Annotated in this window: 50 protein-coding genes and 9 tRNA genes (2 of these 59 only partly in view); 13 read left to right on the forward strand and 46 right to left on the reverse strand. The window is 38.5% G+C overall.

Annotated elements, in window-relative coordinates; translation table 11 throughout:
* Positions 1-77, forward strand: partial view of a thiosulfate reductase cytochrome B subunit gene (gene phsC / locus SB028_RS13305; RefSeq protein ID WP_069367883.1) — the end only. 703 nt of this gene lie to the left of the window's left edge; only the last 77 of its 780 coding nucleotides appear in the window; its start codon lies beyond the left edge, outside the window; the stop codon is at positions 75-77.
* 784 nt (positions 78-861) lie between these two features.
* Here the strand turns inward: phsC and SB028_RS13310 are convergent.
* The 8 genes from SB028_RS13310 to SB028_RS13345 form a co-directional block, all read right to left on the reverse strand.
* Complete coding sequence (locus tag SB028_RS13310; protein WP_069367882.1) at positions 862-1,164, reverse strand: helix-turn-helix domain-containing protein; 303 nt, start codon at positions 1,162-1,164, stop codon at positions 862-864.
* A gap of 2,190 nt (positions 1,165-3,354) precedes the next feature.
* A tRNA-Val gene (locus tag SB028_RS13315) sits at positions 3,355-3,430 on the reverse strand.
* Positions 3,431-3,444: 14 nt separating this feature from the next.
* Positions 3,445-3,520: transfer RNA gene (locus SB028_RS13320), tRNA-Lys, on the reverse strand.
* A gap of 40 nt (positions 3,521-3,560) precedes the next feature.
* A tRNA-Lys gene (locus SB028_RS13325) sits at positions 3,561-3,636 on the reverse strand.
* Between the two features lie 37 nt (positions 3,637-3,673).
* A tRNA-Lys gene (locus tag SB028_RS13330) sits at positions 3,674-3,749 on the reverse strand.
* Positions 3,750-3,790: 41 nt separating this feature from the next.
* A tRNA-Val gene (locus SB028_RS13335) sits at positions 3,791-3,866 on the reverse strand.
* A gap of 43 nt (positions 3,867-3,909) precedes the next feature.
* A tRNA-Val gene (locus SB028_RS13340) sits at positions 3,910-3,985 on the reverse strand.
* 39 nt (positions 3,986-4,024) lie between these two features.
* Positions 4,025-4,100: transfer RNA gene (locus tag SB028_RS13345), tRNA-Val, on the reverse strand.
* A 319-nt stretch (positions 4,101-4,419) separates the two neighbouring features.
* Between SB028_RS13345 and gltX the strand changes: the two genes are divergently transcribed.
* The 3 genes from gltX to SB028_RS13360 all read left to right on the forward strand — a co-directional run bounded on the left by gltX (position 4,420) and on the right by SB028_RS13360 (position 6,174).
* On the forward strand, positions 4,420-5,838 hold the full coding sequence (gene gltX / locus SB028_RS13350) for a glutamate--tRNA ligase (RefSeq protein WP_069367881.1): 1,419 nt from the start codon (positions 4,420-4,422) through the stop codon (positions 5,836-5,838).
* Positions 5,839-5,995: 157 nt separating this feature from the next.
* Positions 5,996-6,071, forward strand: a tRNA-Ala gene (locus SB028_RS13355).
* Between the two features lie 27 nt (positions 6,072-6,098).
* Positions 6,099-6,174: transfer RNA gene (locus tag SB028_RS13360), tRNA-Ala, on the forward strand.
* A gap of 63 nt (positions 6,175-6,237) precedes the next feature.
* Here SB028_RS13360 and SB028_RS13365 read toward each other — a convergent pair.
* Positions 6,238-6,990 (reverse strand): SDR family NAD(P)-dependent oxidoreductase, encoded by a 753-nt coding sequence (locus SB028_RS13365; protein ID WP_069368033.1) that lies wholly within the window; start codon positions 6,988-6,990, stop codon positions 6,238-6,240.
* A gap of 183 nt (positions 6,991-7,173) precedes the next feature.
* Here SB028_RS13365 and SB028_RS13370 point away from each other — a divergent pair, with 183 nt between their 5' ends.
* Positions 7,174-7,614 (forward strand): MarR family winged helix-turn-helix transcriptional regulator, encoded by a 441-nt coding sequence (locus SB028_RS13370; RefSeq protein ID WP_069367880.1) that lies wholly within the window; start codon positions 7,174-7,176, stop codon positions 7,612-7,614.
* Positions 7,615-7,616: 2 nt separating this feature from the next.
* Here the strand turns inward: SB028_RS13370 and SB028_RS13375 are convergent, their stop codons facing one another.
* The 4 genes from SB028_RS13375 to zipA form a co-directional block, all read right to left on the reverse strand.
* Positions 7,617-7,832: a DUF3820 family protein gene (locus SB028_RS13375; RefSeq protein WP_023581656.1), complete on the reverse strand. Its 216-nt coding sequence runs from the start codon at positions 7,830-7,832 to the stop codon at positions 7,617-7,619.
* A gap of 166 nt (positions 7,833-7,998) precedes the next feature.
* A complete protein-coding gene (locus tag SB028_RS13380; protein ID WP_069367879.1) occupies positions 7,999-9,183 on the reverse strand; it encodes a NupC/NupG family nucleoside CNT transporter in 1,185 nt (394 codons plus the stop codon).
* Between the two features lie 228 nt (positions 9,184-9,411).
* Positions 9,412-11,439, reverse strand: coding sequence for an NAD-dependent DNA ligase LigA (gene ligA / locus SB028_RS13385; RefSeq protein WP_069367878.1), 2,028 nt, complete (start codon positions 11,437-11,439; stop codon positions 9,412-9,414).
* A 55-nt stretch (positions 11,440-11,494) separates the two neighbouring features.
* A complete protein-coding gene (zipA, locus tag SB028_RS13390) occupies positions 11,495-12,520 on the reverse strand; it encodes a cell division protein ZipA (RefSeq protein WP_069367877.1) in 1,026 nt (341 codons plus the stop codon).
* 223 nt (positions 12,521-12,743) lie between these two features.
* Here zipA and cysZ point away from each other — a divergent pair, with 223 nt between their 5' ends.
* Both cysZ and SB028_RS13400 read left to right on the forward strand, forming a co-directional pair.
* On the forward strand, positions 12,744-13,514 hold the full coding sequence (gene cysZ, locus SB028_RS13395) for a sulfate transporter CysZ (protein ID WP_069367876.1): 771 nt from the start codon (positions 12,744-12,746) through the stop codon (positions 13,512-13,514).
* Positions 13,515-13,559: 45 nt separating this feature from the next.
* A complete protein-coding gene (locus tag SB028_RS13400; protein ID WP_069367875.1) occupies positions 13,560-15,089 on the forward strand; it encodes a DKNYY domain-containing protein in 1,530 nt (509 codons plus the stop codon).
* Between the two features lie 90 nt (positions 15,090-15,179).
* On the opposite strand, the gene SB028_RS13405 is transcribed toward SB028_RS13400, so the two are convergent.
* Positions 15,180-16,136, reverse strand: a complete 957-nt coding sequence (locus SB028_RS13405; protein WP_077885094.1) for a hypothetical protein — start codon at positions 16,134-16,136, stop codon at positions 15,180-15,182.
* 334 nt (positions 16,137-16,470) lie between these two features.
* A complete protein-coding gene (locus SB028_RS13410; protein WP_069368031.1) occupies positions 16,471-17,001 on the reverse strand; it encodes a hypothetical protein in 531 nt (176 codons plus the stop codon).
* Positions 17,002-17,236: 235 nt separating this feature from the next.
* Here SB028_RS13410 and cysK point away from each other — a divergent pair, with 235 nt between their 5' ends.
* The 4 genes from cysK to crr all read left to right on the forward strand — a co-directional run bounded on the left by cysK (position 17,237) and on the right by crr (position 21,202).
* The gene (gene cysK / locus SB028_RS13415) at positions 17,237-18,190 is read left to right on the forward strand and encodes a cysteine synthase A (protein ID WP_069367874.1); all 954 of its coding nucleotides are present in this window, start codon (positions 17,237-17,239) and stop codon (positions 18,188-18,190) included.
* Between the two features lie 330 nt (positions 18,191-18,520).
* Positions 18,521-18,778 (forward strand): phosphocarrier protein Hpr, encoded by a 258-nt coding sequence (ptsH, locus tag SB028_RS13420; protein ID WP_069367873.1) that lies wholly within the window; start codon positions 18,521-18,523, stop codon positions 18,776-18,778.
* Positions 18,779-18,915: 137 nt separating this feature from the next.
* Positions 18,916-20,643, forward strand: a complete 1,728-nt coding sequence (ptsI, locus tag SB028_RS13425) for a phosphoenolpyruvate-protein phosphotransferase PtsI (protein WP_069367872.1) — start codon at positions 18,916-18,918, stop codon at positions 20,641-20,643.
* Positions 20,644-20,692: 49 nt separating this feature from the next.
* Entirely contained in the window at positions 20,693-21,202 is a 510-nt protein-coding gene (crr, locus tag SB028_RS13430; RefSeq protein ID WP_036935451.1) for a PTS glucose transporter subunit IIA, read from the forward strand.
* Between the two features lie 594 nt (positions 21,203-21,796).
* Here crr and cysM read toward each other — a convergent pair.
* From cysM to SB028_RS13470, 8 genes are all read right to left on the reverse strand, one after another.
* Complete coding sequence (gene cysM, locus SB028_RS13435; RefSeq protein ID WP_069367871.1) at positions 21,797-22,681, reverse strand: cysteine synthase CysM; 885 nt, start codon at positions 22,679-22,681, stop codon at positions 21,797-21,799.
* A gap of 177 nt (positions 22,682-22,858) precedes the next feature.
* Positions 22,859-23,947 carry a sulfate/thiosulfate ABC transporter ATP-binding protein CysA gene (cysA, locus tag SB028_RS13440; protein ID WP_069367870.1) on the reverse strand — a complete coding sequence of 363 codons (1,089 nt, stop codon included), beginning with the start codon at positions 23,945-23,947 and terminating at the stop codon, positions 22,859-22,861.
* A gap of 32 nt (positions 23,948-23,979) precedes the next feature.
* Positions 23,980-24,822: a sulfate/thiosulfate ABC transporter permease CysW gene (gene cysW / locus SB028_RS13445; protein ID WP_069367869.1), complete on the reverse strand. Its 843-nt coding sequence runs from the start codon at positions 24,820-24,822 to the stop codon at positions 23,980-23,982.
* Positions 24,822-25,655: a sulfate/thiosulfate ABC transporter permease CysT gene (cysT, locus tag SB028_RS13450; RefSeq protein ID WP_069367868.1), complete on the reverse strand. Its 834-nt coding sequence runs from the start codon at positions 25,653-25,655 to the stop codon at positions 24,822-24,824. The genes cysW and cysT overlap by 1 nt, the downstream gene beginning before the upstream one ends.
* Positions 25,655-26,674, reverse strand: coding sequence for a thiosulfate ABC transporter substrate-binding protein CysP (cysP, locus tag SB028_RS13455; protein WP_069367867.1), 1,020 nt, complete (start codon positions 26,672-26,674; stop codon positions 25,655-25,657). The genes cysT and cysP overlap by 1 nt, the downstream gene beginning before the upstream one ends.
* Positions 26,675-26,910: 236 nt before the next feature.
* Positions 26,911-27,807, reverse strand: a complete 897-nt coding sequence (locus SB028_RS13460; RefSeq protein ID WP_069367866.1) for a Dyp-type peroxidase — start codon at positions 27,805-27,807, stop codon at positions 26,911-26,913.
* Between the two features lie 141 nt (positions 27,808-27,948).
* Positions 27,949-28,545, reverse strand: coding sequence for an RpoE-regulated lipoprotein (locus SB028_RS13465; RefSeq protein ID WP_248620732.1), 597 nt, complete (start codon positions 28,543-28,545; stop codon positions 27,949-27,951).
* Between the two features lie 339 nt (positions 28,546-28,884).
* The gene (locus SB028_RS13470) at positions 28,885-29,322 is read right to left on the reverse strand and encodes a GNAT family acetyltransferase (RefSeq protein ID WP_075670504.1); all 438 of its coding nucleotides are present in this window, start codon (positions 29,320-29,322) and stop codon (positions 28,885-28,887) included.
* 133 nt (positions 29,323-29,455) lie between these two features.
* Here SB028_RS13470 and hemF point away from each other — a divergent pair, with 133 nt between their 5' ends.
* A complete protein-coding gene (hemF, locus tag SB028_RS13475; protein WP_069367865.1) occupies positions 29,456-30,364 on the forward strand; it encodes an oxygen-dependent coproporphyrinogen oxidase in 909 nt (302 codons plus the stop codon).
* A gap of 89 nt (positions 30,365-30,453) precedes the next feature.
* On the opposite strand, the gene SB028_RS13480 is transcribed toward hemF, so the two are convergent.
* From SB028_RS13480 to trmJ, 23 genes are all read right to left on the reverse strand, one after another.
* Positions 30,454-30,795 carry a hypothetical protein gene (locus SB028_RS13480; RefSeq protein ID WP_069367864.1) on the reverse strand — a complete coding sequence of 114 codons (342 nt, stop codon included), beginning with the start codon at positions 30,793-30,795 and terminating at the stop codon, positions 30,454-30,456.
* 184 nt (positions 30,796-30,979) lie between these two features.
* Positions 30,980-32,470, reverse strand: a complete 1,491-nt coding sequence (gene der / locus SB028_RS13485) for a ribosome biogenesis GTPase Der (protein WP_069367863.1) — start codon at positions 32,468-32,470, stop codon at positions 30,980-30,982.
* Between the two features lie 119 nt (positions 32,471-32,589).
* Positions 32,590-33,762 carry an outer membrane protein assembly factor BamB gene (bamB, locus tag SB028_RS13490; RefSeq protein ID WP_069367862.1) on the reverse strand — a complete coding sequence of 391 codons (1,173 nt, stop codon included), beginning with the start codon at positions 33,760-33,762 and terminating at the stop codon, positions 32,590-32,592.
* A gap of 14 nt (positions 33,763-33,776) precedes the next feature.
* Complete coding sequence (locus SB028_RS13495) at positions 33,777-34,397, reverse strand: YfgM family protein (RefSeq protein ID WP_069367861.1); 621 nt, start codon at positions 34,395-34,397, stop codon at positions 33,777-33,779.
* Positions 34,398-34,407: 10 nt separating this feature from the next.
* Complete coding sequence (gene hisS, locus SB028_RS13500) at positions 34,408-35,691, reverse strand: histidine--tRNA ligase (RefSeq protein WP_069367860.1); 1,284 nt, start codon at positions 35,689-35,691, stop codon at positions 34,408-34,410.
* A gap of 122 nt (positions 35,692-35,813) precedes the next feature.
* On the reverse strand, positions 35,814-36,935 hold the full coding sequence (gene ispG / locus SB028_RS13505; protein WP_069367859.1) for a flavodoxin-dependent (E)-4-hydroxy-3-methylbut-2-enyl-diphosphate synthase: 1,122 nt from the start codon (positions 36,933-36,935) through the stop codon (positions 35,814-35,816).
* 47 nt (positions 36,936-36,982) lie between these two features.
* Positions 36,983-37,951: a cytoskeleton protein RodZ gene (gene rodZ / locus SB028_RS13510; RefSeq protein ID WP_069367858.1), complete on the reverse strand. Its 969-nt coding sequence runs from the start codon at positions 37,949-37,951 to the stop codon at positions 36,983-36,985.
* Between the two features lie 74 nt (positions 37,952-38,025).
* The gene (locus SB028_RS13515; RefSeq protein ID WP_069367857.1) at positions 38,026-38,460 is read right to left on the reverse strand and encodes a hypothetical protein; all 435 of its coding nucleotides are present in this window, start codon (positions 38,458-38,460) and stop codon (positions 38,026-38,028) included.
* 88 nt (positions 38,461-38,548) lie between these two features.
* Positions 38,549-39,730 carry a bifunctional tRNA (adenosine(37)-C2)-methyltransferase TrmG/ribosomal RNA large subunit methyltransferase RlmN gene (locus tag SB028_RS13520; protein ID WP_069367856.1) on the reverse strand — a complete coding sequence of 394 codons (1,182 nt, stop codon included), beginning with the start codon at positions 39,728-39,730 and terminating at the stop codon, positions 38,549-38,551.
* 156 nt (positions 39,731-39,886) lie between these two features.
* Positions 39,887-40,312 (reverse strand): nucleoside-diphosphate kinase, encoded by a 426-nt coding sequence (gene ndk / locus SB028_RS13525; RefSeq protein WP_069367855.1) that lies wholly within the window; start codon positions 40,310-40,312, stop codon positions 39,887-39,889.
* A 334-nt stretch (positions 40,313-40,646) separates the two neighbouring features.
* Complete coding sequence (gene pbpC, locus SB028_RS13530) at positions 40,647-42,968, reverse strand: peptidoglycan glycosyltransferase PbpC (RefSeq protein WP_069367854.1); 2,322 nt, start codon at positions 42,966-42,968, stop codon at positions 40,647-40,649.
* A 48-nt stretch (positions 42,969-43,016) separates the two neighbouring features.
* Positions 43,017-48,110, reverse strand: coding sequence for an alpha-2-macroglobulin (locus SB028_RS13535; protein WP_069367853.1), 5,094 nt, complete (start codon positions 48,108-48,110; stop codon positions 43,017-43,019).
* Positions 48,111-48,398: 288 nt separating this feature from the next.
* On the reverse strand, positions 48,399-48,824 hold the full coding sequence (locus SB028_RS13540; protein ID WP_069367852.1) for an enhanced serine sensitivity protein SseB C-terminal domain-containing protein: 426 nt from the start codon (positions 48,822-48,824) through the stop codon (positions 48,399-48,401).
* A gap of 27 nt (positions 48,825-48,851) precedes the next feature.
* A complete protein-coding gene (gene pepB / locus SB028_RS13545; protein ID WP_069367851.1) occupies positions 48,852-50,147 on the reverse strand; it encodes an aminopeptidase PepB in 1,296 nt (431 codons plus the stop codon).
* Positions 50,148-50,427: 280 nt separating this feature from the next.
* Positions 50,428-50,622, reverse strand: a complete 195-nt coding sequence (gene iscX / locus SB028_RS13550; RefSeq protein ID WP_023581625.1) for a Fe-S cluster assembly protein IscX — start codon at positions 50,620-50,622, stop codon at positions 50,428-50,430.
* Positions 50,623-50,637: 15 nt separating this feature from the next.
* Positions 50,638-50,973 (reverse strand): ISC system 2Fe-2S type ferredoxin, encoded by a 336-nt coding sequence (fdx, locus tag SB028_RS13555; protein ID WP_006533442.1) that lies wholly within the window; start codon positions 50,971-50,973, stop codon positions 50,638-50,640.
* Between the two features lie 2 nt (positions 50,974-50,975).
* Positions 50,976-52,826, reverse strand: a complete 1,851-nt coding sequence (gene hscA / locus SB028_RS13560) for a Fe-S protein assembly chaperone HscA (protein ID WP_069367850.1) — start codon at positions 52,824-52,826, stop codon at positions 50,976-50,978.
* A gap of 11 nt (positions 52,827-52,837) precedes the next feature.
* On the reverse strand, positions 52,838-53,359 hold the full coding sequence (hscB, locus tag SB028_RS13565; protein ID WP_069367849.1) for a co-chaperone HscB: 522 nt from the start codon (positions 53,357-53,359) through the stop codon (positions 52,838-52,840).
* Positions 53,360-53,407: 48 nt separating this feature from the next.
* Complete coding sequence (gene iscA / locus SB028_RS13570) at positions 53,408-53,731, reverse strand: iron-sulfur cluster assembly protein IscA (protein WP_006533446.1); 324 nt, start codon at positions 53,729-53,731, stop codon at positions 53,408-53,410.
* A gap of 89 nt (positions 53,732-53,820) precedes the next feature.
* Complete coding sequence (gene iscU, locus SB028_RS13575) at positions 53,821-54,207, reverse strand: Fe-S cluster assembly scaffold IscU (RefSeq protein ID WP_023581622.1); 387 nt, start codon at positions 54,205-54,207, stop codon at positions 53,821-53,823.
* Positions 54,208-54,231: 24 nt separating this feature from the next.
* Positions 54,232-55,446 (reverse strand): IscS subfamily cysteine desulfurase, encoded by a 1,215-nt coding sequence (locus SB028_RS13580; protein ID WP_069367848.1) that lies wholly within the window; start codon positions 55,444-55,446, stop codon positions 54,232-54,234.
* 68 nt (positions 55,447-55,514) lie between these two features.
* Positions 55,515-56,009: a Fe-S cluster assembly transcriptional regulator IscR gene (iscR, locus tag SB028_RS13585; RefSeq protein ID WP_006533450.1), complete on the reverse strand. Its 495-nt coding sequence runs from the start codon at positions 56,007-56,009 to the stop codon at positions 55,515-55,517.
* 131 nt (positions 56,010-56,140) lie between these two features.
* Positions 56,141-56,869, reverse strand: a complete 729-nt coding sequence (trmJ, locus tag SB028_RS13590; protein WP_069367847.1) for a tRNA (cytosine(32)/uridine(32)-2'-O)-methyltransferase TrmJ — start codon at positions 56,867-56,869, stop codon at positions 56,141-56,143.
* A gap of 124 nt (positions 56,870-56,993) precedes the next feature.
* On the opposite strand from trmJ, the gene suhB reads away from it, so the two are divergent.
* Positions 56,994-57,671, forward strand: the 5' portion of a protein-coding gene (gene suhB / locus SB028_RS13595) for an inositol-1-monophosphatase (protein ID WP_069367846.1). It continues 126 nt past the right edge of the window; the window shows 678 of its 804 coding nt (coding positions 1-678); its start codon is at positions 56,994-56,996; its stop codon lies off the right edge, out of view.

Genomic DNA, 57,671 nt, shown 5'->3' on the forward strand with positions numbered 1-57,671 from the left:
GTAGTATGATCGATGGTCATCACCGTCACAATAAACATGATGATCATGGTTCGGTAGCAGAAAAAATCGAACATTAATTTCTTAATACCCTTCTATTCCGTTTCATGTCCTAAAATGCCTGTTTAAACAGGCATTTTTTTGATCTTAATTCAGATACAAGTTTATACAATGATACATATTACATTTGCGATAAGCATCATTGTATTCATTTTTTAATATCCCCCTCTCTGGCTCGTCGCTCGAACACATTATTAAACCGCCAAAAACTCATTGTGAACGCCTCTTCATACTCAGAATGAAGGGGCGACAATCATCTACCCTAATGTGATATTAACTACCATTTTCCGCAAATAGTCATTTAATGATAAATACATAAATTTTGATCTAATAACGTATTTGCACTACTACACATTTTTGCCTTTAACATATTAAAAGTCACTTTTTTAAATCCATTCGTGTGAAAGGCATCATTTATATACTTAATTGCTTCAAAAATGTTATTAGAAAGTGAAATCGTGGCAAGTAATATAAGAGGTAATTTTATGGTTTGTTTATTCTAAAAAAGTATTAATTAGTTAGATTTTCTCACACAAATAAATATGAGAATATATTTCTCCAAACATGAAAGTCGCAGTTCACTTACAATATAGTTATTCTTTTTTTTGTAAAAATTTAAAATATTTATTCTTTATAAACGCAAAAAATGCCCTAATAAGGGCATTGGTTTCATATAAAGGCTTTATTTCAATAATTAAGAAAATTCTTATTATTAATTAACTAAAGACAAATACTAGTATATAAGAATTATCTTACTCAATTTAGTTATTCTAAAATGAGTTGCTTTCTAATCTTAGAAAATAATTAGAAGATAGAAAGAGCCTTGCTATCAAAATGAGATGGAATATGTTGTTCATTACACTCAGTTTCTTGTGCCATTCCACCTGTTACTTCTTCAAAGAAGCTACCAATATTAACACCTAGCACTTCAAGAACTCTAACTAAGCAATCAATATCAATACGGTTTACACCACGCTCATAACGAAATAATTGTTGTTCACTAATATCAATCTCTTTTGCTAACTGAAATACAGTATAACCTTGAGATTTTCTTAATGATTTAATTTTTTGTCCAACTGCATAAGCGACTGGATACTTGCTACTCATAATATTGTTCTCGCTTTTCACTTTGATTGATATCTAATTTTATAATGGTGTGTTCCTATGCAATAATATGTAAAAATATATATTATCGATGACACCTTTTTGTTTTAATAAAATATTATTTTTAGTAGATAAGAAATATTACAATTCATAACATTGCTTATCATATGTAAATAATATACTACGCATTTAAACACTTTCAACCAATCAAAAAAAGACAATACAAGCATGATGATTTACTCGCACTAGTTAATAATACCTAGGATAATGCTATATGTTCTTTATTTTCATGCAGTTAAAATATTTTAATTATAAAACTACGCTTTTTTTTCCTTAAATTTTACTCATTAATTAGAATTATTATCTGGTGGAAGGTTAATTTAAAGTGTGATTGTTTGTATTGAGTAAAAATAAATCAACTTATATCAGCCTGATTTATTTAAATTAGTAAATTAACCTCATAAAGATAGCGATTTTCTTATTTTTATTAAATAGCTTAAGCAATATCAATGAAATCTGATTATTTTACAAGACAATCTATATTATTTTATAATATCAATGAGTTACACTAATTGCATTAAAGTGTGGATATAAATCACATTTTAAACATTTGTTAATTAATTTATATAAGCATAAACCCTTACTTTTTCAGCTAAACATATTTCAAAATCTACAATTCTTTATTACTCTAGAATAAATAAATAATATATTTAATTACTCATTTTTTTTGAATTTTTATTAATGAATAACTTATTTTAATTTTAAATTAGATTAAAAATCTTCTTTATGAAATAAAAAAAGGTGAATAAGAATATAAATATTTTTGTTTTATCAGTAAGTTATTTGAATAGTACACGAGTTACCATAAAAAACGTTCTTTTTATGACTTCAGAATACTATTCTTTCTTTTTCACTCAAATACGTACATTTGATACATTGCAAAAACAAAGCAACTATCACATCTTAAGTTAAATTTATAAGGGAATGAACTATTAAATATCGGTTTTAGTATGATCTAATTTTGTTAAAAAAAATAAAAATCAATCTTTCTATATCCTAAGTAATTACACCTATTCCATATAAGAGTCATTCTTAGCGTAAAGTAATCATTAATATTTTTATATAATTTATATTCATGCTAAATACACAAATTTCTCCATTTATCATAAAAAATGAAATTAACTACTCCAGGACAAATCAATTACTGATGAAATAAGTGTTTTTTGCTTTATATCATTTATTATCCAGTTCATTATGATGATATTTTGATAAATATCAAATTTTAAATTTAATTCATTTTAAATCAAATAGTTAAACATCTTTTCTTGTTCGAATATATCTTTATACAAGAAGAAAAAAGAAGATAAAACATCATTATAATTAATCTTTTTTCTTGCTAACACGATCCAGTGTTTTATAAAAAGTAAGAAAGATTAACTATAAATCTCAATTTTTATCTCTGCTCTTCTGAATTTTTTCTAAAAAAAGAAGTGCCACATATTTTTTTATACTCATTTAAAATTTTTTAACTTACTCATTTTATTAGGAATATAGCTAATGAAATATACTCAGATAACTTATAAAAATGCATCTTAGGTTATTTAATTTTATAAAGAAACTGAAAACACCCACATTTACCCCCAAAAGGAGTAGATCTTTCTTTTTCAATTAGAGTAATTTTTTTTTATATTTTCAGTTCAAAACTTAAGCTCTATTCAAAAATAAATATATATTTTCTACTACACGAACCCACTTATCCAAAATAATTAACTTAACAACTGAAAATCAGCTTTTTAAGCTACCCACCATTTCAAATGAAAAAAACATGACAAAATATAAAAACGCAATAAAAAAAACGACTTATGATTTTTTTCACAGAAAACATAATGCAATAACAAGTTAAAACTGCCTTAGAAACGAGTCGTTCCAAAAAACAAGATAAGTATTGCCTTGGGTATATAAAGAGGTGAGCCAATATAGGGACGAAAAAAGCATGCGTGTAAAGATATACGCTCATGAGTGAGATAATCCGCAATATGATAGAACAGGAACAGCTGACACAGAGAAAGCGATTGAGACTCTAAGAAATTAGATTAGACGGCAGTAGCATAGAAATTAAAAAATAAAATAATTATTAGTCATTTAAGAGGCAGAATAAGGAGAAAAGAAGGTATAAAGGAAGAAATAAAGAAATGGTGGGCGGTATTGGGCTCGAACCAACGACCTCCTCCTTGTAAGGGAGATGCTCTACCAACTGAGCTAACCGCCCGCTTTATTATTAAATGGTGGGTCGTGGGCGATTCGAACGCCCGACCAATTGATTAAAAGTCAACTGCTCTACCGACTGAGCTAACGACCCATTTAATAAATTTGCGTAAATCTGTAAGTAATGTTGTGAATGGTGGGTCGTGGGCGATTCGAACGCCCGACCAATTGATTAAAAGTCAACTGCTCTACCGACTGAGCTAACGACCCGTCACAATGTTCACTACTTATGTTGTATTTTTAGGAATGGTGGGTCGTGGGCGATTCGAACGCCCGACCAATTGATTAAAAGTCAACTGCTCTACCGACTGAGCTAACGACCCATACCTAACTGTGTGATATTGTTCGAAATAACCGAATGAAGTGGTGGGCGGTATTGGGCTCGAACCAACGACCTCCTCCTTGTAAGGGAGATGCTCTACCAACTGAGCTAACCGCCCACTTCATGATGACTAAATTCTCACTACCACGCTTTAATGTAATTGGTGGGCGGTATTGGGCTCGAACCAACGACCTCCTCCTTGTAAGGGAGATGCTCTACCAACTGAGCTAACCGCCCAATCACACTAAATCATACAACTTATCACAACGAAAATATTGGTGGGCGGTATTGGGCTCGAACCAACGACCTCCTCCTTGTAAGGGAGATGCTCTACCAACTGAGCTAACCGCCCGTCGTGATGGGGTGCATTATAGGGATACTGCGCTATGAGTCAACGATTTTTATCAGTTTTTTATCGTGAAAATGATCGTTCGTTTTATTTTTAGTCAAGATGCTTTTTTTAGCACCATTAGTGACACAGCAATTGACCAAAATAATCCTATGGGTACGCTTCGTCAAACAAAAAATCATCAATTTGAAATTTTTATCTCAGTTAAAAGCTTAATGCCATTGAGGAATTAGCATCCAGTGATAAAATAAGGCAACCATTTCTTTTTTTTGATAATCACGATTACTTATCTATATAAGTAAGACGTACAAAGGCAATCCCAATGAGTAAAATAAAAACCCGTTTTGCACCAAGTCCTACTGGCTATCTACATGTTGGTGGTGCGCGTACCGCACTTTATTCCTGGTTATATAGCCGTCACAATAAGGGCGAATTTGTACTGCGTATAGAAGACACTGACTTAGAACGTTCTACACAGCCAGCTATCGATGCAATCATGGACGGTATGAATTGGTTAAATCTGAATTGGGATGAAGGTCCTTATTATCAGACTAAACGCTTCGATCGCTATAACCAAGTGATTGATGAAATGTTATCTGCGGGTACAGCATACCGTTGCTATTGCTCTAAAGAGCGTTTAGAACAATTACGCGAAGATCAAATGGCGAAAGGCGAAAAACCTCGTTACGATGGTTGCTGCCGTAATGGTAACCATAATCACAGCGCCGATGAACCTCATGTTGTGCGTTTCTTAAACCCACAAGAAGGTTCTGTTATTTTTGATGATAAAATTCGTGGTCCAATTGAATTTAGTAACCAAGAGCTTGACGATCTGATTATTCGTCGCACTGATGGCTCTCCAACTTATAACTTCTGTGTTGTTATCGATGACTGGGATATGGAAATCACTCATGTTATTCGTGGTGAAGATCATATCAACAACACACCACGCCAAATCAATATTCTCAAAGCATTAGGCGCACCCGTACCTGAATATGCTCACGTATCAATGATTCTAGGTGATGATGGTAAAAAACTATCTAAACGCTATAACGCAGTCAGCGTAATGCAATATCGTGATGATGGCTATCTACCAGAAGCACTATTAAACTACTTAGTCCGTTTAGGCTGGTCTCATGGTGACCAAGAGATCTTTACTATTGATGAAATGATTGAGCACTTCACTTTAGAAGCTATCAGTAAATCAGCAAGCGCATTTAATACAGATAAACTGTTATGGCTAAACCATCACTACATTAATACATTACCCGCAGAGAAAGTTGCGGTTTATTTAGATTGGCATATCAAACAACAAAATATTGATACCAGCAATGGCCCATCATTAGTTGAGCTGATCAAATTATTAGGCGAACGCTGCAAAACATTAAAAGAGATGGCTGAAAGCTGCCACTATTTCTATGTTGATTTTGAAACCTTTGAAGAAGCCGCCGCGAAAAAACATTTACGCCCAGTTGCTCGCCAACCATTAGAAGTTGTTCGCGATAAGTTATCAGCAATTACAGAGTGGACAGCTGAAAATGTTCATCAAGCCATTCAAGATACTGCTGATGAATTAGAAATAGGTATGGGTAAAGTGGGTATGCCGTTGCGTGTTGCTGTAACAGGTTCAGGTCAATCTCCTGCCTTAGATGTTACTGTTCATGCTATTGGTAAAACTCGTAGCGTTGCACGTATTAATAAAGCATTAGACTTTATTACTGAGAGAGAAAACCAAGCTTAATTTACTCGTTAATTTGGTTTACTATGAAAGATACATTCCTAAAATAGGGAATGTATCTTTTTTTTGTACTCTTTTTCAGCAATCAATAAATAATATGAGATTAACTGATTGACAGTATTGTGCTTGTTGCCTATTATCAAGCCCGTTCTAGTATGTTGGGGCTATAGCTCAGTTGGGAGAGCGCTTGCATGGCATGCAAGAGGTCAGCGGTTCGATCCCGCTTAGCTCCACCAATATACTTCTAGAACAATCCAATATGTGGGGTTATAGCTCAGTTGGGAGAGCGCTTGCATGGCATGCAAGAGGTCAACGGTTCGATCCCGTTTAGCTCCACCAGAATTTTAAAATCCTGAAGAGAAATCTTCGGGATTTTTTGTTTTCTACTCCTCTTATTTATTGCTATTGTGCAGTGTATCCCCCATCTATGGCATAAAATGCCCCTGTTGAAAAACTACTTTCATCTGAAAGTAAAAACGCGACCGTTTTAGCAACCTCTTCTCTTGTTGCCATTCGTTTCATTGGATGTGTATTTGCCATCCATTCACGCTCTTCATTAGAGAGCATTTGCATTTTGGGCGTATCGACATAACCGGGTCCAATAGCATTGATCCTTATTCCTTTGTCTGCAAACTCAAGCGCGGCTGAACGAGTGATCCCCAATACGGCGTGTTTAGCCGCTGTATATGCTGAAATACCCGCAATTCCCACAATACCATTAGATGAAGAAAGATTGACAATACTGCCTCCCCCACTTTTTAATATTGCAGGTATGCCGTATTTCAAACCATAAAATACGCCATTGATGTCTGTATCAATAACGGCTTTCCAATCTTCAATTTCATAATCCACGATAGATGTATTATGAGGTCCAGTGATCCCTGCATTATTAACTAAGCCATGTAATTCGCCAGCTTGAGCAATGATCGTGTCAATCATTTCTTCAACTTGAGAAAATGAAGTCATATCAGCCTGTAAAGCAATAACTTTCTTGCCAGTTATATCAATCGAACGTGCTGTTTTTGTGATTTCTCCTAAATGCCGGCCTGTAATAAAAACCGTTGCACCACGTTGAAATAATAATTGTGCGATACCTTCACCTACACCCGTACTTGCACCAGTGACTAAAATCACTTTATCTTTAAAAAAGTCCATCATTTCGACTTTACCTCTTATCAATTACATCGAATTTTATCAGGTGACCACAATATAATTAACCAAAGTTAACTATACCTCATCTTATTTGATTAACTTTAGTTAATCAATATAAAGTTTATTCGCAATGAATGACCTGATAATATTAACTTTAGTTAACATAATTCATGAGATGGCGTATTGATGGAAAAGTGTGAATTAGAAAATGCATTGTCATTATTACAATGTACATTAGTCGCACAGCGAACTCGTTATACCCCAGAGCAAGTGACTTGGGGTCAGTATGATATTTTGGAGTTATTGCGCTTACGAGGTGACTTAACCCCTTCTCAATTAAGCGATGCGTTGGCGATTTCAAGACAAAATTTATCGAAATTTATGCGAGGATTAAAATCCTTAGGATTTATTGCACAACATCGTTCTGAAAAAGACAAGCGTGAATTTATTACTCATTTAACCGATGAAGGTCACGCTTTTTTAGCAAGAGCGGCATTAGGTCGAAAGCAAAACGCTGAGAAAATAAGTGAATGTTTAACACTCGGAGAACAAACATTATTTATTGAATTAAGTCAGAAAATTGTTAATGCATTAACACCTGAAAAATCAGGTATGGATAATCATTAACGTCACCGCTTTAATGGCTTTAATAGCCCTTCTAAACCTTCAATTTTAATGGCTAAGGTCATCTCCATGAGCTGACCAAGCTTACCTTCAGGAAACTCACCTTTCTTTGCAAACCACAATAAGTACTCTTCAGGCAAATCAACCAACATACGTCCTTTATACTTACCAAATGGCATTTGTGTGTTTGCTATATCGATAAGGTGCTGTTTTTCTAACATGTTATCTACCGTGCTATCATTGTAGGGATAGAATCGATTATAAGGTAATTTAAAGATAAAAAAAGCAGTACCCAAAGGTACTGCTTGATTTTCTATTACTTGATTAACGTGTAACTCAGTTTACATTGTTATTTTATTCACATGCTATCTGTTTTATCTTCAGAGATTAAACAAACAGACCTGCAATAGCGGCTGATAAGAAGCTAACTAATGTAGAACCAAACAGTAATTTCAGACCGAAACGAGAAACAACGTTACCTTGAACTTCGTTTAGGCCTTTAATTGCACCTGCAACAATCCCAATTGAAGAGAAGTTAGCAAATGAAACTAAGAATACAGATAAGATACCAACAGAACGCGGTGAAATTTCAGCGGCGATATCTTGTAAGCTACCCATCGCAACGAATTCGTTAGACACTAATTTAGTTGCCATAACACTACCAACACGTAATGCATCTTGCTCTGGTACACCAATAACCCATGCTAATGGATAGAAAACATAACCTAAGCAATCTTGGAAACTAATACCAAAAATCATGCTGAAAATCGCATTCACAGCAGCAATTAATGCAATAAAACCAATCAGCATTGCTGCAACAATTAATGCAACCTTGAAACCTGCTAAGATGTATTCACCTAACATTTCAAAAAAGCTTTGACCTTCATGTAGGTTACCCATTTGGATCTCTTCTTCATTTTCAACAGAGTATGGGTTAATCACAGAAAGAACAATAAAGGTACTGAACATATTCAGTACTAAAGCAGCAACAACATATTTTGGATCTAACATTGTCATGTATGCACCAACAATCGACATGGATACTGTCGACATTGCTGTTGCAGCCATCGTGTACATACGACGCTGAGACATTTTGCCTAATACATCTTTATAGGCAATAAAGTTCTCTGATTGACCAAGAACCAATGAGCTTACTGCGTTGAATGATTCCAATTTCCCCATACCGTTCACTTTAGAAAGCACAGTACCGATAATGCGGATCACGAAAGGTAATACTTTGATATGTTGAAGAATACCAATTAATGCAGAAATAAAGATAATTGGACATAAAACATTCAAGAAGAAGAATGCTAAACCACCTTTCATCATGCCACCAAATACGAATTCAGTACCTTGTGCGGCATAACCTAATAAGTGATCAAATAATCCAGCGAAGCCACGAACAAAGCCTTCACCAACATCAGAGTTGAGGAAGAACCATGCTAATGCGATTTCAATAACTAATAACTGCACGATATAACGCAGACGGATCCCTTTGCGGTTGTTACTCGCAACGAATGCTAATGCGCCAATAACGGCGAGTGCTAAAACGAAGTGAATGATAGAGGACATGCATGCTCCAAAAATAAAAATAAATCTTGTAGAGCATTTTATGTAACGCGTAACATTACGATGTGACTATTGTCACAATCTCATGAAACTGCATACACACTATTTATTAAATAAGATAGATTGATCACACTTTGAAAGTGACTTAAGAAACATTAAATGTAAATTTAACTTAAGTAAAAATGCCACTGAGAAGGTTTTCCCAGTAGCATTTATTAAATATTAGAATGATTATTTCGATTGATCAAGTAATCGTATCATTTCATCTTCATCAATAACGGTTATCCCTAACTCGTTAGCTTTCACTAACTTAGAGCCTGCCGCTTCACCCGCAATGACCATGTCAGTTTTTTTAGAAACACTTCCGCTCACTTTTGCGCCTAATGCCACTAATCTGTCTTTTGCTTCATCGCGTGTTAGCTGTGAAAGTGACCCCGTTAACACAACGGTTTTACCTGCAAAAGGATTATCACCCGCTTCATGCGCCACAATAACAGGTGCTTGCCATGTAATACCCGCATCATTGATCAATTGATCAATGACCATTCTATTGTGTTCTTCTTGGAAGAAATTAACGACATGTTTAGCCACAACATCGCCCACATCAGGGACGGACTTTAGCGCTTCAACATCTGCATGTCGTAATGCATCAAGGGTTGAGAAATATGTTGTCAATCCACTTGCCGTTGCTTCACCGACTTCCCGAATACCCAATGCATAAATAAAACGTGCAAATGTCGTTGATTTAGCCTTATCTAAAGCAGCAATCAATTTTTTAGCTGATTTTTCACCCATTCGTTCTAAACCCGATAGGATTTTTTCATCCAAACGGAAGAGATCAGCAGGTGTTTTGACATATTCTTTCTCAACCAGTTGGTCGATAATTTTATCTCCCATTCCATCCACATCCATAGCTCGACGTGAAACAAAATGTTTAAGTGCTTCTTTACGTTGCGCTCCACAAATTAAGCCACCAGTACAACGTGCAACCGCTTCACCTTCAATACGCTCGACATCAGAATCACAAATAGGACAATGTGTTGGAAAGACAATTTCTCGAGCATTATCAGGGCGTTTTTCTTCAATCACACTGACAACTTGAGGAATAACATCACCTGCTCGACGAATAACTACCGTATCACCAATGCGTATCCCTAAGCGTTCAATTTCATCAGCATTGTGTAACGTTGCATTACTCACAATAACACCTGCAACTTGAACCGGTTCTAAACGTGCAACAGGTGTAATAGCTCCCGTACGCCCTACTTGGAATTCGACATCTTTGATAATCGTCATTTGTTCTTGAGCTTGGAATTTATAAGCAATAGCCCAACGCGGTGCTCTTGATACAAAACCCAGATCTTCTTGTAGTGCAATATCATCAACCTTGATAACAACACCATCAATATCAAAACCTAAATTAGGGCGGATTTCTTCTATATGGTGATAAAATTCAAGTACTGCTTTGCTACCTGTACAAAGTTTTACGGCATCGCTAACAGGTAATCCCCATTTCTTAAATTGTTGTAGGCGCTCATAATGGCTTGTCGGTAATTCTCCACCTTCGAGTATACCGACACCATAACAGAAAAAGGTCAATGGACGTTTTGCTGTAATACGAGGATCAAGCTGTCTTAATGAACCAGCGGCGGCATTACGTGGATTAGCAAAAACTTTTCCGCCTGTACGGCGCGCTTCTTCGTTTAAATATTCAAAGCCTTTTTCATTCATAAAGACTTCACCACGAATTTCAATACGAGCAGGAATATCTTCACCATATAAACGCAGAGGAATGGCTTTGATCGTTCTCACATTCTCTGTAATATTTTCCCCTGTTGTACCATCGCCACGCGTTGCAGCTTGTACTAATACGCCATTTTCATAAAGCAAACTGACTGCCAATCCATCTAATTTTAATTCACAACAGAAGGTGATCTCTTCACTATTTTTTAAACGATCACGTAACCGCTTATCAAAAGCCAGATAGCTCGTTTCATCAAAAGCATTATCTAAGGAGAGCATCGGGATTTCATGCTTCACCTGCTCAAATGCAGTTAGAGGTAAAGCCCCAACTCGCTGTGTAGGCGAATCAGAGGTAATTAATTCAGGGTGTTCAGTTTCTAATGCTTTTAGCTCATTCATTAAACGATCGTATTCAGCATCAGGTATTTCAGGTGCATCCATGACATGATAAAGATATTCATGGTGACGTAGAGTAACGCGAAGTTTATCAATTTTTTGTTGAGTGTTTTTATTCATGATGATCACCAAAGAAGAAAAACCCCCGCAAGCGGGGGCTTTTTACAGACAAAAGCTATTGATTTAAATCCAGCGTCCTGCGGATCCTAGATTTATAAAGCTCGATTTTTTGTGGTGTTAAAAGTTTGCGCTCATCATCTAGCACAACACCACCTACATCAGATGCTATACGTTGAGCCGTAAGTAACATCAATTTAAAGTTTTGGTTAGCATCACCATAAGATGGCACCATCATAAACATCGATACACCAGGTGTCGTTAATTCAGCCATTGTATCAATGTTAAATGTTCCCGGTTTCACCATATTCGCTAAACTAAACAACACAGGACCATTCGCTGTTGGATTAAGATGTCGATGGAAAATATTCATTTCACCAAACTGGAATCCGGCTTGAATGATACTTTGCATCAATGCTTCACCATCTAACATTTGACCATGATGTGCACTTACGTTTAGAACAATAACCAGTTCTTTCTCTGCTTCTGTTGCTTGCGAAGCAGATCCAACGTTTGGCTCTTCAGCCGGAGCATGATGCGAAACCTCAGTTTCAACAGGAGTCACATGAGCCGTTGTCTCTGAAATTGAAGGCTCAAAACTCGCCGATGGGCTTACTGTATTAACGTGTGATTTTTCACTCGTAATATTCACCACCGGTGCTTGTTTTCGCTCATCCTTAACAATTGGTTCTGGCTCTTTTTCAATAACATCAAACACACCAAGACTAGGCTCTTGCTGTAATGATGTATCATGAGAGTCCCCTTTTGTTTGGGTTTCAGACATTAATGGATCTCTATCTCCCACTGAAATTTCAGGTTCATGTAGAGGCTCCGATTTTATCGGTGGTTCACTCTCCCGCTTTTCAGTAGAGGATAAAGTTGACGTCTGATGACTAACCTCAGCATATTGTGGTTCGTCATCGTTCTCATCTGACTGATAATTCTGTTTCTGACGTTTTACTGGGCGATTACGGAAAAGCTTAGAACGCTCTTTTCGACCAATCCATAAGCCGTGTAATAACAAAGCTATGATTAAAATCGCACCAACAACGATTAATATCAGACGCAAATTTTGCTGCATCATTTCTATCTCTGTTGTCTTGAGGTTTAATAGCCACGTTGGCAAATATTACTTTTTACTAAGAGTATTTGCCAATGCTCATAAGTGCAAGCCAATACTTAATTTTCTTGTCACAAAGATACACACATCAATCTCTTATGCGCATTTTTTAGACAATTCATGACTAGTAAGGCCGATTATCTCCCTATATGATACTAGCTTGCCCTCATTGGAGAGAATAGGAAGTATGACAAATTTGACAGAAACGAATAAAAATTTAAATGGATTTCATTATTTTGCTCTTGGTTGGCGTTTAATTACACGCAAAGGGTTAAAACGTTTTGTTATCTTACCTTTACTTGCCAACATTATTATTCTCGGAAGCGCCTTTTGGTGGTTATATGGTCAAATTGGTGGCATGGTTAATTGGATGATGGAAAAAGTGCCTGATTGGTTACAGTGGTTGAGTTATTTAATCTGGCCATTATCCGTTATTTTTATTTTATTAGTGTTCACCTATTTTTTTAGTACCTTAGCCAACATTATTGCTTCTCCGTTTAATGGATTATTGGCTGAAAAATTAGAAGGCCAAATAACTGGCATTGCCCCACCTGATACAGGGGTTGCAGGAATATTGAAAGATATTCCACGTATTTTAAAGCGTGAACTAACCAAATTAGCTTATTATTTACCTCGCGCTATTGTCTTGTTATTGCTCTATTTTATTCCTGCTATTGGACAAACTGTTGCCCCTGTTTTATGGTTTGCTTTCGGTGCTTGGATGATGGCAATTCAATATAATGACTTTCCATTTGATAATCATAAAATTTCATTTGCAGCAATGAAGTCTTCGCTTAAACAAGATAAATGGAATAATCTTCAATTTGGTATGGTTATTAATATTTTTACCATGATCCCTATTCTAAATTTAGTCATCATGCCAGTTGCAATTTGTGGTGCAACCGCAATGTGGTGCGATCGTTATCGTAAGCAGCATGTTCAAGATGGTCAGTGGTAAACCTAACTAAGTAATAGATTTGATAGTGACCTCTCAGGAGAAAATATGGCTGAACCCCAATTTCTATTCAGCGAAATTCCATTGTCACGGGCGGCATTTGATCGTTGGCTAGCATCATCTATCCCCGATCCAAGGAAATGGCCAATTACTGCACCGGAAATCCAAGAAGAAACCGTGAGAGACGCTTTGCTACCTTACTTCACTGCTTCCGTCGATATACAGCGATGTATGTTGCTGCATGATAAATCCATGGGTGTGCTGCGTTGTGCATTGTGGATAGCTGATCAGGAGCTGCGCCCAGTCATGATGCAGCTTACGGCACTGCTTGCCACGACAGCACCGTTTATTGCGTCCGGTAAAACAGGACTCGCACAACTTGGCGAAAACATCTGCGGGACATTGCATCTTTCAAAAAATACGTCGTCATGGACAGAACATTGTACGAATTTTTCTATTCCACTCTGGGCGCAGACATGGATAAGCGAGTTGGGTAATCAAGAGGAGGAGTGCGATAAGTCTTGGATTGACAGTAAATTATATAACAGGATGAAACGCCGTTATAACCACTATCTACGTAATGCGACACCGGAGAATCGGATACCACTGAAAAAAAACGAATTGTATCTATCCGACGGTAAGCATGTGGTGAACTATCAAGGAGAATGCGTACATGGCGCAAATCCACTGACGTTTCGGCGCATAGCCAACGACGGCATGACTTCGATTTACACTGATGAAAGCGGGATCTGGATCGATTGTTTTTATACCAACGAAGAACGCCGTCAACTGGCATCCGAGTTGAAAAATGGTGATTTTGAAGTCTGGCAAAAAGACTATGATACGCCATTTCTGTTACGCATCCGTAATGAGGTCTGTTTTTTGGCGCATAACGGACCGGGTCGAGGTTTCGAATTACAGTTTTTGTCCGTTGATGGTGCTAGTTTTCATCAGATAATGTGGTGTGCATATGCGGATAAAGATCATTTCTATATGTTGAATGGCGGAAACGGTAGTCTAACAATTGTACCGGAAATAGATCCCACAACTGTCCGCCCTTTTGATAATCTGTTCTTTTTTGCTGGAAATCTGGTGTATTCATGTGGTGAATTGTTACCAGAAGCTGATGCTGACACCTTTCGTTCACTGGGTTCGGATTATTATGCAGATAAACGGCATGTTTGGCATTATACAACACTGAAATCCGGAATTGACCCAGCAACGTTTGAATGGCTGGATGAATATAACGGACTGGCAAAAGATGCAAATCATGTATTTATGAATGAGACCAATTTTCTGGAAGCTGATGTACAGACCGTCACAGTCGTAGCCGGGGGGTTATTTTTGCTATGGCGCGATAAAAATCATATCTGGTATAAAGATAAGATGCTTGAAGGCGCCGACGTCAGCAAAAATAAGCCGTACCCATGGAGAGGGACAATGTATTGCCAGATTGGTGACCAAATTTGGTTTGCTCAGAAACAACTTGATGGCGCAGATGCTGAAAGTTTTTTTGTTACTGGTTGGGAGGAAGCAGAAGATAAATACGGTGCTTGGTATAGGGATACAAGATTGTAATAGACTCAGCAGTAAATGACAGGGGCCTGATTAGCAATAAATTGCATTTTAAACTTAGAATAACAAATAAAGTGCAATCTCCCCCATCTCTTATTCAAATGCCTTATTTATTCCATCTAGGTCAATATTTCCTGTTTTTTTGTCTATATCAAACCAAGCCACCACTGGAGCTGTTTGTGGATCTGCACCACCACGACAATTTGATGAATAATGATCCTCATGGACGAGTAATCTATATATAGAGCCATCATTAGAATCTTCATAAAAATAACATTTATTTTCATTGCTTAGCCATAACGATACCACGCGTACAGCCAAATCAGTATCTAACGCACTAATATCATTGCGATATATATCTCCATTATTGGATTTTTCTAATTCATTTATTTTTATCCAACCACGTATTATATCACCGTCCTTATCATAGTAATTTACAAGTATAAATTCTCCATATTGCTCTCCTTGTGCAGAAATGGTATCACCATGAATCAAAAATAAATTCGAACTTCTACAACTAGTATCTGGATATGAATATAACCATGCTTTTTTACTAATAACGGTGTAATGATTATACTTATCAGGTAATTTAAAATATTGGTTTAGATTTTCTTTATTAAAAGAACATATTCCACTATTTCTTATTTCATTATTCAAATAAGATGCATTTGTGCTTTTTATCCATCCGGTAAAAAATTCATTATTATCGTTTTTATAACGCACATAAAACCAATTATCACCACTTATACCATCCGAACTGTTTCTAAATACTTCAATAATATCATTTTTTATGAGAAAGGGTTCTAGTTGACACTTATTATCAGGAGCTGAGTAAAAATAAACTCTTTCTGATGAAGTTATTATGGCTTTTTTATATGTGAATGAAGCTGATGCCCCGCTCATTGAAGAAATATCATTACATTCTTGATTAGCTAATGCATTAAATGAAAATACTGACATTAATAATAAGTATTTCATCACAATTCTTAAAATAAACACGTTGAACTTTACAAACCTCTTTTTAGCGAGCAGTGCAGGAATAATTTCCATAAGTCATACTCTTTATAAAGAATAACCTGATTGGAGTATTTATTATAGTCCGAAAAGGCTATAGAACCCCAAAAGTGTCATTTACATTGAGCTTCTACAATAAGAATCTGTCCAAAAAGAAAGAAATAGAATATATTTTGAACGTTTTCGAAATGCTTCACCCAATAAACATTGGTTGGCAATGATAATTTTTAAATCGCAACTCTATTTTGACATAAAAAGCCCCCAGTAATTAGTTGTCCAACTATTGGGGGGCACTTCATTTTTTACTTAAGCAGGGTTTTATTTTATACTTTTTCCAAAGTGGAATTTGGCTTATTTATTATTAACCAAACTACTCAATTAATGAACGAATATAATCTTTCGTTTCTTCCCTATCCATGGGCTCACGCTCATTAATCCCCATTTCAAAGATATTTAACGCACCATCTAGTTTTTCAATGATCTCTTCGTCATCCCGAATGCAGAGAATATATGCATTTTCAAACGGTGTGAGATCGACCAATCGTAATCCTTTTTCAGTCAAAAAGTGGTTAATATATTCCAAATAAGGGAGTTCATAAGGCAACATATAAGGATCTACACTCACCTCATCCCAATCAATATTTTCAACTTGAGATAAAATTAATGCACTCGGTGATTCAGGTAACGAAATGAGCTCTAATGATTTTAGATCAGGAATATCCCCAAAATATTCTGTCCACTCCACATAATCCATTAATCCTTGAGCTGAGAGTGATTCATATAGCCAATTAAGAACATCTTCTTGGGCATCTGACTCAGGTAAATTTTCACGCAAAGCTTGCGCATCTAATTCAGGTACAGCCAGTTCAAGCGCGCTAATCAACTCTTCAATGGTTTCCATTATGACCCCTGTATTTGCAGTAAGTGTGATTAAAAATAGATTATCAGCCATCAATATACTGTACATCTCTTGATTTATTAATTTGTGAATCGTCTCACTGACTCTCAATTAGAACCTTTTGGAATAAAAAGGTAAAAAAGTTATAAGTATATTCATAAAGCTTATTTCCATCTTTAGCTTGATGGCGTATGGTAATTTCATCTGACCTTATAAAAATCATGTACCGAGGATAAAAATGAGCAAAATTTTCGAAGACAACTCGCAAACTATTGGACATACTCCCTTAATTCGCTTAAAGCATTTCGGAAATGGTAACATTCTGGCTAAAGTGGAATCTCGTAACCCAAGCTTCAGTGTAAAATGCCGTATCGGTGCCAACATGATTTGGGATGCAGAAAAGAAAGGCATTCTTAAAGATGGTGTTGAGCTTGTAGAGCCTACTAGTGGTAATACTGGAATTGCGTTGGCTTATGTTGCAGCTGCTCGTGGCTACAAATTAACACTGACAATGCCAGATACCATGAGTGTAGAGCGTCGTAAATTACTCAAAGCATTAGGTGCTAATTTAGTGCTAACTGAAGGCGCAAAAGGCATGAAAGGTGCCATTGATAAAGCCAATGAAATTCGCGATAGCGATCCTAAGCGTTACCTTTTGCTACAACAATTTAGTAATCCAGCTAACCCTGAAATTCATGAAAAAACTACAGGTCCTGAGATCTGGAATGATACTGATGGTGAAGTCGGTGCTGTGATTGCTGGTGTCGGTACTGGTGGTACTATTACAGGTATTGGTCGCTACTTGAAAAAGACACAAGGTAAAGCGGTAACAATGGTTGCTGTTGAACCTACTGGCTCCCCTGTTATAACTCAAGCTTTAGCTGGCGAAGAAATTAAACCGGGTCCACATAAAATCCAAGGTATTGGAGCTGGCTTTATTCCTGAAAACCTAGATCTATCGTTGCTGGATCGCGTAATTCAAATTACTAACGAAGAAGCTTTTGATACTGCTCGTGAACTTATGACTAAAGAAGGTATTCTCGCAGGTATTTCTTCAGGTGCTGCTATTGCGGCAGCAGTAAAACTGGCAAAAGAACCAGAATTTGCAAATAAAGAAATTGTGGTTATTTTACCTTCTTCAGGTGAGCGTTATTTAAGCACCCCACTTTTTGCTGACATTTCTGACAGCTAAATCGCATCATCTCAATTGTAAAATATTTATTAAAAAAGCACCTCAATGGTGCTTTTTTTGTGGTAGAGATCAAAGTTTGTCATCCAGACAGGTGATTTATTTCTTCGAGTTTAGTATTTAATCAATTAATTATTTCGAAGGTCGAAATTAATCAGAAAATAACCGAGATGACAAAACGAACTCTTTTATCTTTCTGAGTACTCTTTTTATCAGATAACGCTTTACGACTTAATATTATCTGATATTGCTACGCAAAGCAGGACAAATTCATCTACACTTACTAAGTCCTGACTTAATGTGAACAATTGAGTTATAAAAGGAAAAAATCCTATGTACCAGCAAGAAGTTACTATTACAGCACCAAACGGCTTACATACTCGTCCTGCGGCACAATTTGTAAAAGAAGCCAAAACATTCTCTTCTGATATCACGCTTATCTCTAACGGTAAATCTGCTAGCGCGAAAAGCCTTTTCAAATTACAAACTTTAGGCTTAACCCAAGGTACTGTTGTGACTATCTCTGCTGAAGGTGAAGATGAAAAACAAGCTGTTGAAGCATTAGTAAAATTAATGGCGGAATTAGAGTAATTCGCAATTAAGTCATAACGTAACATTTATTCCCCTGAAACCATTCAGGGGAGTTAATTTCAATGATGATTTTAAAACAACAGTATTTTGCAATCCTATTCTTTTAAGATTATCACCAGCAAGTCGTAGGATAAATTATGATTTCAGGAATTTTAGCGTCACCCGGTATCGCATTTGGTCAAACCCTTCTCCTCAAAGAAGAGCCAATCATCATTAGTCAACGTAAGATCCAAAGTGATGAAATTGAGAATCAAATCGAACGCTTTAAAGACGGTCGTAACAAATCTGCACAACAACTAGAAATTATTAAAGAGCGTGCTGAAAAGAACCTTGGTGCGGATAAAGCCGAAATTTTTGAAGGCCATATTATGTTGCTAGAAGATGAAGAGTTAGAACAAGAAATTGTTACTCTCATCAAAAGTGACAAAAAAACCGCTGAAGCTGCTGTTCAATCTGTTATTGAGGATCAAGCAACTGCATTAGAAGCATTAGATGACGAATATTTAAAAGAACGTGCGGCTGATGTTCGTGATATTGGTAAACGCTTAATGCGTAATATCTTAGAGATGCCAATTATTGATTTAAGTGCTATATCAGAAAAAGTTATCCTCGTTGCAACTGACCTTACCCCCTCTGAAACTGCACAATTAAGCTTAGACAACGTTTTAGGTTTTATCACTGACTTAGGTGGCAGAACATCTCACACTTCAATCATGGCGCGTTCATTAGAAATTCCAGCTATCGTTGGAACATCTAATGCGACACAGACCATTAAAAAAGACGATTATCTTGTTCTTGATGCGATTAATAACAAAATCATTATTAATCCATCAGATGAGGAACTCGAAACATTAAAAGCGATCAAAGAAGAGTACCTGCACGAAAAAGAAGAATTAGCAAAACTCAAAGACTTACCCGCAATTACACTTGATGGGCATCAAGTCGAAGTTTGCGCTAATATTGGTACAGTTCGAGATGTTGCAGGTGCTGAACGTAACGGTGCTGAGGGTGTTGGCCTGTATCGTACTGAATTCTTATTTATGGATAGAGACTCTTTACCCACAGAGGAAGAGCAATTCCAAGCCTATAAAGCGGTAGCCGAAGCGGTCGGAAGCCCTGCGGTCATTATTCGTACTATGGATATTGGTGGTGATAAAGATTTACCTTACATGAATCTTCCAAAAGAAGAGAACCCATTCCTAGGCTGGCGTGCAATTCGTATTTGTCTTGACCGTAAAGAGATCCTTCATCCACAATTACGTGCTATCTTAAGAGCATCTGCTTTTGGTAAACTACGTATTATGTTTCCAATGATTATCTCTGTTGAAGAGATCCGTGCATTGAAAGCAGAACTTGAAATACTGAAAAGCCAGCTTCGTGAAGAAAAGAAAGCCTTTGATGAATCTATTGAAGTCGGTGTGATGGTAGAAACCCCAGCCGCAGCAGTGATGGCTCGTCATATGGCAAAAGAGGTTGACTTTTTTAGTATTGGGACTAACGATCTAACACAATATACTCTGGCTGTAGACCGTGGAAATGAGCTGATATCTCATCTATACAATCCAATGTCACCTGCAGTACTCAACCTGATAAAACAGGTGATTGATGCATCACATGCTGAAGGTAAATGGACTGGAATGTGTGGTGAACTTGCTGGAGATGAACGAGCAACATTGCTCCTTCTCGGCATGGGATTAGATGAGTTTAGTATGAGTGCGATTTCAATTCCTCGCATCAAAAAAGTGATCCGTAATGCGAATTACGATGATGCAAGAGCACTGGCAGAGCAAGCACTTGCTCAACCAACTGCAAAAGAATTGATGGACTTAGTAGAAACTTTTACTAAAGAGAAGACACTGTGCTAATCACATTAGCCAGAGCCCGGTCCCAACTACAATAATTAGGAGAAGATTCATGGGTCTGTTTGATAAATTAAAATCACTGGTTTCAGAGGAAAAGAAAGGCAGTGGCACGATTGATATTGTTGCACCACTTTCTGGTGAAATCGTCAATATCGAAGATGTTCCTGATGTTGTTTTCGCTGAAAAAATCGTAGGTGACGGTATTGCTATCAAACCTGCTGGCAACAAAATTGTTGCACCAGTCGATGGTACTATCGGTAAAATTTTCGAGACTAACCATGCTTTCTCTATTGAGTCTGACAACGGTATCGAGTTATTTGTCCACTTCGGTATTGACACTGTTGAACTGAAAGGTGAAGGATTTAAACGTATCGCTGAAGAAGGTCAGCAAGTAAAAGTAGGTGATACTATTTTAGAATTTGACTTAGCTGTATTAGAAGAAAAAGCAAAATCAGTTCTAACACCGGTTGTTATCTCTAATATGGATGAAATTCAAGGTTTAACCAAAATGACAGGCCCAGTTACTGTTGGTGAAACCGTTATTATTCAGATTAAAAAATAATCTCCTGTGATGCTTTCTATTTAAACCGCCACCGATAATGTGGCGGTTTTTTATTTATTCAAAAAAATACTCTAATTCATTCAACAATGTTCTTACTCTAAATAATTCAAGGTAAAGTGAATGAGTCACTAGGAGCCTGCAAGTAAAATACTCTAAATAATTCAAGGTGTAGCTAGGCGACAAGTGAATGAGTCGCTAGGAGCCTGCAAGTAAAATACTCTAAATAATTCAAGGTGTAGCTAGGCGACAAGTGAATAAGTCGCTAGAAGCCTGCAAGTAAAATACTCTAAATAATTCAAGATGTAGCTAGGCGACAAGTGAATAAGTCGCTAGAAGCCTGCAAGTAAAATACTCTAAATAATTCAAGGTGTAGCTAGGCGACAAGTGAATGAGTCGCTAGGAGCATACATAAGTATGTGACTAGTGCGAATGAACGCAGTCAACAACGCTACAACTTGAAGTATGACGAGTATTGTGACTAGTGCGAATGAGCACAGTCACAACAACGCTACAACTTGAAGTATGACGAGTATTGTAACTAGTGCGAATGAACGCCATCAACAACGCTACAACTTGAAGTATGACGAGTATTAATTATGACGAAAAAACGCCCGTTGATAAATAACGATCCCCTCTATCACAAACAATCGCAACAATCACTGCACCGGGATTCTCTTTTGCAACGCGCAGAGCGCCAGCAACAGCCCCTCCAGAACTTACGCCACAGAAGATACCCTCTTGACTCGCTAAAAGGCGCATCGTTGATTCTGCTTCTGTTTGTGACATATCTATCACACTATCCACCAGCTCTTTTTTAAAGATCCCCGGTAAATAAGCTGGTGACCAACGACGAATACCTGGAATTTGACTTTTTTCCTCAGGCTGAAGGCCAATTACTTGCACATGATCAGATTGTGTTTTTAAGTAACTTCCTACCCCTGTGATTGTGCCTGTTGTTCCCATACTCGACACAAAATGTGTAATACGCCCTTGTGTTTGTTGCCAAATTTCTGGGCCAGTAGAAATAAAATGCGCTCTTGGATTATCTGGGTTATTAAATTGGTCTAATACCTTACCTTTCCCCTGCTGTTCCATTTGTTGTGCGAGATCTCGCGCACCTTCCATGCCGACTTCACGACTGACTAAAATCAATTCTGCGCCATAGGCTTGCATTGATGCTTGACGCTCTTTACTCATATTCTCAGGCATTAACAACTTTAAACGGTAACCTTTTACCGCGGCAATCATCGCTAAGGCAATTCCGGTATTCCCACTCGTTGCTTCAATCAGCGTATCACCTGGCTTTATTTCGCCACGTAATTCCGCTTGTTCGATCATCGATAATGCCGCTCTATCTTTTACTGAACCAGCAGGATTATTGCCTTCAAGCTTAACCCAGATTTCAGCGTCCACCCCTTGTGTAAGTCTTTGTAGTTTTACTAATGGTGTATTACCAATAAATTGTTCTAACCCTGCCACAATAAGTTCCTGCTCATTTGTTTGTCTGTATTAATGAAGAAATCACATTTAACTTATTAACGCAATAATATTAACGTAATTCGATAAGTCTCTTCGCTGTCTTAGAAACCAAAACACCCATGCCAGAAATAAGCATGGGTGAAAAGAGTAAAATTAAGCGATAGATTAATAATTAAATTAGGCGGTATAGGCTAATGATACCGTATTTAAGGGAGTATCTGCCGTATATAAACGGGCTTGAGCACCGCCCATATAGTAAGTATTTCCTTTTATTGGTGCTGAAGAAATATCATTCCAAACAGCAGTAATAGGTGTTTCACTCCATCCTAATGGCTGTAAAATTAACTGCCAATAATGCCCTCTTGGTGATGCCTCAATAACCTTTACGGGTAATCGACAAACACTATTGGCATTTACACTTAATGCGATCTCCCAAGGACGTAAAAACACATCTACTGAACCTTGATAAAGCGGTGTCACCGATAATGGCAAGTGATATCCCCCAATCTGTAATTGAGCGCCATTAATTTCACCTTGTAGATGATTAACATCACCTAAAAACTCTAAAACAAAGCGACTTTTTGGTGATTGCCACACTTCTTGTGGTGTCCCCACTTGCTCTATTTTACCATTCCCCATAATCACAATGCGATCAGCCACTTCCATCGCTTCTTGTTGATCATGAGTAACAAAGACACTGGTAAATTTAAGCTCTTCATGCAATTCACGTAACCAACGACGTAATTCTGTTCTGACTTTGGCATCTAAAGCACCAAAAGGCTCATCAAGCAGTAAAATTTGAGGTTCAACAGCCAAAGCTCTTGCTAAAGCGACACGCTGTTTTTGCCCACCCGATAATTGTGCTGGATAACGTTGCGCTAAATGAGGCAATTGGATCATCTCTAACAACTGCTGCACTTTTTTATGTATCACTTCTTTATTAGGACGCTCTCGTCGAGGTAATACTGTTAAACCAAAAGCGATATTCTCAAATACGGTCATATGACGAAACAGCGCATAATGCTGAAAAACAAAACCGACTTTACGATCCCTCGCGTGTAATTGACTCACATCCTGCCCTTCGAAACGAATACTTCCTTGGGTTTGATGTTCAAGGCCGGCAATAATACGCAAGAGTGTTGTTTTCCCTGATCCTGAAGGCCCTAACAGTGCAACCATTTCACCTGAAGCCACATCAAGGGTGACATCATGCAACACCTCAGTGCGATCAAAATATTTTGTGACACTATTAATTTCAATACTCATATTTTGCCTCTACTTTGTGTAAGTCATGATGTTCATTGCTGACGGGCTAAATGCCATTGCAAAGCACTTTTAAACATTAAGGTGAAAATTGCCATCATCGCGAGTAATGCAGCCGCAGTAAATGCACCAACGGTATTGTAATCTTGATGCAGTAATTCAACTTGTAACGGTAGTGAATAAGTTTCGCCGCGAATCGCGCCAGATACCACAGAAACCGCACCAAACTCACCAATCGCTCTGGCGTTGGTTAATACCACTCCATATAACAATGCCCAGCGAATATTCGGTAATGTCACTCGCCAAAACATCTTCCAACCACTCGCGCCTAACAACACGGCGGCTTCATCTTCTTGGCTACCTTGGCTCATCATCACGGGTACCAGTTCTCTCACGACAAAAGGGCAAGTGACAAATACTGTCACTAATACCATACCCGGCCATGAAAACATAAGTTGGATATCAAATTGTGATAACCATTGCCCAGCCCAACCATTGCTACCGTAAAAAAGCAGATAGAGTAATCCAGCAACGACTGGGGACACGGCAAATGGAATATCAATCAATGTCATTAATAACTGACGCCCCGGAAAACGAAAGCGCGTAACCAGCCATGCCATGCTGACACCGAACAACATATTGATAGGTACAGTAATTACCGCGATGAGTACCGTTAACCAGACAGCATGTAACATATCGCTGTCTAATAAGTTCTCAGTAAATATTTCAACGCCTTTTGAAAACGCAGTCATAAAGATCCACGCAATAGGCACAACTAAAAATAAAATGGATAACACAACGCCTGTAAGGATTAATCCCCATTTGACCCAATCAATTTGGCGACGATATACCGAGCGTTGTTGCATAATATCTGACATCAATGCCCCCTCAAACGTTGACCAAATCGGCTTTGTAATCCATTAATTGAAAACAGTAAGACTAATGAAACAAGTAAAATCACAGACGCAACGGCACTTGCCGCAGGATAATCAAATTCTTGCAATCGAATAAAAATCATTAAAGAAACGACTTCGGTTTGCCATGCAATATTACCAGCAATAAAAATAACGGCGCCAAACTCACCTAAACTGCGCGTAAAAGAAAGTGCAGTTCCTGCTATGAGTGCTGGTGATAACTCTGGTAATACAACCTTACGAAAAGCCTGCCAACGACTCGCGCCTAACGTCTCAGCCGCTTCTTCATACTCTGGGCCTAACTCTTCAAGAACGGGCTGTACCGTTCTTACGACAAAAGGTAAGCTGGTAAAAGCCATAGCAACGGCAATACCAATCCATGTATTAATGACCTTGATATCAAATTTATCCAAGACAAAACCGTACCAGCCTTGTGTTGAAAAAAGAGTTGCAAGCGTCAAGCCAGCCACAGCCGTAGGTAAAGCGAAAGGCAGATCCATTAAGCCATCAAGTAGTTGTCTACCAGGAAAGCGGTACCGAGTCATGATCCACGCAAGCAACATACCAAAAATAGCATTAAAAATACTGGCAACGGCTGCGGCTAATAGTGTGACTTTATAAGCAGCCACAATTTGAGGATGCGTTATCACCGCCCAATATTGAGACCAACTCATATCAGAAAGTTGCACAACCAGCGCACTCATTGGTAACAGTAAGATCAAGCAGGTGTAAAACAGTGTTCCACCTAAACTTAATCCAAATCCTGGTAATACCCGTTTGCTGGTTGTGATAAACATTATTGACGTCCTTGCGCTAACAATTTATCTAGCATGCCATCTGTCGTGAAATGTGTTTTCATCACGTTATTCCAGTCACCAAATACCTCTTCAATCGTAAATAGTGACGTTGCTGGGAATTGTGCTGCTTTTTTACCCATAACAGATTTATCATTTACACGATAATTAAATTGCGTGATGATCTCTTGTGCTCTGGGACTGTATAAATAAGTTAGATAGGATTTTGCCAGTGTTTCGGTGTCATTACGCTGAACATTTTTATCAATCCAAGTAACCGGAAACTCAGCTAAGATATCAACAGGTGGTACAATCACTTGATATTCATCTTCTCCATATTGTTGACGAATATTATTAACTTCAGATTCAAAACTGATCAAAACATCCCCAAGTCCACGTTCAATAAAAGAGGTTGTTGCGCCACGGCCCCCTGTATCAAACACCTCAACATTCTTGAGAAATTTTTTCATTGCTTCTTGTGTTTTTTCATCATTACCATACGCTTTTTCAAAAGCCCCCCACGCCGCTAAATAGGTATAACGACCATTACCCGATGTTTTAGGATTAGGGAAAACCACTTTGACATCTTCACGCGTTAAATCTTCCCATGAAGTAATGTTCTTTGGATTTCCTTTGCGTACTAAATATGCCATGGTGGAATAATAGGGAGAGCTATTATTGGGAAGTCGTTGTTGCCAATCAGCAGGAATTAATTTGCCTTTGTCATGTAGAATTTGCACATCTGTGACTTGGTTATAGGTCACTACATCTGCGGGTAAACCTTGCAATATTGCAAGTGCCTGCTTAGAAGATCCTGCATGCGATTGTTTTATGGTGACTTTGTCGTTAGGATGTTGAGCATCCCACTGTGTTTTAAAATCGCTATTTAGCTGTGTGAATAACTCTCTTGCGATATCGTAAGAGCTATTAAGTAATTGAGCCGCTCCTGCATAACTACTCACAACCAAAGACAATGCGGTGGTTGCTTGTAATGCAAACGTTCTGATTGTATTTTTCTTCATCAAAAGTATCCATCATTGTAAGTTTTATTCTAATGGTTACTCTATCGACTTTATTTATAACAGTGTAGTTAGCTTTTGTTATTTGATATGACTATAAGTTATTAAAAGTGAACAAAACTCAAACTAATTAATTAAATTTGCATCAATTATGCTTAATGTGAAAAAAATTCAGACAAAAATGCCCGCTTTTAAAGCAGGCATTTCATTAATAAACGGTATTTAGCACTAGATCATGATTACAGTGCTTTTAATACTTCATAAGAAGGTGCGAAGTAATAACTCCCTGTTACCGGTTTGCTCATACGTAATAGGTCGTCATGTTTGCCATCTAATTCACCAAACATGCTCAAAAGTTGCTGTTCGATGTTATATAAACGACCACAATAAGCTAAGAAATATAAACCATGTTTACCACTTGCAGTACCGTAAGGCAGGCTGTGACGTAAAATCGCTAACTCTTCACCCTCTTCTTCAATCACAACACGAGAAACGTGAGATGTCACATTACGCTCAGATTCATCAAGTTCAACACTGTCTTTTTTAGTGCGACCGATCATTTTCTCTTGGTCTGATTCACTAAAACGCGCCCATTTCTTCAGGTTGTGCTCATAACGTTGGACTAAAACATAACTACCACCAGCATCTACACCATCATTAATGAGTGCAACACCATAACGCTCATCATCTTGTGGATTTTCTGTACCATCAATAAAACCACTTAAATCGCGCTCTTCGATCCACCGGAAGCCATGAATTTCTTCTTCAACATTGATTGCACTACCAAAAGCAGCAATTGCGGCTTGTGCCAGTGAGAAATTCACATCATGACGCATAGATTGAATATGAATAAGAAGATCGCGCTGTGTTGCAGGCGCTAAACCTTTACCTAAAGGGCGAAAAGGTTTGAGCTCTGGTGCACTATTTTCATCGGAAAGTTTTTTCCAAAGATCGGAACCAAATGCAACAACTGCACCTAGTGATGCATCAGGAAATTGCTTTTGTAAATCAGATAATGATTGCATGAATTGCTGACATCCTTCACGCAGCGTTTCTAATTCGCCTACGACCATTGCTTCGATAAAAAGACCAAATTTACTATGTGCGACTAAAATGCCACTTTGTGCATGAGACATATTGCTTTCCTAATCAATAATCAAAACACCCAGAATAGTGTTGATTATATCGAATATTTTTTCCTGAAGATTTGCCTTTTAACAAAAATCGGACAGTCTAATTATAAAATATTCCTTGTTTTATAAGGAATAACGTGAAGATTATTTATTCTGCCAAATAATTTGTGTTAATGTCCAATTAGCTAAGACCTCATCAGGTGGCATTAATCCATCAGGACCATCCCATTGACCACTAAAGACATAACTTACTGATTTCGCTTCTGAAGATTGGCATAAAATCGTTCTCTGTTTTTCATCTTTAGGGCCTTTGCTACACGCACCAAATGCTTTCTTATAGATATCGTTAAATGGTGTACCTATCGTTGTCCCCCAATCCGTCCTTGCCTTGGCATCAAAAACGTTTATTTTCTCAACGGTACCTTTTTCTTTGCCATAGAAAGCCACTTTAACGTCATTATCTTCAAGCGCTTGGATTACAACAATAATATCACTACCTTGCATCTCCATACCGTCACGATAATTGAAGCTACCCCCTAGCTCATTTTTTATTTCACTTTCTGTTATTTTTGTTGAACTGGTGATATTTCCTAATCCATTGGCTGAAACAGTTAACGTATCATTTGAAAACCAATTCATTGGATTTAGTGCAGAAAAAGACATTCCTCCCATGGATGAACAGCCACTTAGTAGCAAAACGCTTGTGCTTAAACACAAGGGTAACCAAAATTTAGGCATCATTTGTTTCTCCGTTAAACTTTTTCGTCACACATTAAAATAAATACTGATGTTAATAAAGCACACCTTATCTTACTCTTTATATCGCCTCAATTATCAGGATAAAAACAGTCGCGATAAGCCAGCATAATAAAATATCTACTGATTTGATATTAGATAACCACATGAAAAGAAAGCCTAGTTACGACCATTAACATAACATTTCGTTCCACAAAAAAGGCAATATCGGATTTTACGCATAAAATAAGAAGCGCAAAGGGAAGAATAGAAACAAAGAAAAAGGAGATAAAAATAAAAGATAAGATAAATAACCCCTAAATATATCAGGGGTTTTAAACACAATTAAAGATCGAAATCCTGATCAACAATTAATCGCTTAGTATAAGTTGTGCTTTCTTGATTTTGATCTTCATACAATAATTTCTCAAACATGCAAATTGTTGCATCATTCTCTTCTGGTACAACCAATGTAATTTGAGGACATCCCTTCGCAATCAGCTTTTTTTCTAATCGAGAAATCAAGGCATTCGCAATGCCTCTTCCTCGAAAGTCTGGATGAACACCTAAATAATATAAAGAGCCACGATGACCATCGTATCCCCCCATGACACTTCCCACAATCTCACCAGCCACTTCTGCTATCAGAAATAAATCGGGAGAGTGATTTAGTTTTCTTTCAATATCAATTTCAGGATCGTTATCAGGCGATATCAAATCACAACGCTCCCAAAGTGTAATAATTGCCTCAAAATCGTCTTGGCGAAATACACGTATTTCCATGGTTTTGCCCATTATCGTTCACATAAATCTGAATTTATTATCGCTTGTTTGGTTTATGAATCAACTTGAAAATGAGAACATAGACAATATGAAGTTCTATTTTTAATAAATATGATAAAAATTGTAGGTTATTATGAGTTTACCTGATATTCATCGCGTTAAAGAATTTTTCTTATCACTACAAGATACGATCTGTCGCTCTCTTGAAAACATAGACCAAAAAGCAACTTTTCAGCAAGATAACTGGGAAAGAAAAGAAGGGGGAGGTGGCCGTACTCGTGTTTTAACCAATGGCGCCCTTTTTGAGCAAGCTGGCGTCAATTTCTCGCATGTTTATGGCGACACATTACCAAAATCAGCCACTGCACATCGTCCTGAATTAGCAGGACGGCGTTTTCAAGCTATGGGCGTTTCATTAGTTATTCACCCTCTTAATCCTTATATTCCAACTTCTCATGCTAATGTCCGTTTTTTTATTGCTGAGAAAGAAGGTGAAGATCCCGTTTGGTGGTTTGGTGGGGGCTTTGACTTAACACCTTATTATGGGTTTGAAGAAGACGTTATTCATTGGCACAAGGTTGCTAAATCAGTTTGCACGCCTTTTAGTGAAGATTATTACTCTCGTTATAAAAAATGGTGTGATGATTACTTTTATATTAAACACCGTAATGAACCTCGTGGTGTAGGTGGCCTTTTCTTTGATGATTTAAATACCCCAGATTTTGACCACTGTTTTGAGTTTGTCCAACACGTTGGACTTGGTTATCTTGATGCCTATTTACCTATTGTTGAAAAACGCAAATCAATGCCTTGGGGAGAGCGTGAACGCCAATTCCAACTCTATCGTCGTGGTCGTTATGTTGAATTCAATTTAGTTTGGGATAGAGGTACATTATTTGGTTTGCAAAGCGGTGGAAGGACTGAGTCAATTTTAATGTCTATGCCGCCTTTAGTTCGTTTTGAGTATGATTACTCTCCCGAACCAAATACTCCGGAAGCAAAATTATACAGTGACTTTTTGATCTCAAAAGAGTGGGTATAGAGTACTTAACTGATAAATGATAAAGCCATATTTCTAATGTGGCTTTATCATAATAGAACTAGATGATTAATAATAAATATTTTCTAAAATTAATTAAACAAAAAAGCCAGTAACCCTGTGACTTTATTCTTATTTTCCCACCCTTCAGCTCTCATACAAGTATTGAAATAATCTTTACGTTCCCATTCATTCACATCAGAAGGGAAAGAAGTACCGGCATTAGGAATATCTTTGCCATTGATACGCATTGGTGAAAATGGTGTCTGATTTGAAGTCACATATCTTGCGGGATATCGCGCTTTAGCTTCTTGCATACACACATTTTTAGCGATATCTAAAGGGGACGGATCGGTGGTTTTTGCTTGCCATTTTTCAGGAGTCGCACAGGCAGAAAGCGTAAAAATTAATGCAAGAATAAACAGTTTTTTCACAGTAATAACTCATTAAAGCAAATAGGAATCAATTGCATTTTAAATTATTATTTAAAATATTAAATTAATTTTTTATGAAATACGTAAAAGCAACTAGTCGTGGTGGCATTAAAATAACGAATTGGATCATAAATAAAAAAGCCACATCAAATGTGGCTTTTCACTAATAAGAATGTTAATTCTCTTATTTCGATTTCTTCAAGTGTGACATTAAACGCTTACGTTTACGCATTTGAGAAACGGTTAATTTATTTTTCTTATCCGCATAAGGGTTTTCACCCTCTTTAAATTGAATACGAATTGGCGTCCCCATCACTTGCAGAGTACGGCGAAAATAGTTCATTAAATAACGCTTATAGCTATCTGGTAAATCAGTTACCTGATTACCATGAATAACCACAACAGGTGGGTTATAACCACCGGCGTGAGCATATTTCATTTTTACACGGCGTCCACGAACAATCGGTGGCTGATGATCATCTTCTGCCATCTTCATGATACGAGTTAGCATAGAAGTCCCTACGCGACGCGTTGCACAGACATAAGCTTCTTGAATTGATTCAAAAAGATTACCCACGCCACTTCCATGTAATGCAGAAATAAAGTGAACACGTGCAAAGTCAACAAAGCCCAGTTTAAGATCAAGCATTGCTTTTACTTGCTCGCGATCATCTTGTGTCATACCATCCCATTTATTGACAGCAATGACTAATGAACGACCTGCATTCAGAATATAACCTAATAATGAAAGATCCTGATCTGAAATACCTTCTCGAGCATCAATAACCAGCAATGCAACGTTAGCATCTTCAATAGCTTGTAATGTCTTGATAACAGAGAATTTTTCTACTGTTTCTTTTACTTTACCGCGTTTACGAACACCCGCTGTATCGATAATGATATATTCTTTCTCATCACGTTCCATTGGGATATAGATACTGTCACGCGTTGTACCTGGCATATCGTAAACAACCACACGCTCTTCACCAAGCATACGGTTTGTCAGTGTTGATTTACCAACGTTAGGACGACCAACAATCGCTAATTTTACGGGTAATGTAGAAGGGTCGAAATCATCTTCTTCCTCTTCTAATGCTTTTGCTTCTTGCTCCGCTTCTAATGCAGCCCAATAAGCTGCATTTTCTTCTTCTTCAGTCAGCTCTAATTCTTCTTCTACTACTTTACCTGTAATCGGTAATAGTGCTTGTTCAATCAATTGAGCAACACCACGACCATGAGATGCCGCGATTGGGAAGATTTCACCTAATCCTAAAGAATAAAAATCAGCTAATGCAGTATCAATATCGATACCATCAGTTTTATTCGCCACTAAATATGTTTTTTTCTCAACACCTCGAAGGTGTTTTGCAATACCTTGGTCTGCTGGCATCAAACCTGCACGAGCATCAACTAAAAACAGTACAATGTCGGCTTCTTGAATAGCCTGTAGTGATTGTGATGCCATATGGGTTTCAACCCCCTCTTCAGCACCATCAATACCACCGGTATCAATAATAATAAATTCTTCGCCTTCTAACTCTGCTCGACCATATTTACGGTCACGGGTGAGGCCTGGAAAATCGGCAACTAATGCGTCTCTTGTGCGTGTTAGTCGATTAAATAACGTGGATTTACCCACGTTAGGGCGCCCTACTAAGGCAATAACGGGTATCATTTTTTGATGCCTCATAAAAATACAATCACGAAACTGATTGTATTTTACATGTAATTACTAAAAAGACGAAACGGCTCCTTTAAAGGAGCCGTAAAATAAATAGATTTGTCAGCAATTAATTACCGACTATAAAGATAAAGCTTACCATCTCGAGCTTGGATCATCAGTTTATCTTGCACGGCCTGAGGGCGGCTTAATAAGCCTGAACTATTCACTTGGTTTTGAGCAATAAATTTACCTGTGTTGGTATCAATCCAATGGAGATAACCTTCTGCATCACCAACCACTAAATAGCCATCAAAAATGGCCGGAGCAGTTAAATTGCGATGCAATAAATCATCTTGTGTCCATAATGTCACACCATCAGATTTACGAACAGATAACACTCTGTCATTTTGGTCAACAAGGTAAAGATTATCCCCCAACAGCACCATATCATTGACTGAGCCTAATTCACGTTTCCAAAGAATTTGTCCAGAACGCATATCAAGGCTAACTAAATTACCGTTATACGCCATTGCATAAACCGTATTTTCATCAATAATCGGAGTGATATCCACATCATTTAGTCGGCTAATTTCAGTAGAGCCTTTAATTTGTGAAATATTTTGTTGCCAAATCAATTGACCTTGAGAAAGAACAACGGCACTGACGCGTCCATTATCTGCACCAATAATAGCTGCACCATAAGCGACAGCGGGTGCAGACTCACCACGCAGAGATAATGATGGGGTTTCTAAGTTAATAGTCCAAGAAATCTCACCACTTAATAAGTCGAGTCCTTGCAACATACCATTACTGGTATGAATAAGAACTAAACCATCACTAACAACTGGTTTTGAAATAGCTTCACCAGCAACATCTGTTTCCCAATCAATTGAGCCATCTTCAGTGTTCAGTGCATATACTTTCGCTTTTTCAGTTCCCACAAAAACGCGAGTACCTGAAACTGTTAACCCACCAGAAAGTAATGCAGACTCATTGGATGAAAGAAAACCTGTTTTAATAGAGAGATCTTGCGACCAAAGTTCTTTACCTGTTTCTACATCTAAAGCCTTAACTAAACCATGGCGATCAGCGACATAAACAACTGCGCTATCCCATGTTGGTGACAAGTGAGAATAGTATTTACCAATACCATTTCCAACTGATTTGTCCCAAACCGCTTTAGGTGTAAATTGGTTTTGCACCTCAGGCAATGGAGACATTGTCACATTATCCTGTTCACTAGAACATCCTGCCAACAAAGCAGATGCTAGTAGACCAACCAGGAGAGTTTTACGCAGTTGCATGTCTGAAGATCCCTTTAATTGGATAAATTATTAAGTTTAAGTTCAACCAGTGAGCGAATAGCTCCCGCATTTTCATCAGTTAATGCGCTACGATAAGCGGTTGCTGCACCTGCGTTATCGCCTTTTTTCGCTAAGACATCACCACGGATATAATTTTTCATTCCATTCCATGCTTTGCTTTTCACTTGTTCTAACGAAACTAAAGCTGCATCTGTTTTATCTAATGCTAATTGTACGCGAGCTAAGCGAAGATTAAGCATATCTGCAAATGCGTCATTCTTTACTTTTGCCACAGCATTAGTGAGATGACGTTCACCACTGACTAAGTCATTAGCATCGATAGCGATTTGAGCTAGCTCTAATGAAGCTAAAGCGCCATAAATATCATTCGTTTCAGTAACAAACTTTTCAGCTAATGCAATATTTTCAGGCGTAGGTTTAGCAAGCGCCTCACTGACCGTTGCAAAAGCACCTGCACTTTCTTGCAGACGATTTGTTTGGTGTGATTGCCAATATTTCCAACCAAACACACCACCAAAACCAATAACAGCGGCTAAAACAATAGTTAAACCATAGTTTTTAAAGAACTGCTTAATTGCATCAACTTGTTCGTTTTCGGTGCTATAAACTTCCACAAGTCTCTCCTTAACCTAATAACAGAGTCAATTGCTGAGCTAACTCATTGCGAGCAACGATTGTTTGTTCCCCTGAACGCAAATCTTTTACTGCAACAGTGCCTGCATTAATTTCATCTTCGCCTAAAATCAGCGCAATTTTAGCGCCTTGTTTATCAGCACGTCCTAACTGCTTTTTAAAATTACCATTACCATGATTCGTCATTAAACGTAATGTTGGTAATTGATCACGAATTTCTTCAGCCAGTATTAATGCTGCACTTTGACTCTTTTCACCAAATGAAGCGAGGTAAACATCAGCGACATTAGTATCAGCGACAAATTCAGGGTTAACCGCTTGAACTAATAAGATCATGCGCTCCATCCCCATAGCAAAGCCAACTGCGGGTGTTGGATGTCCACCCAATTGTTTCACTAGACCATCATAACGTCCACCCGCACACACTGTTCCTTGTGAACCTAATGCGCTAGTGACCCACTCAAAGACAGTACGGTTATAATAATCTAAACCACGCACTAAACGCTGATTAACACGATATGTAATACCAACCGCGTCTAATAAGGCGCAAAGACCATCAAAGTGCGCTCTTGATTCGTCATCAAGATAATCGAAAAGTTCAGGCGCATCATTCAATAAAGTCTGAATTTCTGGATTTTTTGAGTCTAAAACACGTAATGGATTAGAATACATACGACGTTTGCAGTCTTCATCTAACTTATCTACATGCTGCTCTAAGAAAGTGACTAATGCTTCACGATATTTAGCACGCGCTTCTAATGAACCAATAGAGTTAAGTTCTAATGTGACGTGTTCTGCAATACCTAACGCTTTCCACCAGCGCGCGGTTAGCATAATTAATTCTGCATCAATATCTGGACCTTGTAGACCAAAAACCTCTGCACCTAACTGGTGGAATTGACGATAACGACCTTTTTGAGGACGTTCATAACGGAACATTGGTCCTAAATACCATAAACGTTGTTCTTGATTATAAAGCAAACCATGCTCGATACCGGCACGAACACAACCTGCTGTATTTTCTGGACGCAATGTTAGACTTTGGGCATCTTCACCACGATCGGTAAAAGTATACATTTCTTTTTCAACAACATCGGTCACTTCACCAATTGCTCGCTGAAATAGAGGGGTATGCTCTACGATAGGTGTTCTGATTTCACTAAAGCCGTAACCCGCTAAAATTTGTTTTAGCGTATTTTCAATTTTCTGCCACACACGAGTGTCAGCAGGTAGATAGTCGTTCATACCACGAATGGCTTGGATTTTTTGTGCCACTTTTCTTCTCTAATAGTTATTAATTGATTGTTAGGCTGATTATAGAAGCGAAATCAATCAGTATTCAATGTGAAATCAATAGTAAAACTGGCTCATCGATTAATGAGCCAGTTTTTTGAGCATTATTTGTCCAATTGATTTATGTTTATGCGCATACTGTCATCAAGCATTGATGCTTTAGCACGAATTTTCGCTTCTAATAAATCAATCATATTAACGTTATCAAGGCGCTCTTTTTGTCTTACACCATCTTCATAAAAACCACTGCGTGTTTTAGCGCCTGTTACACCTAATGTCGAAACTTCAGCTTCACCTGGTCCATTAACAACACAGCCAATAATAGAAACATCCATAGGTGTGATGATATCTTCCAAACGTTGCTCTAATTCATTGACGGTACCAATAACATCAAATTCTTGACGAGAACATGTTGGACAAGCAATAAAGTTAATTCCGCGAGAACGAATACGTAAGGATTTGAGAATATCAAAACCGACTTTAACTTCTTCTACCGGATCAGCGGCTAATGAGATCCTTAATGTATCACCGATACCTTCTGATAATAAGATCCCAAGACCAATCGCAGATTTGACAGATCCCGCTCTCGCACCACCTGCTTCAGTGATCCCTAGATGCAATGGTTGATCTATTTTTTTTGCTAACAAACGATAAGAATCAACGGCGAGGAAAACATCAGAGGCTTTCACACTGATTTTAAATTGTTCAAAATTCAGCTTATCAAGGATATCTACATGGCGCATTGCTGATTCAACTAACGCTTCTGGTGTCGGCTCGCCGTATTTCTCTTGAATATCTTTTTCAAGTGAACCGCCGTTTACGCCAATACGAATAGGAATATTGTTGTGACGAGCACAATCAACAACTTGGCGAATACGTTCTTCACTACCAATATTACCCGGATTGATACGCAAACAATCGACACCATATTCAGCGACTTTTAATGCGATACGATAGTCAAAATGAATATCAGCGACTAAAGGTACATTAACTTGTTGCTTGATTAATTTGAATGCTTCCGCGGCATCCATTGTAGGTACAGAAACACGAACAATATCCACCCCTACACGTTCCAGCGATTTTATCTGGCGAACAGTCGCTTCTACGTCTGTCGTTCGTGTATTCGTCATCGATTGTACGGCGATAGGAGCGCCATCGCCAATAGGTACATTGCCCACATAAATTCGTGTCGATTTGCGACGAATAATCGGTGATTCTTTATGCATTGATTAATTCTCCCATGCTTCCATGCTTGCTCAAATGTATAGTCAGATTAAGCGCTCGGTACTGTTATCTTTGCTATTTTTCCAGTAAAACGGCTTAAATCAACAGATTCACCATTAAACTGTAAGCGAGTAACAGAAGGTGCGCCTATTTTTAGTTTATAAGGTTGCTCACCATCAAATTCCAAACGATCACCCGCTTTCTTAATACCATTAAATAAGACTTTATTTTGAGCATTACGAACTTCTAACCAACATTCACCATCAAACATAAGAACCAATTGATTTGCGATAGCAGGCACTTCTGATGAAGGAGATTCTTCTGTAGAATTTGCTCGAGATGTTGTTGATGTTGTTAAAGGTGATACAGGTAATGGAACCGTTCTCACTTCTTTAGGTGCTGGTGACGTTGTTTCAGTCGTTGGTGATGTAGCAACATTATCCGCCTGATTATCAACTAGTGGCGACACAGGTGCTTGTAAATTATCACCTTCAGATGTTGGCGTATTATCTAAGGTTGCTAAAGGAGAATCTATCGTGTTGGTGTTCTCTTGTGTACTATTTTGCCCTATGTCTTGAGATGCCATAGAGACCAATTCTTGTTGATCAGCCTGATGACCTTGCCACCACCAAACGCCTACCAGTGCAACCATCACAATCAAAATTACCCATGTGATTTTCATCAGCCAACCTTCACGTTTTTTATGACGTTTGCCCAATGAGTAATTTTGTGTGGATGTCATTCTAATTTGTTTCACAGGCGCTTGCTGGTCGATAAAACCAAGGATCTCTTTTTCAGGAACGCCGACTAATTTAGCGTAAGAACGCATATATCCGCGTAAAAATGTTGGTGCAATATCAGAAGAAACTGAGTCTGTTTCAATTTCGCGAACTGTCGATAACTTCAAACAAAGTCGATCAGCAACAGTTTGTTGTGTTAGCCCCACCTTTTCTCGTGCCTGGCGTAAAAGTTGACCTGCTGTTAATTTCACTTCTTCGGTTTTGTTTTCAGTATTCATTAGCAATCTAGGCACTGTGGCTATTGGATGTTTAACATTGATGAACTCGCAAAAGCACAAAGTACTTTAACGTATCACCGCGAATTTTTTGATATTTTATTATCACTTTGCTGACAGACCAAATAATCTGGCGGTATATCCTCAATTAACACACTATTATTGTTTAATAGTTTTTGTTCACAAAGGAAATTACCATAAAGCCTTAATACATTAACATTTACTGGCTTCGAGTTCATCGCTAATTTGTAATAATCTAACGCTTGAATAGAATTTCCCAATAACTGCGATGTTAACGCCATTCCTAAATTTGCATCAGGGTGATTTGGCATCACTGATAACACTTTTTGAAAATGGTATTGCGCTATTTGATATTGTCTTTCAGCGAGATAAGCCTCACCTAATTGTAAACGTGCAGACACTGCAACACGTTGTTGATTGGCTGATGATTGACAACCGAGTGTCAACAACATCAAGCCAATAGTTATAACTACTGATGATATCCTTATCATCGTTTTATTCCTCAAATAGAGTCATCCTTGCTCTCTCTACATTGTAATTATGTAATACGCATCACAAAGAAAGAGATATCCAACTGTATCAGACTGCTTTTACTGAAATTAGTTCACCCTGTTGGCGTTTTTTCAGTGTACGTTTTGTACGGTCAATAACATCACCTGCTAATTGTCCACAGGCCGCATCAATATCATCACCACGCGTTTTACGTACAATTGTCGTAAAGCCATATTCCATTAATACTTTAGAGAAACGGTCAATACGACTATTAGAACTACGTCCATATGGTGCGCCTGGGAACGGATTCCATGGAATTAAGTTAATTTTACACGGCGTGTCTTTTAAAAGCTCGGCTAATTGATGAGCTTGATCTGTGCTGTCATTAATATGATCCAGCATGACATATTCAATAGTCACTCGACCTTGATTTGCGTTTGATTTAGCAATGTAACGGCGAACACCTTCAAGAAACATTTCAATATTATATTTCTTGTTAATTGGAACGATTTCATCACGAATTTCATTCGTTGGTGCATGTAATGAAATTGCTAAAGCCACATCAACAGCGTCACCTAATTTATCTAATGCAGGTACAACACCGGATGTAGAAACCGTGACTCGACGTTTAGAGAGACCAAAACCAAAATCATCCATCATGATTTCAAGTGCTGGAATAACATTATTTAAATTCAGTAATGGCTCTCCCATTCCCATCATAACGACGTTAGTAATAGGACGACGACCGGTCTCTTTTAGTGAGCCAATAATTTTAGCGGCACGCCAAACTTGACCAATAATTTCCGATACTTTCAAGTTGCGGTTAAAACCTTGCTGTGCAGTTGAACAGAACTTGCACTCTAAAGCACAACCAACTTGTGAAGAAACACATAATGTTGCGCGGTCATCTTCTGGGATATACACAGTTTCTACTTGTTGATCGCCAACTTTAATTGCCCATTTAATCGTGCCATCAGTTGAACGTTGTTCTTCAGAAACTTCAGGTGCTTTAATTTCAGCAATTTCTTTTAATTTATTGCGTAACACCTTATTGATATCTGTCATTTGATCAAAATCGTCATAACAGTAGTGGTATATCCACTTCATAATTTGGTCAGCACGGAAAGGTTTTTCGCCCATCGAGACAAAAAGCTCACGCATCTGTTTACGATTTAAATCTAACAGATTAATTTTAGTTTTTGGATTCACAGTATTTTCTTTAGAAACAGCGACAGAAGCGCTTGGCGCTGGAGTGGTAGATTGGGTCATGACATTGCCTCGTTGTTACACTATGCGGCCTGCATTAGCATTGATGCTAATGGGATACTTATATATTTGTATAATAAAATAATAATAAAAAACGCCCTGTTAATTATCAAACAGGGCGTCGCATTGTACTGTTTTTCGCGTAGAGATGCTAATAAATTAGCGCGCGCAAATTTCGTTTTCAGTGAAGAAGTATGCGATTTCACGGGCAGCAGAAGCTTCTGAATCTGAACCGTGTACCGCATTTTCAGTAAAGCTATCAGCGTAGTCCGCACGTAATGTACCCGCTAATGCGTTGTCTGGATTAGTTGCCCCCATCAGATCACGGTGACGTTGAATCGCATTTTCACCTTCTAACACTTGAACCATAATTGGGCCAGAAGTCATAAATTCAACTAGACCATCAAAGAAAGGACGACCTTTGTGTTCCTCATAAAAGCCTTCAGCTTGTTCGCGCGTTAAATGCAACATTTTAGCACCAATGATGCTAAAGCCTGCACTTTCAAAACGATGATAGATAGCACCGATAACATTTTTTTTCACTGCGTTTGGTTTAATAATAGAAAATGTGCGCTGAATAGCCATGTCTTACCTCTAAATTATTTTATTAACAATAACTTTTGTTATCTCTTTTATCGCAGATCATGGAAAAACGAATCAAAAACCGCATTCCCTGCAAAAATAGGGCTCGATTATAGGAGGATAAAAATGAATTGCACAGATTGAATATCCTTTTTTTTTAAAAAACTGTGGCAAAAAAGTTATAAATTATCGATCTAATCACATTTTTGACGTTTTCCATGTTCAAACTTGAAAACAGGAACAAAAAAGAACCGAGATAAGGCTCAATAAATCGCCTCTTTATCTTTATTAAAAAGAACCTATTTTACTCAGTTCTCGTTTATTTCATCGCGTTAGTTTAACGAAATATAAAATTAACCATATCCGTTTGACCGCTTAAATCAAGTACTGAAAGTTGATATTTACCTCGTTTTTCTAATAAATAAGAGAATGTTTCTCCGTTTTCTGTTTTACCTATTTGCTCACCATTTAAAAACCACCATTGCATCCCACTTCCACCTTGCGTGGAAACGGTTATTTCGAGATTGGTTTCACCAGGTAATGGCCTTAATAAATCGTCCGTACGGATGCCCGAGATAAACAAAGGAATGATATCTTCTTTAATGGGCGGGCAAGTTTCAGAAATCGGCGGCAGTCGTTTTGATCTGCGCTCTTTTTCAGGCAACCATGCTTCTAATGCTATCGGCCATAAAGCAATATCTTTTAACTCTGCATTAGGGCAATTAGGTCCAGTACGCTTACCTTGATTATCTAACCAAATTTTTTCGTTGATCCCCAAAATACCTTCTTGATTGTCATTTAATAAAGTTGGCGGAATGGTGTTATCTAAAATCCAGCTTCGGCGACTGACTCTACAATTACTATCTTCTTTAGGTAATGCTTTACCTGTCGGCCAACAAATTGTTGCAGCTGTTACACTATTAGGACGTAAATCTGTCGGTGGTCTTTGTTTATTTTGATAGAAATAGCCTGTTAATAAGTTATTAACCTGATTCATAATAGGGACCGCAGTCGCAAAGCCAAATTGCCCTGCAACAGGTGTTCCATCAGGTCTGCCCACCCAAACACCAATAGTATAGCGAGCATTCACACCAATAGACCACGCATCCCGATAACCATAACTTGTCCCTGTTTTCCAAGCCAAAGGAACAACGGGTGAAATAGCACTATCTGGGCGAGGTCTGGCTTCTCCGGCTAATATGCGTCTAATAATCCATGCGGATCCTTGTGACATCAACACTCGGTTTTCTATTATTTGTTCCGGCTTAAAACGTAACGGTGCTGTTTTACCTTGCCTTGCTAATGCACTAAAGGCGGAAACAAGCTCATCCATTCGTGTTGCTGTTCCACCTAAGATCAACGCTAAATTTGGCTCTGAGCCATAAGGAAAGCGCATTTCAAGATGGTTATGACGTAATTTTGCTGCAAATTTCTTTGCACCATACACTTCAATAAGTTGTACCGCTGGCAAATTTAAAGATCGGCTTAATGCTTCACTGGCACTGACCGCACCATTAAAATCAGAATCAAAATTACCAGGACGATAATTATCAAAACGACGAGGAACATCTTGTAACAGTGATTCTGCATGAATAAGCCCTTCATCTAATGCAAGTGCATAAATAAATGGCTTTAATGTTGATCCTGGCGAGCGCCATGCACTGATCATATCGACATGACCAAAGCGCGAATTGTCATTAAAATCGGCAGAACCGACATACCCCTTCACACTCATATCTGTATGATCAACAACTAGGATGGCTAAGGATGTTTTATCCGCTAATTGATACTTCCATTGATTCGCAATATCTTCGAGTTGTCGTTGAATATTAATATCAATCGTTGTTGTAATAACAGGTTCTCGCTTTTCGTTATACATACGACGAGCCAGCAATGGTGCTAATTGCGGTGTTTGCCTTGGTGCTAATAAAATCTGCTCTTCTTTGATTTCATCAACTTTTTCTTGTGGCCATATTAGATACTCTGCCAGCCTATCTAATACTTTATCTCTGGCTGCTTGAGCTCGTTCAGGGTATCTATCTGGGCGTAAACGGCTTGGCGCTTGTGGTAATACTGCCATTAATGTCGCCTCACCAGCAGATAAATCAGCAGGTGATTTGCCTAAATAAGCCCAACTTGCTGCACCAATACCTTCTAACGTACCGCCAAAGGGTGCTCTATTGAGGTAAATCTCTAAGATTTCATCTTTTGAGTAATACCACTCTAACTGCAAGGTGCGCCAAAGCTGTTTGATTTTGCCCCCTAAAGTTCGAGAATGAGGGTCAATAAGACGAGCTACTTGCATTGATAACGTGCTTCCGCCTGAGACGATCCTCCCTGAACTTAGATCTTGCCAAGCCGCACGTAATATCGCCATCGGATTAACACCAGGATGTTGATAAAACCAGCGATCTTCATAAGTAATTAAAGCCTGTAAATATTCAGGAGAAACATCTGCAAGTTTGACATGATAACGCCACACCCCTTCTTTATCGGCAAAGCGCCAAAGAGGTGTGCCATCTTGCGCTGTAACAATAGTCGCGATTTGAGGTTCAGGATCAGGGAGTGGCCAAATTTTATCTGCAGCCCAGATTAAAATAGGCGTTGCTAACAAAAAAATAATGATAACAGCAATAAGCCGTTTATATCCTAGTTTCATTCAATCACTCAAAGGAAAAAGCCCTTTCCGAAGAAAGGGCTACAAGATTTAAGGAACAACATCAATCTTGGTTTCTGTTGAACCTATTGCACGCCAATAAGGCACATACATAGATTCAACTTGTGGTGGTGGCACTTGATAACTACCCGGTGTGACCGCTCTTGCTAAGTAGAGCAATGTCGTTGGACGATATTTATCAACAGAGATAGCGGCAACAAAGCGATCATCACGATATTCGAGATGTTTGATATTTGCTTGTCCCATATCGTCGATAAATTCCTGCAAGTCTGCCGCACTATCACTTAAGCTTGCACTACTTGATGCTAAGTTTTGATTTTCGATTTCAAGACCCGCGGGTAATAAATCAACAACTAATGCATCAGGTACGTCTCTATCCGCAGAAACTTCCAGTTTAACCACCAGCATTTCACCACTTTGTAAGCGATTAGGATGGACGCGATTTCCTTTCAAATCATAATAGCTACGATGAACATTTAGTACATTACTATAAGGAGCTGGAGCAACTTTCGGATAGCCCACGATATTCATACGAGAATAAATCGCCGCACCACCACGATTATTTAGCTCTAACCCTTCTTGTAATTGTGCGGCTGTTAATGTCTCATTGACTGCACGATCGCTACTGATTGCAGGGACTTGACGATTAACAGCAACTTCCCAAGGCTGTTCTGCCATATTAATAAAGAAGCGCCCAGCAAGGTATAACGAGTTACTTTCTTGGGTTGAGAACCATTCACGGCTCGTTAAGTTATCAGATAGTGTCATCACGCTTGCATCACGAGATTGTGTTTCAAGGTTATTTTCACTTAACAATGCAATAATTAATGCTTGGTCACGAATGGTGCTACCATAGTCACCTAATCCATAATTATATTTTCGTGTTGTTGTCACCCCTTCAGCAATCAAGCTTTCAGCACGACTACTATCACCCATCAGTTTTAACGCGATACCTAACTGGACTAACGCTAATCCACTTCCTGCTTGATTACGCTCAAGATAGAGGCGACGTAATTCACCTAAAGGTGCTTTTTGCTGATTCGCTAGGACTAATGCAGCATAAGCCCTTGCTGAGAAACGTGCCGCATCTTGATTAACTGCATATTCATAGTTAACTAAATTTTTATCTTGTAAATAACGTAATAAACGATCATTCGCACGTTTTAATGAATCTGCGGGAACTGAATAACCTTGTTGTGAAGCACGGAATAAGAAGTCAGTCGCATAAGCGGTTAACCAATATTCTTCACGCCCCCCTTGATCCCATAAAGAAAATCCACCTTCTGATTTTTGCATCGTTAGCAGATGAGCAATACCTTTATCAATAGCCGCTTTTCTATCAGCGTCAGTTTGCGTTTTAATTCCCAACTGTTTCAGCTCTTTTTCTGTTGAATACAGTGAAGGATAAAGACCACTAACTGTTTGTTCTAAGCAACCATAAGGGTAAGCAAATAGCTCTCTAACATAACGCGCCACTTGTAACGGAGGACGGCTTGTCAGTAATAATTCACCTTCAAGCGTTGAGTTATTAAAGCGGCTTAAACTTTCTGATGGCAAGCGCCAAGTGTCACCATCTTGCAATGTACTTGCATAATGAAGTGTTTCCGCCGGGAATGCAGGACGAACACCTATATTCCATGTGTTGTGGTAAGGTTTAATCTCTTCACCGGGTACTTTTATACCATAAATAGACAGTGAAAATTCACCTTGACCAAAACCATGTTTGGCTTTTACTGGAATTTGAATTTGAGTGCGTTCACCTTTCGCTAGCGAGACAGTTTTACTTTCAGCGCCATTTAATCCAACTAAACCTGAAGCGGTATAATTCAAGGTGATAGATTGCGCATCATCTGTCAGATTGGTTAAATCCAACGATAAAAGTGCATTATCACCACCAGCCATAAAGCGAGGTAATGAAAGCTGGGTGACTAAAGGTGCAGCAATAACAACCTTACCTTCTTGACTACCAAATTTATCCGCAGTCCAAGCTTGAGCCATTAAACGGACTTCACCATTAAACTCAGGAATAGGTAAAGAAACTTCACCTTCACCTTGCGCATTTAATTCTACGGGAGCCGTTTGTTGAGCGATGATTTGCACATCAGTTAATGGTTTTTTCCCTCCACGAGATAATGCAGCGGCCTCACCACCATCACCACCAAAGCGTAAGTTAGCTAAACGCCCTTGCCCTTCAATTAATTGTCCATAAACATCATATTGGTCGACACTGTAACGTTTACGACCAAAGAAGGCATCGTAAGGATCAGGGGTTTTATACTCTGTGATATTCAATACCCCAGTATCAACCGCAGAAATCAACACATTAATATTTTCAGGTAATGGCTGACCTGCAACAGGATTCGCTTTAATGCGGATTTTTAAATCTTGGTTAGGGCGAATTTTTTCAGGAGCGTCAAGTGAAATATCAATACGACGGTTTTTATCCTGTAATGGTAAATGCAAAATACCCACAGCGCGTTTTACTGTTGCTTGTTTTGAAGTATCTCCTGGCCTTACCACAACAGAAGTCAGATAGAGATCGTGTCTTGCCCACTCTTTATTAATAGGCACTTCAACATCAAGCCCTTTTTCTGGCACATCAATTTCCTGCCACCATAAAGGCCCATTACTTGACTCCAGTAATACATAACCTTTACCTGGATGAGGCGCAACAATATTTAACTTAACTTTTTCACCTGGTAAATATCCTTCTTTATCCAGTTTCAATTTAACTTGATCGGGTCGTACCGCGCCGGATCCCCCCGTGTTATCCATCCAAGAATAACCCGCCCAGAAACGTAGGCTACTGACTAATTCTGTTTTAGGATCGACAACTTCAATACGATAAGAGCCCCACTCAACAGGGAATGCCACTTTTGCGGTACCATCTTTCGCAATATTGATTGTTTGCTCATCCATTTGCAGATCTTTTTCGTTATAGCCAGATTCCCAGCCATTCGAGCTAGACCAACGCCAGTAATAATCATGACGTTCATAGATAAACTTCACTTTAAGATCATTAGCAGGTAGTTTTTTACCGTCTTGGTCTGTATAGACAATTTCAAATTCAGCCATTGAGTTTTCATCAACGCTATAACCTGACTTATATTTGTCTGCACGGTAATCGTAGACTTCTTTTTTAGGGAAGACAGGACGGATCCCCGCAAGATGAGTCGCAGGCCAAACAGCTTGTTGATAGCGACGCGTTACTGGACGTCCGCCTGCTTCAAGTAAACTTGCTTGTAGAATAATGTTGATCGGTGATTTCAGCTCTTCATAGCGTTCACTATCAACATTTACTCCCCCCTCTCCATCAGCGTCTAAATTAAGTTCAAACTCATCCAATAGACGGCTGAAGTTTTCATCTTTTACAGCACCAAATTCATAGCCGGGTAATTTACTGACCGCTTCACGAGAGGCTTTTAAGAAGATTTGCCCTTGTAAGCGATTATCGGCAGCAGGAGCACCATAAAGATAGCGACCTTTAATATCAAAATAAGCGTCATTACCGCTTAATATAATTCCTTTCTTACCCGTAATGTCTAATGCCATACGTTCTGGCATAAAATCTTCGACCTGAAACTCATAGAAACGAGGAGTACCATCCCCTACATCAAAACGTAAGGTACGCGTACCCGTATTTTCATCTTCAGGAATAACTAATTTTAATTGGTAAAGACCCTTTTCAGGTTGCCAAACAAAACTACGAGAAACTTGCCCGTCTGTTTTCAGTAGATCGACTTTAACAGGTTGTTCTTTAATGGGATTACCATCACCGTCACGTAGCAATGCATTAACGATTAATGTTTCACCAGGACGATAAAGATCACGAGGGCCGAAAACAAAAAATTGTTTGCTATAACCTTGTGGACCACCAATATCAAATTCAGAAAGATCAAGCGCAGGTTTACGCAAGTCAATCATACTGGTTTGTCCATCACGAATAGCCATTAATAAACGTGCTTTATCACTTTTATCAAGAGTGGCATGCCCTTGACTATCTGTTTGAGCTTTAGATATTAGGCCACCTTTTTCATCTAATAGGCGAATTTCTACTTTATCTAATGCAGAACCATTTTTAAGTGATTGGGTAAAGATATCTAATGTATCAAGATAGCTGTGCATTGACAGTCCGATATCACTAAATGTAAATACCGTTGCAGGTACTGTATAAGAGTATTTACCTGCTTGTTGCATAACCGCAATGTAAGCCCCCTCTTTTTTCAGGGCATCTATTGATTTCAGCGGTAACAATACGTTTTCACGGGTATTCGTTTCTGTATTTAATTCAAAGCGACCGGTATAAACCAGATCAGCCTGAGATAAAAATTCATCTGATTCCCAATAGTTAATATTGGAACGGCTTTCCCATTGTGTTAGGAATTGAGCTAATTGCTCATCTTTAACACGGAAAAAATTTACATCAACTTGTTCCACGTTTAATGCAGTAATCGGTAAGCCTTCAGCAGCTTCAAGTGGCAGTAACGATCCTTTACTGGTGAAACCAACAGATGGGAAAATTTCTTCTGTTGTTAATTTTTGGCTAAAAGGTGTCGTTAATGTACGTTCATTAATACCTTTTATTTTTTCATCAATCGTTAAATTTAATTCTGTTGATGGTGGTAAATGACGGAAACGCAATTCCATTAAATTGTCAGATAACTCCCACGCACCTTCTAATTTCCCTTTTTTGGTATCAACAAGGTGAATAACATCATCAAAATTTTGGTCAGGATCAAGTGGTACAGAGAACGTCACAACCATTGTGCTTGCACCATCACGCTGTAATTCTGACGCATCTAATACGGTGACTTCTTTTCCAGCAAAACGCATTGCCAACGCATCACGAACTTCTTTGCTTTTTAGTGCAGTTTCGTTATTTGTTTTTGTTGTAACTGCTGATTTTTCGCTTGTTTGAGTTGCTGTATCTGATGTGCGCTGAGCAGCCCCTTTTTGCTCTGTCACTTGTGTATTTTGTGTCTTATCCGCAGATGATGTATTTTCATCCGCTTTATCATCACAGCCTGTAAGAGCCAATGCTGATGCCAATACAACCGCCAGAGAGCGCCAACGATAGCCTCTCTTTTCCGTATATTGTCTAAATTGGTTTTGGTTCATATCCATTTCCTTTAATTCAACCCCTGAATAATGCGATGTTTTATGCAGGCAGAGATAATATATGTATTTCTCTATTCTAATAAGATAAAAAATAACTCGATAAGCCATTTTTTATCGCGTAAAACGAAATCAATTACGACACGAAGTCGCCTTATTTTTATTTTAAAAATAAAGCCTATCTAAAACAAAACGTTATATAAAAATGCAAACGATTTGCTAATTGAGTCAATTTTCTATTATAGGATAAAAAAAAGCGATATCTGATGAGATACCGCCTAAATTTAGAGGGCTGAACTAATAATCCAAATTCACTATCGGGATCCCTTTTCTTAAGAATCCCCCAAGTTTGCGTTGATAAAATGGTGATACGTGGTGGATCATAAAATGAGCCACACCTTTTTCATCTTTATTTACAAAGCAAAAATCCAGAGATTGTCCTTCTTCTAAATATTCAAATGCCGATTCAGCAGCTTGTGGGAGTATCTGTGCAATCACATCTTCTTCACCCGTTATTTCTAAACCAACAAGATAAAATGACTCTTCATTATCTTGTTCCTGAGCATTAACAATAAAGGCACGGCGGATCGGTTTATGTTCACCAAAAAACTCGCTAAGTGCGGTTGTTAATTTTTCAGGTTGTGGCTCAAGAACGCTTAACGTTAGAGAAGAACCTTCAACAGAAACAATTTCTTGTGTCTCAAATTGTTCAGATACACCCATTACAAACTCCAAATCAAATAACGTTTATTATTTTGCTTTTGCTAATAACAGATTCGCGATAGAACGCACACCGTAACCCGTAGCACCTGCCGCCCATTGTTCTACAGAAGATTTTCTGTACGTTGCTGAACAGTCGATATGTACCCAACCTTTTTTGTAGTCAGTGACAAAGTGCGATAAGAATGCAGCCGCAGTACTTGCCCCCGCAGTATGGGAAGGTGCTGCAATATTATTTAAATCAGCAAAGCTAGAAGGTAATTGGCTACGATGGAAATCCGCTAATGGTAGACGCCAGAACAATTCATTTTCTTGTTCAGCACTAGTTAGTAGCTCTGCGGCTAATTTATCATCAAAGCTCAATACAGAGTGATAATCATTACCTACTGCAACTTTAGCAGCACCCGTTAATGTTGCTGCATCGATAATCAGTTCAGGTGCAATATTGCTTGCATCAATTAAACCATCCGCTAAAACTAAACGACCTTCAGCATCTGTATTCATGATTTCAACTGACTTGCCATTACGGTAACGAATGATATCACCTAATTTGAAGGCATTGCCGCTAACCATATTATCTGCGATACAAAGCAGTAGTTTTACGCGTTTATTTAAACCACGAGTAATCGCTAATGCTAAAGCGCCTGCTAATGTTGCTGCCCCCCCCATATCCGCTTTCATTGAATTCATAGATGACGAAGGTTTGATGCTATAACCACCTGAGTCAAAAGTAATACCTTTACCAACTAAACAAGCAAATACAGGAGCATTACTATCTTTTGTTGGATTAAAATCTAACGATAAGTAGACAGGATCACGAGAAGAACCTCGTCCTACGGTATAGATACCAGCATAGTTTTGATCGCGCAGATCAGTACCTTTGGTGATCTTATAGCTAATATCTTCTTTATCAAGACCACAGAAAAGATCAACCGTACGTTGTGCAAGTTGCTCAGGCCCTAATTCTTCAGCGGGTGTATTGATAGTATCTCTAACCCAATCAACGATGCGAATACGTGATTCTAATTCGTGTTTATCTGCATCCTTTAATTGTGGCCATTCGATTGAGCGAGCGCCTTTAGGTGCTCTAAAACCTAACCAGAAAGCCCAGCTACGTTCTAAATCCCAGCCGTCACCAACAAGTGCAACATTACGAACTCCTTGACCATCAACTTTACGTCCACCACGCTGAATAGCGCCTAAACGGTTTTCTTCCGTTAAGTGGATTGTCATGCCGGTGTCGCTAGTGCTAATTAGTGCTTTTTCTCCCCAACATGCAGCAGCAGGTTCATTTGACAGCATGATAGGCATAATTTGTTTATTCATTTATTGTCTCACTTATTATTACTGATGGCAGTTAACCTACTCAGACTACCAGATATTTACCGTTTCGCGTGATCAATTTACTGCAAAAACCAAGAGGTCACCATTAACATCCCGTGATCTTTTGTATTTACATAATATTCCTCGAAGAAGGTCGCACAATAAAATCTCTAGACGTCACCCTTTATGGTTATTTTTAAATCACTGATAAAGTAAAATATGAAAGGTCATAATGCAAAAAGACTGGCGGTAAGCCAGTCTCTTAAATTTACGATGTTATCACTTATTCAAATTCATCAAGCCAAACAAGTAAAATAGCCTCAAGAATTTTTTCATTTGATTTTTGTGGATCATCATCAAAATCGTCTAAATCACAAATCCACTGATGCATATCAGTAAAGCGTACTGTTTTAGGATCAGTGTCAGGGTAAAGGTCAAATAACGCTTCCCCTATTTCACGCGTATCACTCCATTTCATGCTTGGCTCCTAAAATTAATGCTCTCTTGCGTGATTAATCGAATATTTAGGGATCTCAACAACTAAATCTTCGTCAGTCACTTTTGCTTGGCAACTTAAGCGACTTTCTGGCTCTAAACCCCATGCTTTATCTAACATATCGTCTTCAAGCTCAGAGCTCTCTTCTAGAGAATCAAAACCTTCACGCACGACACAATGGCACGTTGTACATGCACAAGACATTTCACAAGCATGTTCAATCTCAATGCCATTGCGTAATGCAACATCTAGAATAGACTCACCTTCTGTCGCGTCAACAACAGCCCCTTCAGGGCACAGCGTGCTATGGGGTAAAAATACAATTTTAGGCATAGTTATATCTCATCCACAGAATGACCTGCCAACGCTTGTCGAATAGATGAATCCATACGACGCGCTGCAAAATCCTGAGTTTGCTTATCCAGTAGTTTAATCGCGTTTTCAATAGCAACAGGATCTGTTCCTTCAACGCTCTCTATTAAGGTATCTACAACTTTGTCGATAGCCATTTTCTCATCTTCATTTAACAGATGAGCATCTTCTTCTAATGCTGCAGTTAAACTTTCTAACACGCGAGCTGCTTCGACTTTTTGCTCGGCTAAACGACGAGCTTGTAAATCTTCTTGGGCATTTTCCATCGAAGATTGGATCATCTTAGCGATTTCAGTATCGCTAAGACCATAAGAAGGTTTGACCTGTACGGAAGCTTCAACACCCGTTGATTTTTCCATCGCACTGACACTAAGTAAGCCATCAGCATCAACTTGGAATGTGACACGGATATGTGCGCCACCCGCAGCCATTGGTGGAATTCCACGCAGTGTAAAACGAGCAAGAGAGCGACAATCGCCGACCATTTCACGTTCACCTTGAACAACGTGAACACTCATTGCCGTTTGACCATCTTTAAATGTCGTAAATTCTTGCGCTCTAGCAACAGGAATAGTGGTATTGCGAGGGATTACTTTTTCAACTAATCCGCCCATTGTTTCAAGACCAAGAGAAAGTGGAATAACATCCAACAATAGCATTTCACTATCTGGTTTATTACCCACCAAAATATCAGCTTGGATTGAAGCGCCAATAGCAACCACTTTGTCTGGATCGATAGAGGTTAAAGGTTCACGTTTAAAATAATCACCCACCATTTGACGAACTAATGGCACACGCGTTGAACCGCCAACCATAACCACTTCTAAAACTTCATCTATTTCAACATCCGCATCTTTTAATGCGCGACGAACAGATAATAGTGTTCGCTTCACTAATGATTGAATTAATGATTCGAACTCAGCACGCGTGATCTCACCTTTCCATCCATTAATGTTGATATCCGCAACATCATTATCACTCAATGCAATTTTGGTTTCTGATGCAATATCCAGTAGTTGACGTTGTAATACAGCATCTTTTTGATATCCAAAACCGGCGCGTTCTCTTATCCAATCTGCCAGCATCATATCAAAATCATCGCCACCTAACGCAGTATCACCGCCAGTCGCTAAAACTTCAAAAACCCCTTTAGTTAAACGAAGAACTGAGATATCAAAAGTACCACCACCTAAATCATAAACAACGATGATACCTTCTTTTCCTGAATCAAGACCATAAGCAATAGCCGCTGCTGTTGGTTCGTTTAATAAACGTAAAACATGCAAACCAGCACGACGAGCCGCTTCTTTTGTACCTTGGCGTTGAGCATCATCAAAATAAGCAGGTACAGTAACAACAACACCATCAAGTTCTCCACCTAATGATTGTGTTGCACGCTCAGCCAATGTTTTTAAAATATCAGAAGAGACTTGAATAGGATCAACAATACCCGCAGCGGTTTTGATCAGCGGTAAACCATTTTCATTTTCATGAAAATGATAAGGAAGGTTTGGATAACGGCTTGTCACATCACTCAGTGATCGACCCACCATTCTTTTAATTGAGCTTATCGTGTTAGCAGGATCTTTTTCTGCTTCTTTTTTAGCATTCCAGCCAACGTTGATATTATCAACTTGATACTGCACGACAGATGGCAATAAATAGCGACCTTCGCTGTCAGAAAGCGCTTCGGCTTGCCCACTACGCACAGTGGCAACTAATGAGTGTGTCGTACCTAAATCAATCCCCGCTGCACGTCGGCGCTGATGCGGTGCGGGTGTTTGACCTGGTTCACTAATTTGTAATAATGACATAACTATTTCCCTTAAAAACCATCAAACAAGCGTTCTTCAAGTTGCTCTACTTGCTCTTTTAATTTTGCGAGAAAACGTAATTTTCTCACATTATCTGCAGCAATATCCCAAGTTTGATTATCTAGCGTTTTGACCATTTCATCATGGCGTACTAGATACATTTTTTCTAAACGCTCAGAAAAATCAGCTAACAAACTTTCAGCTTCAGCACTGTGTTCAATGTTATCCAGCTCTTCACGTAATGTGAGTTGCTCCATTAAAAAAACAGTATCGTGCATCGTTTGTTGCTCATTAGCAATATCGATACCTTGTAATGAGAGCATATATTCAGCTCTTGAGAGTGGATTCTTTAAGGTTTGGTAAGCCTGATTGATGGTTGAAGCAAGTGAGATTGCTTGAGCCTGTTCTTTTTCAGACTGACCTGCAAAACGATCGGGGTGATATTGACGCTGCAAATCTTGATAACGTGTAGCAAGTTGCTGTTTATCAATATCAAAACGATTAGGCATGCCTAATAGTGTGAAATAGTCCATACATCTACTCTTGGATTAATTAACGTTAATACTGCGTTTTAATACTAATTACACAGTGAAGCTTTCACCACAACCACACTCATTCGATACATTTGGGTTGTTAAATTTGAAGCCTTCGTTTAATCCTTCTTTGACGAAATCAAGCTCCGTTCCATCTAAATAGACCATGCTTTTACCATCAACGATAACTTTCACACCTTTGTCTTCAAAAACAGTATCTTCGTCATTGATGACATCAGCAAACTCAAGAACATAAGCCATTCCAGAACAACCCGATGTTCTTACGCCTAACCGTAAACCTTCACCTTTTCCGCGGTTAGATAGGAAAGAGCGAACACGATTAGCGGCGGATTCTGTAAGGGAAATTGACATGGCACACCTCACTCATAAAGAACGAAAGCGGATACCGAAAAAAAGTTTCAGCATCCGCCAATATTTTATTTTTTTATTATAAAAGACAATTATTTGCCTTGGCGTTTGCTTTTATAGTCTGCAATCGCTGCTTTTATTGCATCTTCTGCAAGAATTGAACAGTGAATTTTCACTGGTGGTAATTCCAATTCTTCTGCAATTGCTGTGTTTTTAATAGATTCGGCTTCATCTAATGTTTTGCCTTTCATCCATTCTGTTACCAGTGAACTCGATGCAATTGCTGAACCACAACCATAAGTTTTAAAACGCGCATCTTCAATTACGCCATTATCGTCAACTTTGATTTGCAGTTTCATAACGTCACCACAAGCTGGTGCGCCAACCATACCACTCCCCACAGTAGGGTCATTATTATCAAATGATCCCACATTACGAGGGTTTTCATAATGATCAATTACTTTATCGCTATAAGCCATGATTTAACTCCTGAAAACGTCTGATTAATGGTGAGACCATTCGATACTGTTGATATCAACACCTTGTTTATGCATTTCCCAAAGTGGTGAAAGATCACGTAAGCGACCAATTGCACTGTGGATTTGTTCAATTGCATAATCTATTTCTTCTTCTGTGGTGAAACGTCCCAGAGAGAAGCGAATAGAACTGTGTGCAAGTTCATCTGTTAAACCTAAAGCACGCAGTACATAAGAAGGTTCTAAACTTGCTGAAGTACAGGCAGAACCTGAGGATACAGCAAGATCTTTCAGTGCCATCATTAATGATTCGCCTTCAACATAGTTGAAACTCACATTAAGAATATTTGGCGCGGTGTGTTCTAAAGAACCGTTGATATAAACTTCTTCGATATCTTTAATGCCATTCCATAAACGTAAACGTAATTCGTTTAAACGTTTTGTTTCATCAGCCATTTCTTCTTTCAAAATACGGTAAGCTTCACCCATACCTACAATTTGGTGAACGGCTAATGTACCTGAACGCATACCACGCTCATGTCCACCACCATGCATTTGTGCTTCTAAACGAATGCGTGGCTTACGACGAACATAAAGTGCACCAATCCCCATAGGACCGTAAACTTTATGCGCAGAAAGAGAAAGTAAATCAACTTTTAACTTAGAAAGATCAATCGGTAATTTACCCACGCTTTGGGTGGCGTCTACATGGTAAATAATACCTTTGCTACGGCATAATTCACCGATAGCTGCAATATCTTGAACAACACCAATTTCGTTATTTACATGCATAATAGAAACTAAAATAGTGTCTTCACGCATCGCTTCTTCAAGCTCTTTCAGGTCAATCAGACCATCATGTTTTGGTGCTAAATAAGTGACTTCAAAGCCTTCACGCTCAAGTTGACGACAAGTGTCTAAAATGGCTTTATGTTCAGTTTTCGAAGTGATGATGTGCTTACCTTTTTTCTGGTAAAAGTTAGCAACACCTTTTAGTGCGAGGTTATCAGCTTCAGTTGCGCCTGATGTGAATACAATTTCACGGGGATCTGCACCAATTAAATCAGCAATCTGATTACGTGCAATATCAATAGCTTCTTCTGCTTGCCAACCAAAACGGTGTGAACGAGAGGCTGGGTTACCAAAAATGCCATCAATAGTCAGGCATTGCATCATTTTTTCAGCAACTCGTGGATCAACAGGAGTGGTTGCTGAATAATCTAGATAAATGGGTAATTTCATTGCTCACTAACTCCAAAGACGACGGATCTTCTTTAATAATTTTGTTTTTGTCTACCTAGAGATCGCCGTTAAACTCGCATATTAACAATGGTTTCTTGTAAACGACCATTGATAGCATGGCGTTTTTCATTGTCTTGACGATCGGCGACATCCATAACCTCTTCGTTATTTACTAACTCTTCAAGGCTGATACTGCTTAGGAAACTGGTTATACGATCACTTAAATCACGCCACAAAGTATGAGTCAGGCAACGATCGCCACCTTGACAACCTTCTTTGTTACCCTGACAACGGGTAGCATCGACAGATTCATCAACCGCAGAAATAACTTGAGCAACAAAAATTTGCCCTGCGTCACGACCTAATAAATAGCCACCACCAGGACCACGAACACTTGCGACTAATTCGTTTTTGCGCAAACGTGAAAAAAGCTGCTCAAGATAAGAAAGGGAAATCCCTTGACGCTCTGAAATATCAGCGAGGGGGACAGGGCCTTGCTGTGAATGCAATGCAACATCAAGCATTGCAGTAACTGCGTAACGCCCTTTTGATGTCAGTCTCATAACAAATACTCCGTGGTGAACAATAATCAAATTGTGTCATTCCCGAGTAATTTAGTCAACTATTTATCCGAGTGTTTTAGTCAAGTATTATACTCAGCCGAAAGTTGACTAAAGTTAATCAACTTTGCCCTCTATTTCTTAGCCCATTTCTCAACTGACGTCAGGATACCACGTAAGATATGAAGCTCTTGTGTTTCTGGTCGCGCACGCGTAAATAGACGGCGTAAACGGCTCATTACTTGCCCCGGATGTTTAGGGCGAATAAAGCCAGATTCATTAAGCACCTGTTCTAAATGAACATAAAAACGTTCTATATCATCTGCTGGTGGATAATCAATCTCTGATGGGTTATTTTCCTCTTGTTTTTCTTCTTGGGCAAGTGCTGCCATACGAATTTCATAACTAACAAGCTGAACTGCCATCGCTAAATTTAAAGAGCCATATTCTGGATTAGTCGGAACATACAAATGAAAATCACATTTTTGTAATTCTTCATTAGTTAAACCTGTGCGTTCACGACCAAAAATAACAGCAACAGGCTTATTTTTAGCTTCCATAACACAACGCTCACCACATTCACGAGGCGCCAGCATTGGCCAAGAAAGTGTACGACTACGGGCACTTGTTCCTATGACTAAACCACAGCCTTCAATCGCTTCATCGATACTATTAACAATATGAGCATTGCCAATAACATCACTTGCACCTGCTGATAGCGCAATAGAATGTGAATCGGGTTTTTCTTTTGGGTTAACAAAATAAAGATTGGTTAATCCCATGGTTTTCATAGCTCGAGCTGCAGAGCCCATATTGCCTGTATGCGAGGTTTCTACAAGGATGATGCGAATATTTTCTAACATTGATTTCTTGTTAATTGCTTTGTGATCTATCTATTTTATCACAATTGTAGCCAGAAACACGAATGCCTGTTATACTCTGGCACGTTTTTTATCCTCGTTCTTTAACATCTTGTGGAAGATAACCATGCATCCGATGCTGAATATTGCCATACGTGCCGCACGTAAGGCTGGTAATTTAATCGCCAAAAATTACGAAAATCCTGAATCTGTAGAGACTAATCAGAAAGGTACCAATGATTTTGTCACTAACGTTGACCGTGACGCAGAAAAAATAATCATTGAAATCATCCGTAAATCTTATCCAAAACACACCATTATTACGGAAGAAAGTGGCGAGTTACTCGGTGAAGATCACGATATACAATGGGTTATTGATCCACTTGATGGCACCACTAACTTCATTAAACGTCTTCCACACTTCTCTGTTTCTATTGCTGTACGCATTAAAGGTCGTACTGAAGTTGCTGTTGTTTACGATCCTATGCGTAACGAATTATTCTCAGCCGTTCGTGGCCAAGGCGCACAATTAAATGGTTATCGTCTACGTGGCTCTAACGCTCGCGATTTAGATGGTGCTGTTCTTGCGACCGGTTTTCCATTTAAAAGTAAACAACATTCAGCCGCTTACATGAACATGTTAGGTAAACTGTTTGTACCTTGTGCTGATTTCCGTCGCACAGGTTCAGCAGCATTAGATTTAGCTTATGTTGCTGCAGGTCGTGTTGATGGTTTCTTTGAGATTGGCTTAAAACCTTGGGATTTCTTAGGTGGCGAATTAATCGCTCGTGAAGCAGGTGCTATC

This window comes from Proteus vulgaris (assembly GCF_033708015.1).
Classification (GTDB): domain Bacteria; phylum Pseudomonadota; class Gammaproteobacteria; order Enterobacterales; family Enterobacteriaceae; genus Proteus.

Bases quoted from the DNA above. Each gene is read 5' to 3' on its own strand.
- cysT (WP_069367868.1), bottom strand. From the start codon at position 25,655: ATGTTTATCACAACCAGCAAACGGGTATTACCAGGATTTGGATTAAGT.
- SB028_RS13470 (WP_075670504.1), bottom strand. From the start codon at position 29,322: ATGGAAATACGTGTATTTCGCCAAGACGATTTTGAGGCAATTATTACA.
- rodZ (WP_069367858.1), bottom strand. From the start codon at position 37,951: ATGAATACTGAAAACAAAACCGAAGAAGTGAAATTAACAGCAGGTCAA.
- iscA (WP_006533446.1), bottom strand. From the start codon at position 53,731: ATGTCAATTTCCCTTACAGAATCCGCCGCTAATCGTGTTCGCTCTTTC.
- der (WP_069367863.1), bottom strand. From the start codon at position 32,470: ATGATACCCGTTATTGCCTTAGTAGGGCGCCCTAACGTGGGTAAATCC.
- SB028_RS13580 (WP_069367848.1), bottom strand. From the start codon at position 55,446: ATGAAATTACCCATTTATCTAGATTATTCAGCAACCACTCCTGTTGAT.
- pbpC (WP_069367854.1), bottom strand. From the start codon at position 42,968: ATGAAACTAGGATATAAACGGCTTATTGCTGTTATCATTATTTTTTTG.
- crr (WP_036935451.1), top strand. From the start codon at position 20,693: ATGGGTCTGTTTGATAAATTAAAATCACTGGTTTCAGAGGAAAAGAAA.
- ligA (WP_069367878.1), bottom strand. From the start codon at position 11,439: ATGAATAAAAACACTCAACAAAAAATTGATAAACTTCGCGTTACTCTA.
- bamB (WP_069367862.1), bottom strand. From the start codon at position 33,762: ATGCAACTGCGTAAAACTCTCCTGGTTGGTCTACTAGCATCTGCTTTG.
- SB028_RS13375 (WP_023581656.1), bottom strand. From the start codon at position 7,832: ATGTTAGAAAAACAGCACCTTATCGATATAGCAAACACACAAATGCCA.
- SB028_RS13540 (WP_069367852.1), bottom strand. From the start codon at position 48,824: ATGGGTGTATCTGAACAATTTGAGACACAAGAAATTGTTTCTGTTGAA.
- ptsH (WP_069367873.1), top strand. From the start codon at position 18,521: ATGTACCAGCAAGAAGTTACTATTACAGCACCAAACGGCTTACATACT.
- cysA (WP_069367870.1), bottom strand. From the start codon at position 23,947: ATGAGTATTGAAATTAATAGTGTCACAAAATATTTTGATCGCACTGAG.
- zipA (WP_069367877.1), bottom strand. From the start codon at position 12,520: ATGATGCAGCAAAATTTGCGTCTGATATTAATCGTTGTTGGTGCGATT.
- trmJ (WP_069367847.1), bottom strand. From the start codon at position 56,869: ATGTTAGAAAATATTCGCATCATCCTTGTAGAAACCTCGCATACAGGC.
- pepB (WP_069367851.1), bottom strand. From the start codon at position 50,147: ATGAATAAACAAATTATGCCTATCATGCTGTCAAATGAACCTGCTGCT.
- iscU (WP_023581622.1), bottom strand. From the start codon at position 54,207: ATGGCTTATAGCGATAAAGTAATTGATCATTATGAAAACCCTCGTAAT.
- SB028_RS13465 (WP_248620732.1), bottom strand. From the start codon at position 28,545: ATGATGCCTAAATTTTGGTTACCCTTGTGTTTAAGCACAAGCGTTTTG.
- SB028_RS13460 (WP_069367866.1), bottom strand. From the start codon at position 27,807: ATGTCTCATGCACAAAGTGGCATTTTAGTCGCACATAGTAAATTTGGT.
- SB028_RS13405 (WP_077885094.1), bottom strand. From the start codon at position 16,136: ATGGAAATTATTCCTGCACTGCTCGCTAAAAAGAGGTTTGTAAAGTTC.
- ndk (WP_069367855.1), bottom strand. From the start codon at position 40,312: ATGGCTATTCAGCGCACATTTTCTATTATTAAACCAAACGCAGTGAAA.
- fdx (WP_006533442.1), bottom strand. From the start codon at position 50,973: ATGCCTAAAATTGTATTTTTACCCCATAGCACGCTGTGCCCTGAAGGG.
- SB028_RS13380 (WP_069367879.1), bottom strand. From the start codon at position 9,183: ATGTCCTCTATCATTCACTTCGTTTTAGCACTCGCCGTTATTGGCGCA.
- ispG (WP_069367859.1), bottom strand. From the start codon at position 36,935: ATGCATAAAGAATCACCGATTATTCGTCGCAAATCGACACGAATTTAT.
- hscB (WP_069367849.1), bottom strand. From the start codon at position 53,359: ATGGACTATTTCACACTATTAGGCATGCCTAATCGTTTTGATATTGAT.
- SB028_RS13310 (WP_069367882.1), bottom strand. From the start codon at position 1,164: ATGAGTAGCAAGTATCCAGTCGCTTATGCAGTTGGACAAAAAATTAAA.
- SB028_RS13520 (WP_069367856.1), bottom strand. From the start codon at position 39,730: ATGACCCAATCTACCACTCCAGCGCCAAGCGCTTCTGTCGCTGTTTCT.
- ptsI (WP_069367872.1), top strand. From the start codon at position 18,916: ATGATTTCAGGAATTTTAGCGTCACCCGGTATCGCATTTGGTCAAACC.
- SB028_RS13535 (WP_069367853.1), bottom strand. From the start codon at position 48,110: ATGGATATGAACCAAAACCAATTTAGACAATATACGGAAAAGAGAGGC.
- SB028_RS13410 (WP_069368031.1), bottom strand. From the start codon at position 17,001: ATGGAAACCATTGAAGAGTTGATTAGCGCGCTTGAACTGGCTGTACCT.
- gltX (WP_069367881.1), top strand. From the start codon at position 4,420: ATGAGTAAAATAAAAACCCGTTTTGCACCAAGTCCTACTGGCTATCTA.
- cysZ (WP_069367876.1), top strand. From the start codon at position 12,744: ATGACAAATTTGACAGAAACGAATAAAAATTTAAATGGATTTCATTAT.
- cysW (WP_069367869.1), bottom strand. From the start codon at position 24,822: ATGTCAGATATTATGCAACAACGCTCGGTATATCGTCGCCAAATTGAT.
- cysP (WP_069367867.1), bottom strand. From the start codon at position 26,674: ATGAAGAAAAATACAATCAGAACGTTTGCATTACAAGCAACCACCGCA.
- iscR (WP_006533450.1), bottom strand. From the start codon at position 56,009: ATGAGACTGACATCAAAAGGGCGTTACGCAGTTACTGCAATGCTTGAT.
- hscA (WP_069367850.1), bottom strand. From the start codon at position 52,826: ATGTCATTATTACAAATTAGTGAACCAGGTCAAACACCCGCACCGCAT.
- SB028_RS13400 (WP_069367875.1), top strand. From the start codon at position 13,560: ATGGCTGAACCCCAATTTCTATTCAGCGAAATTCCATTGTCACGGGCG.
- SB028_RS13515 (WP_069367857.1), bottom strand. From the start codon at position 38,460: ATGATAAGGATATCATCAGTAGTTATAACTATTGGCTTGATGTTGTTG.
- iscX (WP_023581625.1), bottom strand. From the start codon at position 50,622: ATGAAATGGAGTGATACGCGTGAAATAGGGGAAGCGTTATTTGACCTT.
- SB028_RS13365 (WP_069368033.1), bottom strand. From the start codon at position 6,990: ATGGACTTTTTTAAAGATAAAGTGATTTTAGTCACTGGTGCAAGTACG.
- cysK (WP_069367874.1), top strand. From the start codon at position 17,237: ATGAGCAAAATTTTCGAAGACAACTCGCAAACTATTGGACATACTCCC.
- SB028_RS13370 (WP_069367880.1), top strand. From the start codon at position 7,174: ATGGAAAAGTGTGAATTAGAAAATGCATTGTCATTATTACAATGTACA.
- hemF (WP_069367865.1), top strand. From the start codon at position 29,456: ATGAGTTTACCTGATATTCATCGCGTTAAAGAATTTTTCTTATCACTA.